The organism is Streptomyces sp. NPDC054975 (assembly GCF_053609105.1).
The window spans coordinates 33,754-89,751 of sequence record NZ_JBSGWV010000005.1 but is presented as its reverse complement, the minus strand read 5'-3'; the positions used below and the strand labels follow the sequence as shown (position 1 = coordinate 89,751).

At 72.6% G+C, this 55,998-nt stretch carries 54 protein-coding genes; 28 read left to right on the top strand and 26 right to left on the bottom strand.

The window, feature by feature from the left end:
- Positions 1-84: 84 nt before the first annotated feature.
- Both ACWF79_RS08435 and ACWF79_RS08430 read right to left on the bottom strand, forming a co-directional pair.
- Positions 85-930, bottom strand: coding sequence for a SirB1 family protein (locus tag ACWF79_RS08435; RefSeq protein ID WP_453727273.1), 846 nt, complete (start codon positions 928-930; stop codon positions 85-87).
- Positions 927-1,928, bottom strand: coding sequence for a GNAT family N-acetyltransferase (locus ACWF79_RS08430; protein WP_453727272.1), 1,002 nt, complete (start codon positions 1,926-1,928; stop codon positions 927-929). The genes ACWF79_RS08435 and ACWF79_RS08430 overlap by 4 nt, the downstream gene beginning before the upstream one ends.
- 112 nt (positions 1,929-2,040) lie before the next feature.
- Between ACWF79_RS08430 and fdxA the strand changes: the two genes are divergently transcribed.
- Positions 2,041-2,361: a ferredoxin gene (fdxA, locus tag ACWF79_RS08425; protein WP_003985062.1), complete on the top strand. Its 321-nt coding sequence runs from the start codon at positions 2,041-2,043 to the stop codon at positions 2,359-2,361.
- Positions 2,362-2,466: 105 nt separating this feature from the next.
- Positions 2,467-3,579 (top strand): bifunctional succinyldiaminopimelate transaminase/glutamate-prephenate aminotransferase, encoded by a 1,113-nt coding sequence (locus ACWF79_RS08420; protein ID WP_453727271.1) that lies wholly within the window; start codon positions 2,467-2,469, stop codon positions 3,577-3,579.
- Between the two features lie 131 nt (positions 3,580-3,710).
- Here the strand turns inward: ACWF79_RS08420 and ACWF79_RS08415 are convergent, their stop codons facing one another.
- Both ACWF79_RS08415 and ACWF79_RS08410 read right to left on the bottom strand, forming a co-directional pair.
- Positions 3,711-4,163 carry an ATP-binding protein gene (locus ACWF79_RS08415; protein WP_453727270.1) on the bottom strand — a complete coding sequence of 151 codons (453 nt, stop codon included), beginning with the start codon at positions 4,161-4,163 and terminating at the stop codon, positions 3,711-3,713.
- A gap of 296 nt (positions 4,164-4,459) precedes the next feature.
- A complete protein-coding gene (locus ACWF79_RS08410) occupies positions 4,460-5,461 on the bottom strand; it encodes a hypothetical protein (protein WP_453727269.1) in 1,002 nt (333 codons plus the stop codon).
- Between the two features lie 29 nt (positions 5,462-5,490).
- On the opposite strand from ACWF79_RS08410, the gene dapE reads away from it, so the two are divergent.
- The gene (gene dapE / locus ACWF79_RS08405) at positions 5,491-6,573 is read left to right on the top strand and encodes a succinyl-diaminopimelate desuccinylase (RefSeq protein WP_453727268.1); all 1,083 of its coding nucleotides are present in this window, start codon (positions 5,491-5,493) and stop codon (positions 6,571-6,573) included.
- An 84-nt stretch (positions 6,574-6,657) separates the two neighbouring features.
- Positions 6,658-7,407, top strand: a complete 750-nt coding sequence (locus ACWF79_RS08400; protein ID WP_453727267.1) for an LOG family protein — start codon at positions 6,658-6,660, stop codon at positions 7,405-7,407.
- 105 nt (positions 7,408-7,512) lie between these two features.
- Here the strand turns inward: ACWF79_RS08400 and folP are convergent, their stop codons facing one another.
- On the bottom strand, positions 7,513-8,373 hold the full coding sequence (gene folP, locus ACWF79_RS08395; RefSeq protein WP_453727266.1) for a dihydropteroate synthase: 861 nt from the start codon (positions 8,371-8,373) through the stop codon (positions 7,513-7,515).
- Positions 8,374-8,476: 103 nt separating this feature from the next.
- Here folP and ACWF79_RS08390 point away from each other — a divergent pair, with 103 nt between their 5' ends.
- The gene (locus tag ACWF79_RS08390; protein WP_453727265.1) at positions 8,477-8,848 is read left to right on the top strand and encodes a hypothetical protein; all 372 of its coding nucleotides are present in this window, start codon (positions 8,477-8,479) and stop codon (positions 8,846-8,848) included.
- Complete coding sequence (locus ACWF79_RS08385; RefSeq protein ID WP_453727264.1) at positions 8,845-9,429, top strand: DNA-3-methyladenine glycosylase I; 585 nt, start codon at positions 8,845-8,847, stop codon at positions 9,427-9,429. The genes ACWF79_RS08390 and ACWF79_RS08385 overlap by 4 nt, the downstream gene beginning before the upstream one ends.
- Before the next feature lie 56 nt (positions 9,430-9,485).
- Here ACWF79_RS08385 and ACWF79_RS08380 read toward each other — a convergent pair whose 3' ends face one another.
- The 3 genes from ACWF79_RS08380 to chcB all read right to left on the bottom strand — a co-directional run bounded on the left by ACWF79_RS08380 (position 9,486) and on the right by chcB (position 12,921).
- Positions 9,486-10,715, bottom strand: a complete 1,230-nt coding sequence (locus tag ACWF79_RS08380) for an FG-GAP-like repeat-containing protein (protein WP_453727263.1) — start codon at positions 10,713-10,715, stop codon at positions 9,486-9,488.
- Positions 10,716-10,750: 35 nt separating this feature from the next.
- Positions 10,751-11,998, bottom strand: coding sequence for an FG-GAP-like repeat-containing protein (locus ACWF79_RS08375; protein WP_453727262.1), 1,248 nt, complete (start codon positions 11,996-11,998; stop codon positions 10,751-10,753).
- A 119-nt stretch (positions 11,999-12,117) separates the two neighbouring features.
- The gene (gene chcB / locus ACWF79_RS08370; RefSeq protein WP_453727261.1) at positions 12,118-12,921 is read right to left on the bottom strand and encodes a 2-cyclohexenylcarbonyl CoA isomerase; all 804 of its coding nucleotides are present in this window, start codon (positions 12,919-12,921) and stop codon (positions 12,118-12,120) included.
- A gap of 335 nt (positions 12,922-13,256) precedes the next feature.
- Here chcB and ACWF79_RS08365 point away from each other — a divergent pair, with 335 nt between their 5' ends.
- Entirely contained in the window at positions 13,257-13,424 is a 168-nt protein-coding gene (locus ACWF79_RS08365) for a DUF3117 domain-containing protein (protein ID WP_006346801.1), read from the top strand.
- A 128-nt stretch (positions 13,425-13,552) separates the two neighbouring features.
- Here the strand turns inward: ACWF79_RS08365 and ACWF79_RS08360 are convergent, their stop codons facing one another.
- Complete coding sequence (locus tag ACWF79_RS08360; RefSeq protein ID WP_453727260.1) at positions 13,553-14,218, bottom strand: O-methyltransferase; 666 nt, start codon at positions 14,216-14,218, stop codon at positions 13,553-13,555.
- A 141-nt stretch (positions 14,219-14,359) separates the two neighbouring features.
- On the opposite strand from ACWF79_RS08360, the gene sigE reads away from it, so the two are divergent.
- The 5 genes from sigE (at position 14,360) to ACWF79_RS08335 (ending at position 19,276) form a co-directional block, all read left to right on the top strand.
- The gene (gene sigE / locus ACWF79_RS08355) at positions 14,360-15,118 is read left to right on the top strand and encodes an RNA polymerase sigma factor SigE (protein WP_361964247.1); all 759 of its coding nucleotides are present in this window, start codon (positions 14,360-14,362) and stop codon (positions 15,116-15,118) included.
- A 2-nt stretch (positions 15,119-15,120) separates the two neighbouring features.
- Positions 15,121-16,131 (top strand): anti-sigma factor family protein, encoded by a 1,011-nt coding sequence (locus ACWF79_RS08350; RefSeq protein WP_453727458.1) that lies wholly within the window; start codon positions 15,121-15,123, stop codon positions 16,129-16,131.
- Between the two features lie 78 nt (positions 16,132-16,209).
- A complete protein-coding gene (locus ACWF79_RS08345) occupies positions 16,210-17,976 on the top strand; it encodes a S1C family serine protease (protein ID WP_453727259.1) in 1,767 nt (588 codons plus the stop codon).
- Between the two features lie 91 nt (positions 17,977-18,067).
- Complete coding sequence (locus ACWF79_RS08340; protein ID WP_453727258.1) at positions 18,068-18,553, top strand: sec-independent translocase; 486 nt, start codon at positions 18,068-18,070, stop codon at positions 18,551-18,553.
- Between the two features lie 93 nt (positions 18,554-18,646).
- Positions 18,647-19,276, top strand: coding sequence for a hypothetical protein (locus ACWF79_RS08335; RefSeq protein ID WP_453727257.1), 630 nt, complete (start codon positions 18,647-18,649; stop codon positions 19,274-19,276).
- A 48-nt stretch (positions 19,277-19,324) separates the two neighbouring features.
- On the opposite strand, the gene ACWF79_RS08330 is transcribed toward ACWF79_RS08335, so the two are convergent.
- The 3 genes from ACWF79_RS08330 to ACWF79_RS08320 are packed head-to-tail and all read right to left on the bottom strand — an operon-like array spanning position 19,325 to position 22,370.
- Positions 19,325-20,458: an Mrp/NBP35 family ATP-binding protein gene (locus ACWF79_RS08330; protein ID WP_453727256.1), complete on the bottom strand. Its 1,134-nt coding sequence runs from the start codon at positions 20,456-20,458 to the stop codon at positions 19,325-19,327.
- 42 nt (positions 20,459-20,500) lie between these two features.
- On the bottom strand, positions 20,501-21,109 hold the full coding sequence (locus ACWF79_RS08325; RefSeq protein ID WP_453727255.1) for a DUF1003 domain-containing protein: 609 nt from the start codon (positions 21,107-21,109) through the stop codon (positions 20,501-20,503).
- On the bottom strand, positions 21,099-22,370 hold the full coding sequence (locus tag ACWF79_RS08320; RefSeq protein ID WP_453727254.1) for a magnesium transporter MgtE N-terminal domain-containing protein: 1,272 nt from the start codon (positions 22,368-22,370) through the stop codon (positions 21,099-21,101). Before ACWF79_RS08320 ends, ACWF79_RS08325 begins: the two co-directional genes overlap by 11 nt.
- A 211-nt stretch (positions 22,371-22,581) precedes the next feature.
- Here ACWF79_RS08320 and ACWF79_RS08315 point away from each other — a divergent pair, with 211 nt between their 5' ends.
- Positions 22,582-23,364 (top strand): hypothetical protein, encoded by a 783-nt coding sequence (locus ACWF79_RS08315; RefSeq protein ID WP_453727457.1) that lies wholly within the window; start codon positions 22,582-22,584, stop codon positions 23,362-23,364.
- A 24-nt stretch (positions 23,365-23,388) separates the two neighbouring features.
- Here ACWF79_RS08315 and ACWF79_RS08310 read toward each other — a convergent pair whose 3' ends face one another.
- The 3 genes from ACWF79_RS08310 to ACWF79_RS08300 all read right to left on the bottom strand — a co-directional run bounded on the left by ACWF79_RS08310 (position 23,389) and on the right by ACWF79_RS08300 (position 26,465).
- Positions 23,389-24,630: a CapA family protein gene (locus tag ACWF79_RS08310; RefSeq protein ID WP_453727253.1), complete on the bottom strand. Its 1,242-nt coding sequence runs from the start codon at positions 24,628-24,630 to the stop codon at positions 23,389-23,391.
- Between the two features lie 151 nt (positions 24,631-24,781).
- The gene (locus tag ACWF79_RS08305) at positions 24,782-25,291 is read right to left on the bottom strand and encodes a hypothetical protein (RefSeq protein WP_453727252.1); all 510 of its coding nucleotides are present in this window, start codon (positions 25,289-25,291) and stop codon (positions 24,782-24,784) included.
- A gap of 31 nt (positions 25,292-25,322) precedes the next feature.
- Entirely contained in the window at positions 25,323-26,465 is a 1,143-nt protein-coding gene (locus tag ACWF79_RS08300; protein WP_453727251.1) for a magnesium and cobalt transport protein CorA, read from the bottom strand.
- 413 nt (positions 26,466-26,878) lie between these two features.
- Here ACWF79_RS08300 and ACWF79_RS08295 point away from each other — a divergent pair, with 413 nt between their 5' ends.
- The 4 genes from ACWF79_RS08295 to ACWF79_RS08280 all read left to right on the top strand — a co-directional run bounded on the left by ACWF79_RS08295 (position 26,879) and on the right by ACWF79_RS08280 (position 30,086).
- The gene (locus ACWF79_RS08295; protein ID WP_453727250.1) at positions 26,879-27,463 is read left to right on the top strand and encodes a suppressor of fused domain protein; all 585 of its coding nucleotides are present in this window, start codon (positions 26,879-26,881) and stop codon (positions 27,461-27,463) included.
- A gap of 133 nt (positions 27,464-27,596) precedes the next feature.
- Positions 27,597-28,235, top strand: coding sequence for a DUF6758 family protein (locus ACWF79_RS08290; protein WP_453727249.1), 639 nt, complete (start codon positions 27,597-27,599; stop codon positions 28,233-28,235).
- Between the two features lie 192 nt (positions 28,236-28,427).
- A complete protein-coding gene (locus tag ACWF79_RS08285; protein ID WP_453727248.1) occupies positions 28,428-29,303 on the top strand; it encodes a PHP domain-containing protein in 876 nt (291 codons plus the stop codon).
- 177 nt (positions 29,304-29,480) lie between these two features.
- Positions 29,481-30,086 (top strand): MarC family protein, encoded by a 606-nt coding sequence (locus ACWF79_RS08280; protein ID WP_453727247.1) that lies wholly within the window; start codon positions 29,481-29,483, stop codon positions 30,084-30,086.
- 99 nt (positions 30,087-30,185) lie between these two features.
- Here ACWF79_RS08280 and ACWF79_RS08275 read toward each other — a convergent pair whose 3' ends face one another.
- The gene (locus ACWF79_RS08275) at positions 30,186-30,338 is read right to left on the bottom strand and encodes a hypothetical protein (RefSeq protein WP_453727246.1); all 153 of its coding nucleotides are present in this window, start codon (positions 30,336-30,338) and stop codon (positions 30,186-30,188) included.
- Positions 30,339-30,521: 183 nt separating this feature from the next.
- Between ACWF79_RS08275 and ACWF79_RS08270 the strand changes: the two genes are divergently transcribed.
- On the top strand, positions 30,522-31,448 hold the full coding sequence (locus tag ACWF79_RS08270; RefSeq protein ID WP_453727245.1) for an NYN domain-containing protein: 927 nt from the start codon (positions 30,522-30,524) through the stop codon (positions 31,446-31,448).
- Positions 31,449-31,476: 28 nt separating this feature from the next.
- On the opposite strand, the gene ACWF79_RS08265 is transcribed toward ACWF79_RS08270, so the two are convergent.
- The gene (locus tag ACWF79_RS08265; protein ID WP_453727244.1) at positions 31,477-32,346 is read right to left on the bottom strand and encodes an alpha/beta fold hydrolase; all 870 of its coding nucleotides are present in this window, start codon (positions 32,344-32,346) and stop codon (positions 31,477-31,479) included.
- A 93-nt stretch (positions 32,347-32,439) separates the two neighbouring features.
- Complete coding sequence (locus ACWF79_RS08260; protein ID WP_453727243.1) at positions 32,440-34,629, bottom strand: DEAD/DEAH box helicase; 2,190 nt, start codon at positions 34,627-34,629, stop codon at positions 32,440-32,442.
- 489 nt (positions 34,630-35,118) lie between these two features.
- Between ACWF79_RS08260 and ACWF79_RS08255 the strand changes: the two genes are divergently transcribed.
- Positions 35,119-35,865: a ferritin-like fold-containing protein gene (locus tag ACWF79_RS08255; RefSeq protein ID WP_453727242.1), complete on the top strand. Its 747-nt coding sequence runs from the start codon at positions 35,119-35,121 to the stop codon at positions 35,863-35,865.
- A gap of 114 nt (positions 35,866-35,979) precedes the next feature.
- Here ACWF79_RS08255 and ACWF79_RS08250 read toward each other — a convergent pair whose 3' ends face one another.
- The 4 genes from ACWF79_RS08250 to ACWF79_RS08235 all read right to left on the bottom strand — a co-directional run bounded on the left by ACWF79_RS08250 (position 35,980) and on the right by ACWF79_RS08235 (position 37,830).
- Positions 35,980-36,249, bottom strand: a complete 270-nt coding sequence (locus tag ACWF79_RS08250) for a hypothetical protein (RefSeq protein WP_453727241.1) — start codon at positions 36,247-36,249, stop codon at positions 35,980-35,982.
- Positions 36,250-36,448: 199 nt separating this feature from the next.
- Positions 36,449-36,676, bottom strand: a complete 228-nt coding sequence (locus ACWF79_RS08245; RefSeq protein WP_453727240.1) for a DUF3107 domain-containing protein — start codon at positions 36,674-36,676, stop codon at positions 36,449-36,451.
- Between the two features lie 128 nt (positions 36,677-36,804).
- Complete coding sequence (locus tag ACWF79_RS08240; RefSeq protein ID WP_453727239.1) at positions 36,805-37,464, bottom strand: TetR/AcrR family transcriptional regulator; 660 nt, start codon at positions 37,462-37,464, stop codon at positions 36,805-36,807.
- Positions 37,465-37,611: 147 nt separating this feature from the next.
- The gene (locus tag ACWF79_RS08235) at positions 37,612-37,830 is read right to left on the bottom strand and encodes a hypothetical protein (RefSeq protein ID WP_453727238.1); all 219 of its coding nucleotides are present in this window, start codon (positions 37,828-37,830) and stop codon (positions 37,612-37,614) included.
- 135 nt (positions 37,831-37,965) lie between these two features.
- Here ACWF79_RS08235 and ACWF79_RS08230 point away from each other — a divergent pair, with 135 nt between their 5' ends.
- The 7 genes from ACWF79_RS08230 (at position 37,966) to moeZ (ending at position 46,918) form a co-directional block, all read left to right on the top strand.
- A complete protein-coding gene (locus tag ACWF79_RS08230; protein WP_453727237.1) occupies positions 37,966-39,012 on the top strand; it encodes an alpha/beta fold hydrolase in 1,047 nt (348 codons plus the stop codon).
- An 8-nt stretch (positions 39,013-39,020) separates the two neighbouring features.
- Positions 39,021-40,391 (top strand): DUF3152 domain-containing protein, encoded by a 1,371-nt coding sequence (locus ACWF79_RS08225; protein WP_453727236.1) that lies wholly within the window; start codon positions 39,021-39,023, stop codon positions 40,389-40,391.
- Between the two features lie 347 nt (positions 40,392-40,738).
- Complete coding sequence (locus ACWF79_RS08220; protein ID WP_453727456.1) at positions 40,739-42,361, top strand: DUF3492 domain-containing protein; 1,623 nt, start codon at positions 40,739-40,741, stop codon at positions 42,359-42,361.
- Positions 42,362-42,374: 13 nt separating this feature from the next.
- Complete coding sequence (locus ACWF79_RS08215) at positions 42,375-43,754, top strand: hypothetical protein (RefSeq protein ID WP_453727235.1); 1,380 nt, start codon at positions 42,375-42,377, stop codon at positions 43,752-43,754.
- A 210-nt stretch (positions 43,755-43,964) separates the two neighbouring features.
- Positions 43,965-44,924 (top strand): NAD-dependent epimerase/dehydratase family protein, encoded by a 960-nt coding sequence (locus ACWF79_RS08210; protein ID WP_453727234.1) that lies wholly within the window; start codon positions 43,965-43,967, stop codon positions 44,922-44,924.
- A complete protein-coding gene (locus ACWF79_RS08205; protein ID WP_453727233.1) occupies positions 44,912-45,676 on the top strand; it encodes a spherulation-specific family 4 protein in 765 nt (254 codons plus the stop codon). Before ACWF79_RS08210 ends, ACWF79_RS08205 begins: the two co-directional genes overlap by 13 nt.
- 63 nt (positions 45,677-45,739) lie before the next feature.
- Complete coding sequence (gene moeZ / locus ACWF79_RS08200) at positions 45,740-46,918, top strand: adenylyltransferase/sulfurtransferase MoeZ (protein ID WP_453727232.1); 1,179 nt, start codon at positions 45,740-45,742, stop codon at positions 46,916-46,918.
- 66 nt (positions 46,919-46,984) lie between these two features.
- Here moeZ and ACWF79_RS08195 read toward each other — a convergent pair whose 3' ends face one another.
- The 4 genes from ACWF79_RS08195 to ACWF79_RS08180 form a co-directional block, all read right to left on the bottom strand.
- Positions 46,985-48,526: an alpha/beta hydrolase gene (locus tag ACWF79_RS08195; protein ID WP_453727455.1), complete on the bottom strand. Its 1,542-nt coding sequence runs from the start codon at positions 48,524-48,526 to the stop codon at positions 46,985-46,987.
- 47 nt (positions 48,527-48,573) lie between these two features.
- A complete protein-coding gene (locus ACWF79_RS08190; RefSeq protein WP_453727231.1) occupies positions 48,574-50,139 on the bottom strand; it encodes an alpha/beta hydrolase in 1,566 nt (521 codons plus the stop codon).
- A 141-nt stretch (positions 50,140-50,280) separates the two neighbouring features.
- Positions 50,281-50,670 (bottom strand): VOC family protein, encoded by a 390-nt coding sequence (locus ACWF79_RS08185; protein WP_453727230.1) that lies wholly within the window; start codon positions 50,668-50,670, stop codon positions 50,281-50,283.
- A 50-nt stretch (positions 50,671-50,720) separates the two neighbouring features.
- On the bottom strand, positions 50,721-53,513 hold the full coding sequence (locus tag ACWF79_RS08180) for a lysylphosphatidylglycerol synthase transmembrane domain-containing protein (RefSeq protein WP_453727229.1): 2,793 nt from the start codon (positions 53,511-53,513) through the stop codon (positions 50,721-50,723).
- 189 nt (positions 53,514-53,702) lie between these two features.
- On the opposite strand from ACWF79_RS08180, the gene ACWF79_RS08175 reads away from it, so the two are divergent.
- Positions 53,703-54,059 carry an MGMT family protein gene (locus ACWF79_RS08175; RefSeq protein WP_453727228.1) on the top strand — a complete coding sequence of 119 codons (357 nt, stop codon included), beginning with the start codon at positions 53,703-53,705 and terminating at the stop codon, positions 54,057-54,059.
- A gap of 195 nt (positions 54,060-54,254) precedes the next feature.
- On the top strand, positions 54,255-55,998 hold a 1,744-nt coding region (locus tag ACWF79_RS08170; RefSeq protein ID WP_453727227.1), incomplete at its 3' end, for a UvrD-helicase domain-containing protein.

Below are 55,998 nucleotides of genomic sequence, written 5' to 3'. Positions count from 1 at the left end.
TCTCGGGTAGTGCGGGGTCACCATGCCCCGCCGCACTCGGCTCGGGGCACCCCTGGCCCCCTAGTTCGGGGCACCCCTGGCCCCCTAGTTCAGCAGGGCGCGCGCCGCCTGGGCCCTGTTGCGGATCGAGGCTGCCGCGCTCGGTTCGACCGCGTCCACGACCGAGGCGTACGCCTCCATCTCCGCCGCCCCCGCCTGGAAGTCGCCCCGCTGCACCAGCAGCTCCGCGTGCTCGTAGCGCAGCCGGGCCGGGTGGGAGGGGAGGAGCAGGGACAGCTCCACCGCCCACAGCGCCACGCTCGACCGTTCCGGGCGGGGGGCCGCCCAGGCGCGGATGTTGTTCAGGATGCGCAGGACGATGTCCAGCGGGTCCGTCGGGCGCAGCATCGACGGCTCAAGAGGCTCGCCCGTCGCGCCCGCGACCAGCAGCTCCGCGTCCACACCGGTCATCGGCCTGCCGCCCGCGAAGGGGTCCGCGAAGACCTGGGCCGCCGGGTCGCCGAAGCCGATCACGAAGTGGCCCGGCAGCCCGAGGCCGTACACGGGGGCGCCCGCCCGCCGTGCCACCTCCATCCAGACCACGGACAGCAGGATCGGGAGCCCACGGCGCCGCCGAAGCACCTCGTGCAGCAGCGAGGACTCCAGGCGCTGGTAGTCGGCCGGAACGCCCTGGAAGCCGTACCGCCCGCCGAGCAGCCGGGCCAGCGCGGCCACCCAGTCCGCCGGGTCGTGCACGCCGTACGGCAGCTCTCCGGCCAGCCGGTCGAGCTCGATCTCCGCCTCGTCCAGGTCGGCCTCGGTCAGGCCGTCGTCCGCCACCGCCCCGATCAGCAGACAGAGCCGTGCGAGGTCCGGACGCCGCGAACGGGCCTCCTCCGCGAACTCCCGCCGCCATTCGGTCACGCCGGTCACGCCGGTCTCCTCCCTCACGCCTCCGCCGGTCGGTAGTGGTGGTAGTGGTGATGGACCGCGAAGCCCATGGCCTCGTACATCGCCCGCGCCCCGTCGTTGTCCGACTCCACCTGGAGCCAGGCCGCCGACGCGCCCTCGTCGAGGGCCTGCCGGGCGAGCGCCGCCATCACGGCCGTGGCAAGACCCTGGCGCCGGTACGCGGGGTCGACCTCCACCGCCAAGAACCCGGCCCAGCGGCCGTCGACCACACACCGACCGATCGCCGCCGGTATGTCTTCCGTGCCCGGTACGGATGCGAACCACACACTCGGGCCGCTGGACAGGACGCGCAGCACATGGGGCCCGACCACACCTGCCCGGTTGTAGCGGCGCAGCCACGACTCGTCCACGCTCCGTGCGAGCCGGACCCGCGAGACGTCCGCGTCCAGGTCACCGACCGGGGCGAGCCCTGCGACCCGTACCTCCGCCGTGACCTCCGGCCGCCAGCCGTGCCGCTCAAGATCCGCGCAGAGGAGTTCCTGCGTGCCCGCCGCGCCCGTCGCCGTCTGTACGTACGGAGTGAGGTCCCGCTCGCCGTACCACCCGCGGACGCGCGCCAGCGCGGCGTCCAGCGGCAGTCCGGGGTCACCGAGCGGCAGCACCGAGTTGGCCCGCCGGGTGAACCCGCCCGCGGCCCGCAGCGTCCACTCGCCCAGCGCCTCGCTCTCCGCCGGCTGCCACGCGCGCGCCGTCGCCCGCGCCAGCTCCTCGAAGGAGGCGGCCGGACCGCGCCTGCGGGCCGGGGCGGCGGGCACGACCTTGCCCGCGACCAGGGCGGATTCCGCGATCCGGACAGCCTCACCCGTCCGTCGTGTGATCAAGACCACACCCTGATCCCAGGATGTGAGAACTCCTACCGCGTCGGTGAATTTCCCACCCGGGTCACCCGCCTCCGTCACATACCGAACTGAGACACGTTTTCCCACGTCAGCGCGGGTAATACACACCTCAAGGCGCCCTCCAGCGGTGAATTCCACAGCTTCTCCGCCCCTCCTGTTCGGATCGTCCCCAAGAACGGAGATACTAGGGGCGGGCATCGACGACGCCGCGCTCCCGCGCAGACCAGCCCTACCGAGGAGGAACGACAGCGTGACCTACGTCATCGCGCAGCCTTGTGTCGACGTCAAGGACAAGGCATGCATCGAGGAGTGCCCCGTCGACTGCATCTACGAGGGCTCCCGGTCCTTGTACATCCACCCGGACGAATGCGTCGACTGTGGTGCTTGTGAGCCGGTGTGCCCGGTCGAGGCCATCTTCTACGAGGACGACACCCCGGAGGAGTGGAAGGACTACTACAAGGCGAACGTCGAGTTCTTCGACGAGCTCGGTTCGCCCGGTGGTGCCTCCAAGCTCGGCCTGATCGAGCGCGACCACCCCTTCATCGCCGCCCTGCCGCCGCAGAACGGCTGATCGAACCGTCCTCGGTCCCGTACAGCCTCGCCCACCGGCGCGCTGTACGGGACCGACGCGTTTGTCGACGCGACTTTTCGTACGTACGAGGAAGTGAGCCAACTCGTGAGCGCAGTCTCGGGCGCAGTCTCTTCGCGCCTCCCCGCCTTCCCCTGGGACAAGCTGGAGCCGTACAAGAAGACGGCGGTGGCCCACCCGGACGGCATCGTGGACCTCTCCGTGGGGACCCCGGTCGACCCCGTCCCGGAGCTGATCCAGCGTGCGCTGGTCGCGGCGGCGGACTCGCCCGGCTATCCGACGGTCTGGGGCACGACCGAGCTGCGGGACGCGCTCACCGGCTGGTGCGAGCGGCGCCTCGGCGCGGTCGCCCTCACCCACCACAACGTGCTGCCGGTCGTCGGCTCCAAGGAACTCGTCGCCTGGCTGCCGACGCAGCTCGGCCTCGGCGCCGGTGACCAGGTCGCCTACCCGCGCCTCGCCTACCCGACGTACGAGGTCGGCGCCCGGCTCTGCGGCGCGGAGCCCGTCGTCTACGACGATCCCGTCGCCGACCTCGACCCGGCCGGGGTCAAGCTCCTCTGGCTGAACTCGCCCTCCAACCCCACCGGCAAGGTCCTCGGCAAGGACGAGCTGACCCGGATCGTGGCCTGGGCGCGCGAGCACGGCATCCTCGTCTTCTCCGACGAGTGCTACCTGGAGCTGGGCTGGGAGGCCGACCCGGTCTCCGTGCTGCACCCGGACGTCTGCGGCGGTACGTACGAGGGCATCGTCGCCGTCCACTCGCTCTCCAAGCGCTCCAACCTGGCCGGCTACCGCGCCGCGTTCATCGCGGGCGACGCGACCGTCCTCGGCGAGCTGCTCCAGATCCGTAAGCACGGCGGCATGATGACGGCCGCCCCGGTGCAGGCCGCCACGGTCGTCGCTCTCGGCGACGACGCGCACGTCGCCGAGCAGCGCGAGCGGTACGCGGCCCGGCGCGCGGCGCTGCGGACGGCGCTGGAGGCACACGGCTTCCGCATCGAGCACAGCGAGGCGAGCCTCTACCTGTGGGCGACCCGCGACGAGCCCTGCTGGGAGACCGTGGCGTACCTGGCCGACAAGGGCATCCTGGTCGCGCCCGGGGACTTCTACGGGACGGCGGGGGAGCGGTTCGTCCGCGTGGCCTTCACGGCGACGGACGAGCGGGTCGAGGCGGCGGTCAAGCGCCTGGCCGCCTGACGGTCGTACGGACACGAGAGGGCCCGGGGAGCGGCACGCTCCCCGGGCCCTTTCCCGTACCGGTGCTGGAGTTACCGGTACGGGGGTTCAGTCGGCGCCCGGCCGACGGCCAGGCGCCGGTCGGCCGCCGATCAGCCGCCGAGCGGGAGACCGCCCAGCGACGGGACGCCGCCGGTCGGGAGGCCCTGGCCGAGGGCGCCGGTCGACGGGGCGCTCTCGGTGGCCGCGCCCGCGGTCTCGCCGAGGACCTCGCCCGTGCTGCCGGCGGTCTCGCCCGCGACCTTCTGCGCGGCCGGGGTGGCGGTCTTGCCCGCCGCGCCCACGGTCTTGCCGGCGGCCGGGACGGCCTTGCCGACGGCCTTGCTGCCGGTCTCGCCGACGACGCCGGTGGCGGTCTGCGAGGCGCCGTCGACCGCGGTGCCGACCCCGGCGCCGTCCAGCGAGCTGATGCCGGCGAGGGCGCCCGTGGGCGCGATGTTGTGCTCCATGGCGCTCGCGGAGCCGGCCGCACCGACCACGGGGGCTGCTCCGGCCGCGACGAGGAGGGCGGCGCGGGCGATCCGACGGGTCAGGGGGAGGGACATGGTGCTCCTTCGACGGAGAGGACGTACTGACGCCGTGCTCAACCGAGGCGGGGGAGGGGGAGGTTGCGGCGTTCGAAGGTAAAGCCCGTGCGATGCATCGCATTATCGGGTCGGGAGGAAAGCGGACGAACGCGCCGAAGATCCAAGCCCTGCTGAACCGTCACTCCCCTTGGGGCGCAAGGGGAGTGGGGGGTGAGGCGGGTCGGCCGCGGAGGGACGCCGCCGAATACCCGATCAGGTGACCCTCCGTACGCGCGCCCGACCGGCGAGCGGGCTCCCGGCCGCGTGGCCGGCCCCTACCGCTCCAGCCGGATACGCACCGTCGCCTCGTCGGCCGCGTCCGTCGCCCGGGACCGGGTCCACGTGCCCGAGGTGTCGGTCGCGCGCCAGACCTTGCCCGCGTACGCCACTTCCGCGATCCGCAGGTCGTGCGCCCGCGCCACCGCCCAGTGGGCCAGCTCCCAGCCGCGCTGGGCGTCCGTGCCCGAGGTCGCGAGGACGGGGACGGAGATCACGGCGGGGGCGGCCTGCGCGCCCGTGCCGCCGCCACCGGCGTTCCTGCCCGCGCCCGAAACCGCACCCGAACCCGTGCCCGTACCCCCGTCCGCGCCCGCCGCCGGTTTCGGGGCGGCCTTCTCGCCGAAGGCCCGTACCAGCTCCGCCCGTACCTTCACCGGGTCGCCCGGCCTTCCGGCGTCGACGGTGCTCGTCGTGCAGCGGAGGGCGGCCGCCGAGCGGCCCGTCAGTGCGGCCGCGAGCAGCGCCGCGTCCGGCTCGTGCTTCGCGTACGCCTGCGGGAATCCGCTGCGCTGCACCTTCTGGGCCGCCACCGTCAGCGGGAGCCGCGAGTATCCCGGGACCTTCGCGAGACCCTCGTAGAACTTCCGGGAGGAGTACACCGGGTCCATGATCTGCTCCGGCGTGCCCCAGCCCATCGACGGGCGCTGCTGGAACAGGCCGAGGGAGTCCCGGTCGCCGTGCTCGATGTTCCGCAGCGCGGACTCCTGGAGCGCCGTCGCCAGGGCGATCGTGACGGCCCGCTCAGGCATCCGGCGCGTGGTGCCCACGGCCGAGATGGTGGCCGCGTTCGCCGCCTGCTCGGGCGTGAATTCGTATGTGTTCTCGCCACTGCCCACCGTGCAGGTGGGCGCGCCCTTGGAGCCCGTGACATGGTGCACGGCCACATAGGCGATCAGACCGCAGAGCACGGCGAAGGCCGCCGTGTACCTGGCGAGACGGCCGCGACGGCCGGTGCGGGCAGTGTGGGGGATACGGCTGGGCTCGGACACGGGGCCCACCGTACTGGAGGCCGGGTTAGGGTCGGCACATGGCTGACAACGCTCCCCTCGACCTCACGCTGGACGGCCCCGCGCTCACCGCCGCGCTCGTCGACTTCCCCTCGGTCAGCGGGACCGAGGAGCCGCTCGCCGACGCGATCGAGCAGGCCCTGCGGACCCTGCCGCACCTCACCGTCGACCGCTTCGGCAACAACGTCGTCGCCCGGACGAACCTGGGCCACGAGGAGCGGGTGATCCTCGCCGGTCACATCGACACCGTGCCGATCGCCGACAACGTGCCCTCGCGGCTCGACGAGAACGGCATCCTGTGGGGCTGCGGCACCTCCGACATGAAGTCGGGCGTCGCCGTCCAGCTCCGGATCGCCGCCACCGTCCCCGCGCCCAACCGTGACCTGACCTTCGTCTTCTACGACCAGGAGGAGGTCGCCGCCCATCTCAACGGCCTCGGGAAGATCGCCGAGGCCCACCCCGACTGGCTGGAGGGCGACTTCGCGGTCCTCCTGGAGGGCTCCAACGCCGAGGTCGAGGGCGGCTGCCAGGGCACGCTGCGCGTCTTCCTGCGTACGGAGGGCGAACGCGCCCACTCCGCGCGCTCCTGGATGGGCTCCAACGCCATCCACTCCGCCGCCCCGATCCTCGCCCGCCTCGCCGCGTACGAGCCGCGGCGGCCGGTCATCGACGGCCTGGAGTACCACGAGGGCCTCAACGCCGTACGGATCGAGGGCGGCGTCGCCAACAACGTCATCCCCGACGCCTGCACGGTCGTCGTCAACTACCGCTACGCCCCCGACCTCACCCCTGCCGAGGCCGAGGCGCACGTGCGCGAGGTATTCGCCGACTGCGGCGTCGCCGAGTTCGTGGTCGACGACCACAGCGGTGGCGCCCTGCCGGGCCTCTCCCACCCGGCCGCCGAGGCGTTCATGAAGGCGGTCGGCGGCACGGCCCACCCCAAGTTCGGCTGGACCGACGTGGCCCGCTTCAGCGCGCTGGGCGTCCCCGCGGTCAACTACGGTCCGGGCGACCCGATCTACGCGCACAAGGTCGACGAGCACGTCGTCGTGGAGCGGATCGTCCACTGCGAGGCGCGGCTCCGCGACTGGCTCACTGCCTGACAGCCGTAATTCTGCTTTTTGTCACGTCTGTGGACCTACCCTGACCGAATCAGAAGATCAGTGGATCGGTGGAGGGAGCAGGCCATGGGTATCCCCGAGGGAGCGTCGAAGCCGGAGGAGCAGCGGCTGGGACCGGTGCTGCGGCGCCGGGACCAGGTCCAGCCGGGCACCACGGATCAGCGTCTGCTGGACACCGAGGGCGACTCGGAGTGGGTGCACACCGACCCGTGGCGGGTCATGCGCATCCAGTCCGAGTTCGTGGAGGGCTTCGGCGCCCTCGCCGAACTCCCGAGCGCGATCAGCGTCTTCGGCTCGGCGCGTACGAAGCCGGACTCGCCGGAGTACGAAGCGGGCGTGCGGCTCGGCCGCGCGCTGGTCGAGGCCGGCTTCGCGGTCATCACGGGCGGCGGCCCGGGCGCGATGGAAGCGGCGAACAAGGGCGCGCGGGACGCCAAGGGCATCTCGGTCGGCCTGGGCATCGAGCTCCCCTTCGAGCAGGGGCTCAACCCGCACGTCGACATCGGGGTGAACTTCCGCTACTTCTTCGTCCGCAAGACGATGTTCGTGAAGTACGCCCAGGGGTTCGTCGTCCTCCCCGGCGGTCTCGGCACCCTGGACGAGCTGTTCGAGGCCCTCACCCTCGTCCAGACGCGCAAGGTGACCCGCTTCCCGATCGTGCTCTTCGGTACGGAGTACTGGAAGGGCCTCGTCGACTGGCTCCGCGACTCGGTGGTCGCGGGCGGCAAGGCCTCGGAGCGGGACCTGCTCCTCTTCCACGTGACGGACGACGTGGACGAGGCGGTCGCCCTGGTCAGCAAGGAGACGGGCCGGTAAGCAGAGGATCCGGCCCGTCGGCGCCCGAGGCGCGCGGGTCCGGGGGCGGAGCCCCCGTCACGGGAAGGGGCGGGGCGGGAAAGAGCCCGCCCCGCCCCTTCCGTCCTACGCCAGCCCGCGCCGGGCGACGGCGGGCTCACGGTGCCCCGCGATCGTCGCCACCATGTCGAGCACCTGCCGAGTCTCGGCGACTTCATGCACCCGATACACCTGGGCACCGAGCCACGCCGAGACAGCGGTCGTCGCCAAGGTCCCGAGCACCCGCTCCTTCACCGGCCGGTCCAGCGTCTCGCCCACGAAGTCCTTGTTGGACAGCGACACGAGCACGGGCCACCCGGTCTCCGTCATCTCCCCGAGCCGCCGGGTCGCCTCCAGGCTGTGACGGGTGTTCTTCCCGAAGTCGTGACCCGGGTCGATCATGATCCCGTCCCGCCGTACGCCCAGGGCGACGGCCCGCTCCGCCAGGCCCACGGTCACCCGCAGGATGTCGGCCATCACGTCCTCGTACGCGATCCGGTGCGGCCGGGTCCTCGGCTCCGCGCCGCCCGCGTGGGTGCAGACGAGACCGGCGCCGTACCGCGCGGCGACCTCCGCGAGCCGGGGATCGACCCCGCCCCACGCGTCGTTGAGGACGTCCGCGCCGGCCTCGCAGACCGCCTCGCCGACGTCCGCGCGCCACGTGTCGACGCTGATGACGACCTCCGGATGCCGACGCCGTACCTCCGCCACGAAACCGACCGTGCGGCGCGCCTCCTCCTCGGCCGTGACCTCCTCGCCGGGGCCCGCCTTCACCCCGCCGACGTCGATGATGGCGGCGCCCTCGGCGACCGCCTGCTCGACGCGGGCGAGGGCGGGCTCGTCGCGGAAGGTGGCGCCCTGGTCGTAGAAGGAATCCGGGGTCCGGTTCACGATCGCCATGATCACCGGCTCGTGCGGCCCGAATTCACGCCGTCCCAAGCGCAGCATCCCTTTTGTCCTCCCTCGCGTCCGTTCGCCTGCGACCCTAACTGTCAGTGGCGCATGGCACGATCGGCACGGGACGTTTTCCACTTCGGGGAGAGGCGCGCTGGTGTTCTGGTTCTTGCTGATCGCGATGGTCGTGGTCGTCGCCGCGGTCACCCTCGCGGTGATCGGTGGCGGTGACAGCGAGGTGCTGCCCGAGGTGGCGCCCGAGCGGCTGGTGGACCCGCTTCCGGCGGCCCGGCCGGTGGACCGCGCCGACGTCGAGGCGCTCCGGCTGCCGGTGACGGCCCGGGGGTACCGGATGGCGGACGTGGACGACGTCCTCGGGCGCCTGGGCGCCGAGCTCGCCGAGCGGGACGCCCGGATCGCCGAGCTGGAGGCGGCGCTCGCGGGCGGGCACGGCAGGCCGGGCGGACACGGCGACCAGGGCCCGTCGTCCGGCCCCTCCTTCCGTAAGGACGAAGGGGCGGGGCAGTGACCGGCGAGGCGATCCCCGGTCCGGACGGGAGGCTCCGCTGCCCCTGGGGCCTGTCGACCGAGGACTACGTGGCGTACCACGACGAGGAGTGGGGCCGACCGGTCCACGGGGACGACGCGCTGTTCGAGCGGCTCTGTCTGGAGGCGTTCCAGTCCGGGCTGTCGTGGATCACGATCCTGCGCCGGCGCGAGGGCTTCCGCCGGGCCTTCGCCGGCTTCGAGATCGCCTCGGTCGCACGGTTCGGCGAGGCGGACCGGGAGCGGCTCCTCGTGGACGAGGGCATCATCCGCAACCGCGCGAAGATCGACGCGGCCATGGCCAACGCCAAGGTGCTGGCCGAGTGGGCCCCCGGTGAGCTGGACGCCTTGATCTGGTCGCACGCCCCGGACCGGGCGAGCCGCCCGGCCCCGCTGACGACCCTGGACGTACCGGCCGTGACGGACGAGTCGACGGCCCTGTCCAAGGCCTTGAAGAAGCGGGGCCTGCGCTTCATCGGCCCGACCACGGCCTACGCCCTGATGCAGGCCTGTGGCCTGGTCGACGACCACCTCAAGGACTGCGTGGCCCGGGGCACCTCCTAGGAGGCACCCCGGGGACTCACGGAGCCCGGCCCCGGCCGGGCGGCCGTCGGACGGCGTCAGAAGACGTGGACGCCGTCGGCGGCGTCGAAGGACATCTGGAACGTCGGTGCGCCGATGCCTCCCTGGCCGTTTCCGGCGTCGAGGTACAGCTCGCGGTAGTTGATCGTCCGCATGAGGTCGGGCAGGCCGTCCCCGTTCACGTCGCCGACGGTCAGCAGCTGCTCGTTGGCGGGCCAGGCGTACGGCAGCTTCGTACGGCTGCCGAAGCCGCCGCGCCCGTTGCCCGGGTACAGCCACAGCGCGCGCGAGCCGTCACGGGCGACGAGGTCCGCCCTGCCGTCCCCGGTCATGTCGCCGGGCGCCACCAGCCGGTTCATCCCGTTCCAGCCGGCGCCGAGGCTCTTACGGGCGGAGAACCACCCGCGCCCGTTGCCGGGGTACATCCAGAGCACACCGGCCGTGTCCCGGGCGACCAGGTCGCGGCGGCCGTCGCCGGTGACGTCGCCCACCGCGGCGATCTCCCGCATGGTGTTCCAGCCGCCGCCGATCTTGACGCGGCTCTTGAACCAGCCCAGGCCGTTCCCGGGATAGAGCCAGAGCACGCCGGCCTTGTCACGGGCGAAGACGTCCTCGTTCCGGTCGCCGTCGTAGTCGCCGTGCCGGACGAGCTGGGTCATCGCGTTCCAGCCGCCGCCGATCAGCCGCCCCTTCGGAGGGGTGGTGCTGCCGAAGTCGCGATACCCCGGCAGGAACCAGAGCCGGCCGTCCTCCCCGCGGTGGAGGAGGTCGGCGACCCAGTTGTTGTCCAGGTCGCCGAGCGTGCTGACGGGCGCGGGCTCCGGGCGGGCGCTGGGCGCCAGCCAGTCCATCCAGGGAACGCCGTAGGAGAGCTCGTAGTCGGTCGTGGCCACCCGGATCGAGCTGATCGTGTTGTCGAGCCTGCCGTCGAACGCGCCGCCGCCCAGATCGATCGCGCCGTTGTGCGGGCCGATGTGCAGCGAGTCCTCACCGGTGTAGTTCGGGCCCGTGGAGGCGCTCGCGTACAGACCGGAGTTGTTGACGATCGACGAGGTCCTGTCGTTCCAGGTCCCCAGGGTGGGCTGACTGGTGGAGATGATCTTCATCTCGCCCTTGAACTCCGGGTACTGGAACAGGCAGAGCTTGCCCGCCGGGCAGCGGGACGAGTCCGCCGCGGCGTTCGGCGCCGCGACGACGAGCGTGGCCAGCGAGGCCACGGTGGCGACGGCGGCGGCGAGGACGCGCCGTGCCCGAGAGGTTCCGACCATGGATCGGACTCCCTTCGATGGAGGAGTGAGGGTCGTCAGAAGACGAAGTGGGAGGAGCGGAGCAGGCCGAGCGTCCTGGGGGCCTGAAGGCCTCCGTCCGCGTTGCTCGGGTAGACCCGGAGGTACATGGCGCTCTTCCGGTCCCAGGGGTCGGTGCCCGGTGCGTGGGCGACCAGGTCGGGCCGGCCGTCGCCCGTGAGGTCGCCCAGTCCGGCCAGTTCCTTCAGCCCGTTCCAGCCGCCGTTGCCGATCAGCTTGCGGGCGCCGAAGGAGCCGCGGCCGTTGCCCGGGTAGAGCCAGAGCTTGCCGTCGGTGTCCCGGGCCACGAGGTCGGCCCGCCGGTCGGAGTTCATGTCGCCGGCGCCGACGAGTTCGTTCATGACCTTCCAGCCCGTCCCGGCCTTCTGCCGGGCGCCGAACCAGCCCTTGCCGTTGCCGGGGTACGTCCACAGGACACCGGCGGTGTCGACCGCGAGCAGGTCGGCCTTGCCGTCCCCGGTCAGGTCGCCCGCGGCGGCGATGTCCCGCATGGTGTTCCAGCCCGAGCCGACCTTGAGGCGGGGCTTGAACGGGCCCTTGCCGGTGCCCGGGTAGAACCACAGGTCGCCGGCCGTGTCGCGGGCCAGGACGTCCTCGGTGCCGTCGCCGTCGTGGTCACCGTGACGGGTCAGCTTGGTCATGGTGTGCCACCCGCCGCCGAGGCGCTGCGTGGTGCCCGTGCCCTCCCAGCTGTGGGTGGTCCACAGACCGCCGACCGCGTCACGGGTGAGCAGGTCGGCGAAGCCGTCGTTGTTGACGTCGCCGAACGCGCCGAGCGTCGACGAGGAGGCGGGCCGGAGCTTGGGAGCGGCGTCGCCGTACCAGGTCGGGAACCGGCTCTCCGAGCCGCAGAAGTCGTCCGCCTCGGGGCCGACGTCGATCGAGCTGACCGCGCGGTCGAGCTCGGGGTACGCGCTCTCGTCGAAGGTCTCCGACGTGTAGAAGTGCACGGACCCCTCGGGAGCGAGACCGTGCTGCGGATAGAAGCAGACCGCGTCCGCGCTGTGGTTCACGAACGACCGGATGCGGTTGTCCCAGGCGCCGAGGGAGTACATCGTCCGGTCCACCACCAGCATGTCGCCCTGGTGGAGCGGCTGGCTGAAGACGCAGACCTTGCCGGAGGGACACCTGCCCCAGCCGTCGGCCGCCTGCGCCGGGACCGCGAGGGCCGACGCCGACAGACCGACTGCCAGGGCGGTGATGAGAGCGCCGCGAACGGATCGCGACGCCGAGAGAGGACGCACGAAACCCCCCAGGTGTGCGTGAAGAAGATGTGGAGCACTCGAGATGAACGAGTGGTGTGCGGATCATATAGACGCGCACACCACTCGTTCGAAGGGGTTCCTGTGGGGTTGGGCAGGGCCTAGCGGCCGACGTACTTCGGCTTCTCCTTCGCCAGGAACGCCTGCACCGCGATCGTGTGGTCCTCCGACACGCCGGCCGCCGTCTGGAGCTCGTCCTCCTTCTCCAGGGCCTCCGACAGCGAGTGGTCCGCGCCGTACGCCATGGACTCCTTCAGCGCCGCGTACGCCACCGTCGGGCCCTCGGCCAGGGTGCGGGCGATCTTCAGGGCCTCCTCGGCGAGGTCGGCGGCCGGGACCAGCTTGTTCGCGATCCCGAGTTCGTACGCCTCCTGGGCGCTGATCGAGCGCGGGAAGAGCAGCAGGTCGGAGGCGCGGCTCGCACCGATCAGCCGGGGCAGCGTCCACGACATGCCCGAGTCGGCGGTCAGCGCCACGCCCGCGAAGGAGGTGTTGAACGCGGCGGTCTCCGCGACCACCCGGTAGTCCGCCGCCAGCGCGAAGCCGAAGCCGGCGCCCGCCGCGACGCCGTTCACGCCCGCCACCACCGGCTTCTTCATGCCGGTCAGCGCCCTGACGATCGGGTTGTAGTGGTCCCGGACCGTGTTCATGGTCGCCTGCGACCCGGACTCCTTGTCCTGCATCAGCAGGCCCACGTGCTCCTTCAGGTCCTGCCCCACGCAGAACGCGCGGTCGCCCGCCGCCGTCAGCAGCACCGCCCGTACGGCCGTGTCCGCGCCCGCCGCCTCCACCGCGTCCCGGAGGGCGAGCTTCGCCTCGATGTTCATCGCGTTCATGGCCTCGGGCCGGTTGAGCGTGATCGTGGCGAGTCCGTCGGTCACTTCGTACAGCACGGTGTCGGCCATCGCGGCTTCCCTTCGCGTCTTCGCGTCCCTGTCCCTGCCCCGGACTTCGTCCGGGGGACCCCAGCATGGCGGAGATCACCCACCCCGCACATGTGACCTGCGTCAAAGAGTTGCGGGGTGATGGTGGCGCGGTGGCGGCGAAGTATCGCAGGCCGATCGCCGAAATGGGCGGTTTTGCGGAAGCGCGTTGCGCAAGCGATGCAGTCCGATGTTGGTCATCGGGTCCTGTGATGCGGGATAATGACCTGGAAGCAATGTGTTCGATGCCGGTGACGTGTGCTCCCGATCAGGGGCCGTCGGCTGACGAAGAGCTGGTTTCAGGAAGGGGAACAAGCATGGCGGCCATGAAGCCGCGGACGGGCGACGGCCCGCTCGAGGTGACCAAGGAGGGGCGGGGCATCGTCATGCGCGTTCCGCTCGAAGGCGGCGGTCGGCTTGTCGTCGAGCTGACCCCGGACGAGGCCGAAGCCCTCGGCGACGCCCTGAAGCAGGTAGTCGGCTGACTCGACAAGCCAGGATTGTCCGCCCCTGCCCCGGCACGGTACCCACCGCGCCGGGGCAGGGGTGTATCGGGGGTGGGTGAGGGCCGAGGGGCCGCCATCGGGGGCGTGCGGAGCGGGGGAGGGCGCCGTCAGCCCCGGCGCACCGCGCACAGCAGGCCGTCGCCCACCGGCAGCAGGGACGGCAGCAGCTCCTGGCTCTCCCGGACCGCCCGCAGCAGCTCCCGTATCCGCAGCACTTCCGCCGGCTGCGCCGCCGAGTCGACCGTGCGGCCGTCCGCGAAGACGCCCTCGAAGCAGACCAGACCCCCAGGTCGCAGCAGGCGCAACGATTCAGCGAGGTAGTCCAGGCACTCCAGCCGGTCGCCGTCGCAGAAGACGAGGTCGTACCCGCCGTCCGCGAGCCGGGGCAGGACGTCCAGGGCGCGGCCCGGGATGAAGCGCGCCCGGTTCGCCGCGAACCCGGCCTCCCGGAACGCCGTCTTCGCGAACTGCTGGCGCTCCGGTTCCAGGTCCACCGTCGTCAGGACCCCGTCCGGCCGCATCCCGTGCAGCAGATAGATCCCGGACACGCCCGTGCCGGTACCGATTTCGGCCACCGCTTTCGCGTCCGCCGTCGCGGCCAGCAGGCGCAGAGCGGCGCCGGTGCCCGGTGACACCGAGGGCAGCCCTGCCTCCCGGGCCCGGTCACGGGCCCAGCGCAGCGCTTCGTCCTCGGCGACAAAGGCGTCGGCGAACGCCCAGCTCGTCGGCCGGTTGGCGGTAATGGCCCTCTCCTGTCCCCGTAGTTGGCGCAACGGTGACTGTATCCGCTGCGCCCGGGAACCCGCAGATGGGACCGCGCGTTCACAGAGGGCAGGACGGCGACGGGGGCGCGGAGCACCCGGTCCCCAAATTCGCGTAAAGATTCTTATCCGGAGCTAACGGGCGAGGTGGCTATGGTAGGGGCTCCACTGGACACCACCAGAGCCGACAGGGGAGGTGCGGCTGCGCCTGTGGATCGGGGAGGAGTGCTTCGGCGTCTTCTCAGGTCGGCGGGTGAGCCGAAATCCGTGACAAACACCGCTGACCGAATCCACACCGCCGACTCCGCTCCCACCACCGCGACCTTCGCATCGGATGCGGAATCGCAGGCGTGGACTCCGCCCACCTGGGAGGAGATCGTCAGCACGCACAGCGGCCGGGTCTATCGCCTCGCCTATCGGCTGACCGGCAACCAGCACGACGCCGAGGACCTCACGCAGGAGGTCTTCGTCCGCGTCTTCCGCTCGCTGTCGACGTACACGCCGGGGACCTTCGAGGGCTGGCTGCACCGCATCACCACCAACCTCTTCCTGGACATGGTCCGCCGCAAGCAGCGGATCCGGTTCGACGCGCTCGGCGACGACGCGGCCGAGCGGCTGCCCAGCCGCGAGCCCTCCCCGCAGCAGGCGTTCAACGACACGCACTTCGACGCGGACGTGCAGCAGGCCCTCGACACCCTCGCGCCCGAGTTCCGGGCCGCGGTCGTCCTCTGTGACATCGAAGGGCTGTCGTACGAGGAGATCGCCGCGACGCTCGGCGTGAAGCTCGGCACGGTCCGCAGCCGCATCCACCGCGGCCGCTCGCACCTGCGCAAGGCGCTCAAGCACCGTTCCCCCGAGGCCCGGGCGGAGCGCGCGCTGGCCGCCGTCGGCTGGGAGGGCGGAACGGCGTGAGCATCAGTCCTGCCGGCCCGACCCCCGCGGAGCAGCACCTCGGGGACCGACTCGCCGCGCTGGTCGACGGGGAGCTCGGCCACGACGCACGCGAGCGGGTCCTCGCGCACCTCGCGACCTGTGCCAAATGCAAGGCGGAGGCCGACGCCCAGCGCCGGCTGAAGAGCGTCTTCGCCTCCACCGCACCCCCGCCGCCCTCCGAAGGGCTCCTCGCACGCCTTCAGGGGTTGCCCGGGGGCCCTGGCGAACCGGGGGGTGACGGTGGCGACCGTCGGGGACCCTTCGACGAACTCTTCGGCCTCGGCGGAGGCGGAGGCGTCGGAGGAGGCCTCGGCGCCATGAGGTCGGACGGCTTCGCGACGGCCGCGCCGGTCTCCCCGCACCACTCCGGTTTCCGCATCCACGCCGTCGGCGGTCCGCGCGAGGGTGACCGCCCCTCCTGGCGGGGGCGGCGCTTCGGCATCGCGGCCGCCAGCGCGGTCTCCTTCGCCGCGATAGCGCTCGGCGGCGCCCTGCCGCTGGAGTCGTCGGTGAACATCGGCGCGCGCGGCGAGGGCACGGGTACGAACGTCACCCCGCTCCGCTCCTCCGCCGCGGGCACCGGCGCGAGCGCGGGCGTGGGCGTGGGTTCCGTCTCCGGTACGGGCACGGGGTCCGGTACGGGCACGGCGACGAACGCGGGCGCGACCGCCGGACGCGGCGGGCGCACGGAGGAGCGGACGTCCGTCGGCTCCTCGGCGAGCCCGATCGGCGTCGGATCCACCACCGGCACGGTGGCGGCCGGCCCCCTGGTCCCCGGCGACCCGGCGCCCGCCGTCCCCCTCCAGCTCCAGGGGACGTCCGCCCCCCAGTCGGTCCTTGAGCTCTCCCCGTTCATACGGCCCACGGGCCCGGCCCTGCGCCTGGCGTTCACGACCGCGTACAACCCGCTGGGCGGCCCGGCTCCCACCCCGTCTCCGGCCTCGTTCGCGGACGCCAACCCGACGACGACCCCGCTCACTGCCCACCGCTGAGCCCGGACCTGGTTGAATCCTCGGCACGGGCGCCCGCCGTGAGGCGGGCGCGGACAGGTCAGCTGTTGCGGGGAGAGCATGAACGACGGGAAGTCGACCGGCCAGAAGCCGAAGTGGTGGAGTCGGCCGACGAGTACGCCGCCGGCGGGAGAGATACCGCAGCCGCCGGCCGCGGACGAGGGCGACTTCACCCTTGCCGCCCCCGCGACCCCGGACGCGCCGCCCGCGCCCGTACCGCAGCAGGCGCAGGGCGAGCAGCAGGTGCTGGGCGAGCAGCCGATGCCGGTCGAGCCGCAGATGCCGGTCGAGGCGCAGGCGCCGGGCGACGTGGAAGTGGGGCCCGAGGTTCGGCCGGAGCCGCAGGACCAGGTCCCCGCGCAGACGCAGACGCAGACGCAGCCCCAGCCGCTGCATGAGCCCGACGAGTACCGGACCCCGCCCTACGGCGAGCCCGGGCCGTGGGCGCCCGCGCCGCCCGTCCAGCGACCGGTGGCGACTCCGGCCCACGGCGTGCCCGTACCGCCGCAGCAGGCCGTCCCACAGCAGGCCGTCCCGCAGCAGGTACCCCAGCCGGCCGTCCCGCAGCCGGTCGCGCCCCAGCCGGCCGTCCCTCAGCCGGTCGCCCCGCAGCCCGCGCAGTGGGTGCAGTACGACCCCTGGGGAGCGCCCGGTGCCCCCGGCGTGCCGGCCGCGCCGCTGAGTGTCGGGGCCGAGCCGGTGGGCAGGCCCCGCCGCTCCCGCCGCGGGCTCGCGCTCGCCGGGGCGCTGACCTTCGCCCTGATCACCGGCGTCCTTGGTGGCGCCGTCGGCGCGTACGTCGAGCGCAACGGCGGCGTCACCACCGTCGAGCTGCCCCAGGCGGACGTCGAGGGCGGCGACCGGGCCCCCGAGTCCGTCGCCGGGATCGCCGCCAGCGCCCTGCCGAGCGTGGTCACCCTGCACGTCAGCGGTGCCGGTTCCTCCGGTACCGGCACCGGCTTCGTCCTGGACACCCAGGGCCACATCCTGACCAACAACCACGTGGTCGACGCGGCCGCCTCCTCCGGCGAGATCAGCGTCACCTTCAGCAGCGGCGAGACCGCGAACGCCAAGCTCGTCGGCAAGGACAGCGGCTACGACCTCGCCGTCGTCAAGGTCACCGGGGTCTCCGGCCTCAAGCCGCTGCCGCTCGGCAACTCGGACAACGTCCGCGTCGGCGACCCGGTGGTCGCCATCGGCGCCCCCTTCGACCTCCAGAACACCGTCACCTCCGGCATCATCAGCGCCAAGGAGCGCCCCATCACGGCCGGCGGCGAGAAGGGGGACGGCAGCGACGTCAGCTACGTCGACGCCCTCCAGACCGACGCCCCGATAAACCCGGGCAATTCGGGCGGGCCCCTGGTCGACTCCAAGGCGCGGGTCATCGGAATCAACAGCGCGATCCGCGCGGCGGGTGACGGTTCGAGCGGTGAGGGCGGGGCGCAGTCCGGTTCCATCGGCCTCGGCTTCGCCATCCCCATCAACCAGGGCAAGCGGGTCGCCGAGGAGCTGATCAACACCGGGAAGGCCACGCACCCCGTCATCGGCGTGAGCCTCGACATGCAGTTCAACGGCGACGGCGCGCGGGTCGGTGAGAAGGGCAAGGACGGCACCGCCTCGATCACTCCGGGCGGCCCGGCGGCGAAGGCCGGCATCCGTCCCGGTGACGTCATCACCAAGGTCGACGGCCAGCGCGTGCACAGCGGCGAGGAGCTGATCGTGAAGATCCGCGCGCACCGCCCCGGCGACCAGCTGGAGCTGACGCTGAAGCGCGATGGCAAGGAACAGACCAAGACGTTGACGCTCGGTTCCTCGCAGGGCGACTGAGCGCCATGTGGGAGACACCGCAAGGTACCCGCCCGGCCGTTTCGGCGGGTACCGTGGAGCGGGCCCCGGACCCGGTGTAAGGAGCAGCAAGGTGTTCAACGACCTAGGCATACTCGAGCTCGTCACGCTCGTGGTCCTCGCCGTGCTCATCTTCGGCCCGGACAAGCTGCCGAAGGTCATCCAGGACGTCTCGCGTTTCATCCGTAAGATCCGCGATTTCTCCGAGAGCGCCAAGCAGGACATCCGCACCGAGCTGGGGCCGGAGTTCAAGGACTTCGAGTTCGAGGACCTCAATCCCAAGACGTTCCTGCGCAAGCAGCTGGACGGGAACGAGGACTTCAAGGAGCTGAAGGAGCTGCGCAGCAGCTTCGACCTCAAGAAGGAGATGAACGAGGTCGCCGACGCGGTGAACGGCCGCGAGCCGGAGCCGTCCGCGGCGCCCGCCGCCTCCGTCCCCGCGACCGTTGGGGGCACCTCCCGTACCGAAGGTGACGGGGGAGGTTCGCCGGACCTCCTCAAGAAGCAGGACAAGCCGGGCGGCGACGAGCGGTCGCCGTACGACTCCGACGCGACCTGACCACCTGGGCTGACACCCCCAGGGGTGAGCCGGTGGCTATCCTCCATCTGTTGTCCGCCGTCGCGGACACGACGGATCGAGGAGGCGGCCGAGATGGAGACGACGAGTCGGGTGGAGGGAGTGCCCGCAGCCCGGCGTACGGCCGAAGGCTATCTGCGCGCACCCTTCACCTGGTACGGACTTGACGAGGCGTTCACCGGACCGCGCTGGCTGATGCAGGTCGGCACGGCGGCGGACGGGACCGTCCAGCACGGGTCGATGGGCCACGGGGACGAGCCGTCGATAAAGTCCGACGCGAGCGGCGCCGAGAAGGAGCGCTTCGCCGTCGTCGTGACGGTCGCGGCGAGCCCGGTACGCCGGACGGGCGACGGTACGGGTGTGCTGGACGCCACCACCGTCTCCTCCGCCGCCTGGCTGGCCGGCTCCGGGCTCCTGGCGTACACCTGGCCCGCGCAGCTGGACCACGCGCTGCGGGACGACTGGCTGGACCAGCAGACGGAGACCGCGTTCGAGCTCGCCGACGACCTGACGGGCCCGGAGTGGTCGACGCTGTCGCTCCCCGTGGACGGGGTGCCGGTGCCGTTCCACTACCGCGAGTCCGAGTTCGGCTGGGTCCTTGCCGGGTCCGCGGGTGAGGTGCACATCGGGGCCTACGGGCGGGGGATGAGCGCGTACGGCCTGGGCTTCGCCGGGGTCGAGGACCTGGGGGCGTACGCCTCGTAGGAACGCGGAAGGGCGCCCCCGGCGGGGGCGCCCTTCTCATTCACCTGCTCAGAACTTGTTGCGCGGCGTGATGCCCAGGCTCATGCCCGAGAGGCCGCGCTGGCGACCGCCGAGTTTGGCGGCGATCGCGCGGAGGGCGGAGCCCGCCGGGGAGTCCGGGTCGGTGATGACGACCGGCTTGCCCTCGTCGCCGCCCTCGCGCAGGCGGACGTCGATCGGGATGGAGCCGAGGACCGGGACGGTCGCGCCCGTGGTCTTCGTCAGGCCCTCCGCGACCCTCTGGCCGCCGCCGGTGCCGAACACGTCGACCATCTCGTCGCAGTGCGGGCACGGCAGGCCCGACATGTTCTCGACGACGCCGACGATCTTCTGGTGCGTCTGGACGGCGATCGAGCCGGCCCGCTCGGCGACCTCGGCCGCCGCCTGCTGCGGGGTCGTGACGACGAGGATCTCGGCGTTCGGCACGAGCTGCGCCACCGAGATCGCGATGTCGCCTGTGCCCGGGGGCAGGTCGAGCAGGAGGACGTCCAGGTCGCCCCAGTACACGTCCGCGAGGAACTGCTGCAGCGCGCGGTGGAGCATCGGGCCGCGCCACACCACCGGGGCGTTGCCCGGGGTGAACATGCCGATGGAGATGACCTTCACGCCGTTCGCCGACGGCGGCATGATCATGTTCTCGACCTGGGTCGGACGGCCGTCCGCGCCCAGCATGCGGGGCACCGAGTGCCCGTAGATGTCGGCGTCGACGACACCGACCTTCAGCCCGTCGGCGGCCATCGCCGCCGCCAGGTTCACGGTCACGGAGGACTTGCCCACGCCGCCCTTGCCGGAGGCGACCGCGTAGACGCGGGTGAGCGAGCCGGGCTTGGCGAACGGGACCTCGCGCTCGGCCGTCGTGCCCCGCAGGGCCGACGCCAGCTCCTTGCGCTGCTCGTCGCTCATCACGTCCAGCGTGACGTCGACGCCGGTGACACCCTCCACCCGTGCGACCGCGTCGGTGACGCGCTGCGTGATCGTCTCGCGCATCGGGCAGCCGGAGACGGTGAGGTAGACCGTGACGGCGACCCTGCCGTCGGATCCGATCTCCACCGACTTGACCATGCCGAGCTCGGTGATCGGTTTGTTGATCTCGGGGTCGTTCACCGTCGCCAGTGCTTCGCGCACCGCGTCTTCCGTAGCCATACGGAGATGGTACGGCGCCGACCACCGGCGCCGGAAAGACTGTCAACGGTCGGGTACGTCACTTCCGCGATCGTCGGCCGGGGGGAATAGATCGCGACGGTCCCGGTGGCCGTCCTGGCGCTCGTCCATTTCCTTGATCAGGTCCTGGAGCTCCGAGCGGATCCAGTCGCGGGTGGCCACCTCGCCCAGGCCCATCCGCAGCGCCGCGATCTCCCGTGTCAGGTACTCGGTGTCGGCGATGGACCGCTCGTTCTGCTTGCGGTCCTGTTCGAGATTGACCCGGTCTCGGTCGTCCTGCCGGTTCTGGGCCAGGAGGATCAGCGGGGCCGCGTACGAGGCCTGGAGGGACAGGGCGAGCGTCAGGAAGATGAACGGGTACTCGTCGAACTTCAGCGACGACGGCGCGAAGACGTTCCACAGCACCCAGACGATGATCGTCAGGGTCATCCAGACGAGGAACCGCCCCGTCCCCAGGAACCGCGCGATCCGCTCCGAGAGCCGGCCGAAGGCCTCCGGGTCGTACTCCGGCAGCAGCCTCGACCGCCGCTCGCGCGGCAGGTCGAGCCGGATGCGGGGCATGGTCCGTTCCCGCTCCCTTTCCCGCTCCCGCTCCCGATCGCGCTCCCGGTCGTACGTGCGCTCAGCCGCCATGCGTCACCTCCGCCTCGTGGAACTCGGTCTCGCGCCAGTCCTCCGGCAGCAGATGGTCCAGGACGTCGTCCACGGTGACCGCGCCGAGCAGCGACCCGCTCTCGTCCACCACCGGCGCCGCGACCATGTTGTACGCGGCGAGGTAGCTGGTGACGGCGGGCAGCGGGGTGTCCGGTGCCAGTGGCGGCAGGTCGCTGTCGAGGAGCGCGCTGACCAGCGTGAACGGCGGGTCCCGCAGCAGCCGCTGGAAGTGCACCGTGCCCAGGTACTTGCCCGTCGGTGTCTCGTCCGGCGGCCGGCACACGTACACCTGCGCCGCGAGCGCCGGCGAGAGGTCCTGCTGCCGTACGCGGGCCAGGGCGTCCGCGACCGTGGCGTCCGGCCGCAGCACGATCGGCTCCGTCGTCATCAGTCCGCCGGCGGTCCGCTCCTCGTACGCGAGGAGCCGGCGCACGTCGGCGGCGTCGTCGGGCCGCATCAGGGTGAGCAGCCGCTCCTTGTCCTCCTCCGGCAGCTCGGAGAGCAGGTCGGCCGCGTCGTCCGGGTCCATCGCCTCCAGGACGTCCGCCGCGCGCTCCTCCTTCAGCTTGCCCAGGATCTCGATCTGGTCGTCGTCCGGCAGCTCCTCCAGGACGTCCGCGAGCCGGTCGTCGTCGAGGGCGGCGGCGACCTCGGCGCGCCGCTTGGGGGAGAGGTGGTGCAGCACGTTGGCCAGGTCGGCGGGGCGCAGCCGCTCGAAGGTGGCGACCAGGTTCTCCGCCCCCTGGCCCTCCTCCTCCAGGGAGAAGCCCGTGACGGCCGACCACTCCACGGTCAGCGTCTCGCCCTTGCGGCGCAGCGCGCCGGGCTTGCCGCGCCGGACGAAGACCTTGTCGATCTCCCACTCGCGGCGGGCCGGGAGCTGCTGGATGGCGATGTCGAGGACGGTGACCTCCTCGTCGGCCTCGACGAGCCGGACGCGGCGGTCGAGGAGTTCGCCGAGGACGAGCCGCTCGGTGGGGCGCTGCTCGAAGCGGCGCATGTTGACCACTCCCGTCGTGATGACCTGGCCGGACTCCACGCCGGTGATCCGGGTCATCGGCACGAAGATCCGACGGCGGCTGAGCACCTCCACCACCATGCCGAGCAGCCGGGGCGGGCGGCGGCCCACCCGGAGCATGGCGACGAGGTCGCTGACGCGGCCCACCTGGTCGCCGTTGGGGTCGAAGACGGGGACACCGGCGAGGTGCGAGACGAAGATTCGGGGGGCGCCTGCCGCCATGCCACGCGCCTCCTCGGTGCCGCACGATTCGGGTCAATGCTGAGGTATGCCGGATTCAGGCTAGCCCGTGCCCATCCGTGGCGCCCGGGCGAGGGCACCCGTACGGCTGCCTGCGGTGACGCCACGCCGCCCGGGTACGCTGCGTGCTGCCGTCCCCCCCACCATCGACGACACCATCGACGACGTCGACGACAGACGAGAGGCCGCGCCGGTGACCGCACTCCTCACTGCATCGCGCATCCGCAGGGCCGTCCTGCCGCTGGCGCTGTGCGCCGGTCTCGCGGCGGGACTCAGCGCCTGCGCCGAGGATCCGGACGAGGGGACGAACGGGGTCGGGAAGCTGGCCCCGGACGTCATCGAGCAGAAGGCGCAGGCGGCGGCGGACGGCGCGAAGGCGGTCCGGCTCGCCGGGACGCTCGTCAGCAAGGGCGGCACGTTCAAGCTGAACATGCGGCTCAAGGACGACGGCGCGGCCGGTTCGGTCACCACGAAGAACAGCACCTTCGAGCTGCTGCGGGTCGGTGACGCGCTCTACATGAAGGCCGACGCGGCGTTCTGGGCGCACGGCGAGGACGGCAAGGCGTCCGCCGGGCCCACCGAGAGCGCGGACGGCTCCGATGCCGACAGCGAGGCCGCCGACAAGCTCGACGACAAGTACGTGAAGGTGCCGCAGGACGACCCCTCGTACAAGCAGCTGCGCGGCTTCACCGACATGGACCTGCTCCTGGACGGTCTGATCGGTCTGCACGGCGACGTGGTGAAGGGCGACCGCGACAAGATCGGCGGCATCCGCACGGTCAAGGTCAAGGGCGGCGAGGACGGCGAGGGCGGCACGCTCGACGTCGCCCTGGAGGGCACCCCGTTCCCGCTCCAGTTCGCGCGGGGCGGCGGGGCGGGCGTCGTCGTGCTGTCCGAGTGGGACAAGGACTTCGCGCTGGAGGCCCCCGCCCCGGGCGAGACGCTCGACTACGGCAAGCAGCTGCCCCGCACCTGACGAGGCCTCAACCCGCCTGCGCCGCTACCGCGTGGCGCGGGTCAGCCCCTGGGCCGCCGCGCCCCGGGACAGCACGGCCTCGGTGACGCGGGCGTCGACCGCTTCGTACCGGTCCGACGCGCCGGCCGGCGCGTCGCAGGACGCGCAGACGACGCGGAAGGGCGGGCCCATGTCGGAGTACTGCGTGAGGTACTCGGCCTTCGTCACCGTCCACCGGCCGGGGTGCTCCGTGGAGGGCGTGAAGGTGAAGCGTGGGATGGAGGACATGTTGCCGCGCAGCTTGTCGGCGGTGAAGAAGCTGGCGACCTGGTCGCCCATGCCGTAGACCACCCAGGTCCCGTTGACCTTCTCGTACGGCTGCGGCACGTGGTTGTGCGTCCCGATGACGAGGTCGATGTCGGGCAGGCCGTCCGTGCGGGAGGCCGTGAGGGCCTGCGCGAGCTCGCGCTGCGCCTCGTCGGGGGCCTCCTGCCACTCGGTGCCCCAGTGGATGCTCAGCAGGACGACCTGGGCGCCCGCCCGCCGTGCGGCCCGCGCGTCGTCGACGATCCTCTGCCGGTCGGTCAGGTTGACCGCCCAGGGCTTGCCTTCGGGGAGCGGGATGCCGTTCGTCCCGTACGTGTACGACAGCTGCGCCACCTTCGCGCCGCCGGCCGTGTACCAGGCGGGGGCCTTGGCCTCCTCGGCGTCGCGCGCCGAGCCGACGTGCTTCAGGCCGACGCGGTCGAGCCCGTCGAGGGTGCGCTTCAGGCCCGCGAACCCGGCGTCCAGGGTGTGGTTCGAGGCGGTCGAGCAGCCCTCGTAACCGGTCTCCTTGAGGGCGTCGGCGAGCTGGTGGGGCGCCTGGAAGGTGGGGTAGCCGGTGTAGGGGCCGCCGGGCTGCCCGTAGGGGATCTCGTGGTGGCACAGCGCGAGGTCGGCGCCGGAGACGATGGGCTTGACGCCCGCGAGGATCTTCCGGAAGTCGTGTCCGCCGCCCTCCGCGTCCGCGGCCGCCCGCTGGATGATCGAGGGGTACGGGATGATGTCGCCGGTCGCGACCATGGTGAAGGGGCGGGCGGCCGGGGCGGGGGCGGCCTCGGCGGGTTCGCCGGAGGGGGCGGGGGCGACGGGGGCCCGGTCGCCCCTGTCACGCGAGGGGCCCTGCGGGCCGCCGTCCGCCAGCACGACGCCGAGAGCGCCGGCGAGGGCCAGGCACACGGCTGTCACGACGGTGGTGGCCGCCTTCCCACGCCACCGTCGGTGGTCCTCGTCGACGTCTGCCATGACTGCCCTGTCTCGAACGGGGGTTCGCTGACCGTCACCTGATCAGATGCATCCGGTTACGGTCAGGTTCCATCAGGAACGGACATCGCGCACGACGAGATCGCGCCTTCGGTCCCGGGGCGGGACGGCGCGGGGGTGAGGGCTCGGCGGCTCAGCGCTTGCGGCGCTTGAGCAGCAGACGGGGAAGGGCCGCCGGAACGGGGCGGCGGGTGATCGCCTCGGAGGCCTGCGGGGCCGCCGCGAGGGAGCCGGTCGGCAGATCGGTCGTCGAGCCGAGCGGCGCCAGCCGGAGTACCCGGCACTCACGCGCCCACCGCTCGGTCATGGCCTCGCCGTCCGTCGCGTTGAGGCGCTTGCCCTTCAGCTCGGCGACCGCCGCGTCCCACTCGTCCGTACCCGGATCCAGTGCGGAGACCGCCGCCGTCCAGGCGACGATCCGGCCGCCCTTGTCCTTGCTGCGGACCGTGACCTCGGCCGTGCCGCCCGCGACGAGCCCCGGAAGGGGCTGCTCGCCCGGGCCGTCGCCGACGACGTGCGCCGCGCCCTCGTGCCAGACATGCCACAGGGCCCGGGCCGGGGCGTCCTCGCCCCGGACCCAGATGAGGCCGGACTTCTTCGTGGCCTCCTCGACGAGGGCGGGCCCGAGCAGCGTGTCTGTCATGCCCGCAGCCTATCCAGAGCCGGCCGTACGGCTAGAGCCAGCCGTTGCGCTTGAGGGTGCGGTGGATGGCGAAACAGATCGCCGTGATGCCGACGAGCACCATCGGGTACCCGTACTTCCACTCCAGCTCGGGCATGTGGTCGAAGTTCATGCCGTACACGCCGCAGACCGCCGTCGGGACGGCGATGATGGCCGCCCACGAGGTGATCTTGCGCATGTCCTCGTTCTGCGTGACCGTCGCCTGCGCCAGGTTGGCCTGGAGGATCGAGTTGAGCAACTCGTCGAAGCCGACGACCTGCTCCTGCACGCGTGCGAGGTGGTCGGCGACGTCACGGAAGTACTTCTGGATGTCCGGGTCCACCAGCCGCATCGGGCGCTCGCTGAGCAGCTGCATCGGGCGCATCAGCGGGCTGACCGCTCGCTTGAACTCCAGTACCTCACGCTTGAGCTGGTAGATCCGCCCGGTGTCCGTGCCGCGCGTGGAGCCCTTCGCCGGCGGCGAGAAGACATCGATCTCGATCTGGTCGATGTCGAGCTCGACGGCGTCGGCGACCGCGATGTAGCCGTCGACGACGTGGTCGGCGATGGCGTGCAGGACGGCCGAGGGGCCCTTGCTCAGCAGCTCGGGCTCGCCCTGGAGGCGGTGGCGGAGGTTGCGCAGGGAGCCCTGCCCGCCGTGCCGGACGGTGATGACGAAGTCGGGGCCGGTGAAGCACATCACCTCGCCGGTCTCCACGACCTCGCTGGTCGCGGTGAGTTCGGCGTGCTCGACGTAGTGGATCGTCTTGAAGACGGTGAAGAGGGTGTCGTCGTACCGCTCCAGCTTCGGCCGCTGGTGGGCGTGGACGGCGTCCTCGACGGCGAGCGGGTGGAGCCCGAACTCGGCCGCGATACCGGCGAATTCGGCCTCGGTCGGCTCGTGCAGCCCGATCCAGGCGAAGCCGCCGCTCTCCCGCACCTGCGCCATCGCGCCGCGCGGCGTGAGGCAGGCGCGGTCGTCCACGCGGCTGCCGTCGCGGTAGACGGCGCAGTCGACGACGGCGCTGGAGGCGGAGGGGTCACGGGTCGCGTCGTAGTTGGCGTACGGCGAGACGGCACCGGCGGTGGTGGGCTTGCGCAGGGAGGGGCGCAGGGAGGGACGGACCGCGGCGCGCAGGTCACGGATCATCGACATTGGCATGCTCCTTCACGGAGAAGCCGTCGGCGAGGCGTGGCACAGCCCGGAATGAGGACGTGGAGCTACGTCGTCCACAAAGCGGGCGGCACCGCGGGATCGCGGTGACGGCGTTCGCTACAGACAGGCAAAGGCGAAGTGCTCTTCCGTCGTGCGAGATGCCGGGTGACGGTGGGCGGACCAGGTGCGGAAGGCCTCAGATCACCGGGAGGAACGCACCGGGCTCGGGTGCGGGGCGGAAGAGCGGTTGGTACTGCCCGATCGACTTCGATCCACGCAGCCCCACCTCCTCCGGCCGGTCCCCCTTGGGGGATGACGAGCGGTCGGGAGTACCGACCAGCGGCCAAGACTATCAGCCGACAGAGGGCCAATCCCTCTCTTTGCCCGTTCCCTACGCGCTTTATGCTCGCCGCATGGGAGAAGTTCTTGCTCTGGTCGAGGCCCGGCTGCGTTCGGCGCTCGGTGAACCGGACGCGCGCGCCGCGGTGACGTTTCTCGGAACGGACCGGATCGAGGTGCTCCGCTTCATCGACGGCGATGTCGTCCGTTACGCGACCCTCGGCATGTCCGCCCACCCGATGACCGACCCGGCGGCCGCGCTCGCCGATCCGGTGAAGGGCCCGCGCGCGGAGTTGGTGCTCTCGGTCCGGGCCGGGGTCGCCGACACCGACAAGGTGCTGCGCCCGCTCGCCGTCCTCGCCTCGACCCCGCAGGTCGAGGGCGTGGTCGTGGCGGCCGGTGCCTCGCTCGACGTGGGTGAACCCCTCTGGCCCGGGGCCCCGTTCAGCTCGGTCCTCGTCGCGGAACCCGGCGGACTGGTGGACGACCTGGAGCTCGACGACCCGATGGATCCGGTCCGCTTCCTGCCGCTGCTGCCGATGACGTCCAACGAGGCGGCCTGGAAGCGCGTCCACGGCGCGGAGGCGCTTCAGGAGCGCTGGCTGGCGAACGGCACCGACCTGCGCGATCCGCTGCGCCGCTCGGTGACCCTGGACTGACCCGCGACCGACGTGATGGGCCTCCGGCCGCGCGGTCGGTCGACCGGTGTACCTGCCACTCGGGGTGAACTGGTCGGTCCGGACGGGTGATCGTCCTTGACGCGGACGCGGAGGGGTAGGACCGTTGGGCTCTATGAGGGGCGAACCCAGTTGCCCGAGGTGCGGTGGCCGGGTCAGGGCGCCCGGTCTTTTTGCCGACTCCTGGCAGTGCGCCGTGCATGGCCCGGTGCACCCGCTGCAGCCCGTGATCCCGCCCAGCGTCGAGGCCCTCGGTGTCGTCGTGCACCGGGCCGAGGTGCCGGTCTGGATGCCGTGGCCCCTGCCCGTCGGCTGGCTCTTCACCGGCGTCGCGTACGCCGGTGACGACCGCAGCGGGGGACGCGCGACCGTCGTCGCCTGCTCGGGGCCGGGGCCGCTCGGCGGACTCGGCGAGCTGCTGCTCGTGGCCGAGGAGCTGGGCGTCGGACTCGGGGCGCGGTACGCCGGGCTCGACGGCCCGGACCCCGGACAGGGCCTGTCCATCGACAAGCCCGCCCAGACCAAGGTCCTCGCGGCCGGCCGCCCCACCCCCCTGTGGCACGTGAACGGCACCCCGCAGGACCGGGCGGTCTTCGCGGGGGAGGCGCGGGGGCTGTGGCTGTGGGCGATCGTGTGGCCGGAGCAGTCGGGCCTGCTGATGTACGACGAACTGGTCCTGACGGATCTGCGCGACGCGGGCGCGGAGGTCGAACTCCTGCCGTGCGGGGCCTTGACGCCGCGCCTACTGACGTAGGCGGCGGTCACGGGGCACGGGGTGCGGGGCGGGTGAGGCCTTGGGTTGTGCGGCTGCCCGAGCGCGGCGTCTTGGTTCTTCGGGGTGATTGACGTCTGTCGCCTTGGTTGTGCGGGGTCGCCTGGGCTTGTTCGCCCGTTATGCTGGAGCGTCCCCTTGTTCGCCCGCCCCCGAGTCCTGGAGCAACGCGTCGTGCGCATCGACCTGCACACCCACTCCACGGCGTCGGACGGTACGGACACACCGGCCGAGCTGGTCCGCAACGCGGCCGCCGCCGGCCTGGACGTCGTCGCCCTCACGGACCACGACACCACGCGCGGCCACGCCGCCGCGATCGCCGCGCTGCCCGAGGGGCTGACCCTCGTGACCGGCGCCGAGCTGTCCTGCCGCCTCGACGGTGTCGGTCTGCACATGCTCGCGTACCTCTTCGACGCCGACGAGCCGGAGCTGGCCGCCGAGCGGGAGCTGGTCAGGGACGACCGGGTGCCGCGCGCGCGGGCGATGGTCGGCAAGCTCCAGGAGCTCGGCGTCCCGGTCACCTGGGACCAGGTCGCCCGGATCGCCGGGGACGGCTCGGTCGGCCGCCCGCACGTGGCGGAGGCGCTGGTCGAACTCGGAGTCGTGCCGGACGTGTCCGGCGCGTTCACGCGGCAGTGGCTGGCGGACGGCGGACGGGCGTACGTGGAGAAGCACGAGCTCGACCCGTTCGAGGCGATCCGGCTGGTCAAGGCGGCCGGCGGGGTCACGGTCTTCGCGCACCCGCTCGCGGTCAAGCGGGGCGAGGTCGTCCCGGAGTCCGCGATCGGGCGGCTGGCGGAGGCGGGCCTCGACGGCATCGAGGTCGACCACATGGACCACGACGAGCCGACGCGGGCGCGGCTGCGCGGGCTTGCGAAGGAACTCGGGCTGCTCGCCACGGGCTCCAGCGACTACCACGGCAGCCGCAAGACCTGCGTCCTCGGCGAGTACACGACGGACCCCGAGATCTACGGCGAGATCACGCGCCGCGCCACCGGCGCCTTCCCGGTCCCGGGCGCCGGCGGACTCGCCCAGCACCCGGCTCCTTGAGGCCCTGCCCCGTGCCGACCCCCTTCGGGGAGGTCCGGCGCGGGAGGCCTCACGTGCGCGTACGGCCCGTACGCGGTCCGTCGGAGGTCCGACGGACCTCCGCGTGCCGGCCGCCCATGCCCCGTGTCGTCGGGGCCCCTCCCCACACCCTCGTACACCCCCATCGCAAGGCACACCGTGTTCGACGTCGCCGTCTTCGGCTCGCTGTTTCTGACCCTCTTCGTGATCATGGATCCCCCGGGGATCACCCCGATCTTCCTCGCCCTCACCTCCGGCCGGGCCACCAAGGTGCAGCGGCGGATGGCCTGGCAGGCCGTCGCCGTCGCCTTCGGTGTCATCACCGTCTTCGGGATCCTCGGTCAGCAGATCCTCGCCTATCTGCACGTCTCCGTACCCGCCCTGATGATCGCCGGCGGTCTGCTCCTCCTGCTCATCGCGCTCGACCTGCTCACCGGCAAGACCGACGAGCCCAAGCAGACCAAGGACGTCAACGTCGCCCTCGTGCCCCTGGGCATGCCGCTGCTCGCCGGGCCCGGTGCGATCGTCTCCGTGATCCTCGCCGTGCAGCACGCCGAAGGCGTCGGGGCGCAGGTCTCCGTCTGGGCCGCGATCGTCGCCATGCACGTCGTGCTCTGGCTGACCATGCGCTACTCGCTGCTGATCATCCGCGTCATCAAGGACGGCGGCGTCGTGCTCGTGACCCGGCTCGCCGGCATGATGCTGTCGGCGATCGCCGTGCAGCAGATCATCAACGGCGTCACCCAGGTCATCCAGGGCGCCTAGGGGCGCGCCTCTCAGGGCCCCGCACGCCACTGCGCCCCCGTACGGATTCCGGTTCACGGAGTCCATGCGGGGGCGCGGTGCGTTCGAGCGGCTGCCTTGTTACGAGGCCGTGGTGTCGGCCGGGCGGATCCAGATGCGCTGGCCGATCGAGGCGGCCTGCTGCACGATCCGGTTGACGGAGGCGGCGTCCACGACGGTGCTGTCGACGGGCGTGCCGTCGATGTCGTCGAGTCGCAGGATTTCGAAGCGCATGGGCTTCTCCCTTCGTCTGGAGTTGATCCTCCTGCTGGAGAACTGTGTGATGCGGTGTTACGTAGGGTCCAACGAGATGCACCCTGCAAACATTCCCTACGCTAAGGAAATTTTTCGAATGGCTAACTACTAGTGTGGGGGATGGTGGCGGCGGCCGCACGCCGGACGGACAATGAGGCCGGTATGAACGACGCAGAGACACCTCACACGCCGCCCCGCGACGCCGTCCACGACCTGGGCGATCGCCTGGAGCACACCAATGAGCTCCTCCGGCGGATGCTCGCCGAAGTGGCCAAGACCCCTTCGACACATGCCATCTTCGTCGACGCGGGTTACGTCTATGCTGCGGCCGGGTTGCTGGTCGCGGGCACCGAGGACCGCCGCTCCTTCGACCTCGACGCCGAGGGGCTCATCGAGGCCTTCATCGACAAGGCCCGCACGATCTTCGCCGACAGCCGGCTGCTGCGCGTCTACTGGTACGACGGCGCACGCCGCCGCATCCACACCCCCGAGCAGCAGTCCATCGCCGAACTCCCCGACGTCAAGGTCCGCCTCGGCAATCTCAACGCCAACAACCAGCAGAAGGGCGTCGACTCCCTCATCCGCTCCGACCTGGAGTCCCTCGCCCGCCACCGCGCCATCAGCGACGCCGCGCTCGTCGGCGGCGACGAGGACCTCGTCTCGGCCGTCGAGGCCGCGCAGGGCTACGGTGCCCGCGTCCACCTCTGGGGCATCGAGGCCGCCGACGGGCGCAACCAGGCCGAGCCGCTGCTCTGGGAGGTCGACAGCCGGCGCACCTTCGACCTCGACTTCTGGCGTCCGTACGTCACCCGACGGCCCGTCACGACGTACGAGAACGAGGGCGAACCCCCGCCCTCCCGTGAGGAGGTCCGCTTCGTCGGCGCCCAGATCGCCGCGATGTGGCTCGCCGAACGCGGCAGCGACGCGCTGGCCGAGCTGCTGCCCGGGCACCCGTACCTGCCGGGACCGGTCGACCAGGACCTTCTGATCGAGGCCGAGAAGCTTCTCAGCCGTTCCCTGCGCGGCCACGCGGCGCTGCGCAGGGCGCTGCGCGACGGCTTCTGGCAGCACCTCCAGGCGCAGTTCTGACTCCTACGGGCTCAGACGCGCGGAGCTCCTACGTGTTCGCGTCCGCGCCGTCCCAGAACGCCGCGAGCCGGGCCGCCAGCTCCTCCGGGTGCGAGACGTTGGGGGAGTGGCCCGCGCCCGCGACCACCGTGTGGTGCGCGCCCAGGCTCGCCGCCGCCGCGGCCAGACCGTGCACCGGCCAGACCATCTCCTGCGCGCCGTACGCGATGTGCACCGGCATCGGCAGCGCGGCCAGCCGTGCCGTACCGTCCGGGTCGCGCAGCAACAGCCGCCCAGCTCCCGCCAGTTGGGCGATCCGGGTGCGCATCCAGCGCCGCCGCAGGAACAGCACGATCTCCGGCGGGTCGATGATCCCCGGCTCCTCGCCCCTGCTGTCCAGCCAGCGCGTCGCCAGCCAGACCCGCTCCTTGGGCAGCAGCGCGAGCGCGCCGCGCAGCGCCAGGACCCTGGCCCGCTGCGGGCGGGCGACCCGGCCGGGCCCCGAGGAGAGCAGGGTCAGCGAGCGGAACGCGCCGGGCGCCAGCTCGGCGGCCGCGCGGGCCACCAGGCCGCCGAAGGAGTGACCGAGCAGGTGCACCGGCTCGTCGCCGAGCACGGCCGCCTGCGCCACCACGTCCAGGGCGAGCGCCCGGCGGCTGTAGGCGTGCCGCCCACGCGGGCCCGGCGTCTCGTGCTGGCCGCGGCCGTCGACGGCCACGGCACGGTAACCGTGCTCACCGAGCGGACCGAGCAGGGCGAGGAAGTCCTCCTTGCTGCCGGTGTACCCGGGCAGCAGCAGCGCCGTGCCGCGCCTCTCGCCCAGGGGCGCGGTGTCGAGGACGGCGAAGTCGCCGCGTGTGGTGCTCAGCCGGTAGGCACGGGTGCGCGGGGGCAGCGCCAGGGACCGGGGCTTGCTCATAGAGGGACTGTAACCGCTGTTCAGCGGGGGCCGGACGGCACGGTGGCCCGGCCCCTGGGGAGGGACCGGGCCACCGGGAAGGCGCGAGGCGCGTCAGCTCTCGGGTTGTGCTGCCGCCGCCTTCTTGGTCGTGCGACGACGCGGGGCCTTGGGGGCCTCCTCGGCGCCGGTGGCCTCCGCCGGAGCGGCGACCGCCTTCTTCGCCGTACGGCGACGGGGCGCGGTCTTCGGCTCCGAGGCGTCCGGGGCCTCGGCGGCGACGGCCGCCTTCTTGGTCGTGCGGCGGCGGGGAGCCTTGGGGGCCTCCTCGGCGACCGGCTCGACCGACGTCTCGACGGCCGGCGCCTCCGTGGCCTCGGCCGCGACGGCCTTCTTGGCCGTACGGCGACGGGGAGCCTTCTTCGGCTCCTCGACGACCTCGGTGGCCGCGGGGGCCGCCTCGACGGTGTCGACGGCCTCGGCTGTGACGGCCTTCTTCGCCGTACGGCGACGGGGGGCCTTCTTGGGCTCCTCGACGACCGTCTCGGCGACCGGCGCGGCCGGCTCCACGACCGGGGCGACGGGCGTCGCCGCGGCGAGGGCGGCGGCCGCGGTCTCCACGGTCTGGAAGCCCACCGTGTCGGCCTCGGACGTCAGGACGCGCGCACGGCGGCGGCGCGGGGCCTTGGGGGCCTCGACGACGGCCTGCGGGGCACGGGGCGCCCGGTCCACCGGCTTGGCCTGCTTGACCACGGGGGCGGCGGCGACGGCGACCGGAGCGGCGGCGGGGGCCGGAGCCTCCGCGACCGGAGCGGCGACGGCCGTCTCGGCGACCGGGGCGACCGACGCGACCGGGGCGACCGACGCGACCGGCGCGTTCGACGCCGCGCTCGCGCGGGTACGGCGACGGCGGCGCGGCGTGCGCGGCTCCGCCGGGGCGTCCTCCGTCACCGGGGCGCCGGCGGGGGCCGCTGCCGGAGCGACGGCCGTGGCCGTCTCGTCCGACGCCGAGCCACCGCGCGTACGGCGACGCTGGCGCGGGGTCCGCGTGCGGGCCGGGGCCTCCTCGGCCGCCGGGGCGGCCTGCTTGCGCCCACGGCCACCACGGCCGCCGGGCTCGCCCAGGTCCTCCAGCTCCTCCGCGTTCAGACCGGCGCGGGTCCGCTCGGCGCGGGGCAGGACGCCCTTGGTGCCCACCGGGATGTCCAGCTCCTCGTACAGGTGCGGGGAGCTGGAGTACGTCTCGACGGGCTCGTGGAAGTCCAGCCCGAGCGCCTTGTTGATGAGCTGCCAGCGCGGGATGTCGTCCCAGTCGACCAGGGTCACCGCGGTGCCCTTCGCGCCCGCGCGGCCGGTGCGGCCGACGCGGTGGAGGAACGTCTTCTCGTCCTCCGGCGACTGGTAGTTGATGACGTGGGTGACACCCTCGACGTCGATGCCGCGCGCGGCGACGTCGGTGCAGACGAGCACGTCGACCTTGCCGTTGCGGAAGGCGCGCAGCGCCTGCTCGCGAGCGCCCTGGCCGAGGTCGCCGTGGACCGCGCCGGAGGCGAAGCCGCGACGCTGCAGCTGCTCGGCGATGTCGGCCGCCGTGCGCTTCGTACGGCAGAAGATCATCGCGAGCCCGCGGCCGTTGGCCTGCAGGATGCGGGAGACCATCTCCGGCTTGTCCATCGAGTGCGCGCGGAAGACGTGCTGCTTGATGTTGGCGACGGTCACGCCCTCGCCGTCGGGCGAGGTGGCGCGGATGTGCGTCGGCTGCGACATGTAGCGGCGGGCGAGACCGATGACCGCGCCCGGCATGGTGGCCGAGAACAGCATGGTCTGGCGCTTCGCCGGAAGCATGTTCATGATCTTCTCGACGTCGGGCAGGAAGCCGAGGTCGAGCATCTCGTCGGCCTCGTCGAGGACGAGGGCCTTGACGTGGGACAGGTCCAGCTTGCGCTGGCCCGCCAGGTCGAGCAGGCGGCCCGGGGTGCCGACGATGACGTCGACGCCCTTCTTGAGCGCCTCGACCTGGGGCTCGTACGCCCGGCCGCCGTAGATGGCGAGCACGCGGACGTTACGGACCTTGCCGGCGGTCAGCAGGTCGTTGGTGACCTGCTGGCACAGCTCGCGGGTGGGGACGACCACCAGGGCCTGCGGGGCGTCGGTCAGCTGCTCGGGCTTGGCCCGGCCGGCCTCGACGTCCGCGGGGACGGTGACGCGCTCCAGGAGCGGCAGACCGAAACCGAGGGTCTTGCCGGTGCCGGTCTTGGCCTGGCCGATGACGTCGGTGCCGGAGAGGGCGACCGGAAGGGTCATCTCCTGGATGGGAAAGGGGGACACGATGCCGACGGCTTCGAGCGCCTCGGCCGTCTCGGGAAGGATCCCGAGCTCTCGGAAAGTCGTAGTCAGGGTGCTGCCTCTTCTGTGAGACGCGGCGCGAGGCGAACGCTGGGGGGTCGTACCGTACCGATTCGCTTCCGGCCGGATCGACGAATGGATCACAACCGGGTGGCGCGGGACCACTGCCGTCGCTCGAGCGTCGTGCCGCTTGAGGGACCCTTCCGCGGGTGCGCGGGGAGGGCTGTCGGGTCGGAGCCAGTCGGGCCACCGACCGGGCATCCTCATTCATGAGTCGGCCCACCGAGTACGTCCGAACGTGCGAAAGCTTGTCCGCATACTCAGCAGGCGCTTTACCACTGTACCCCGGATTCGCGCATGTGTGTTGGGAGAATTGATGATGAGGGCGCCGTCACAGTGACTGACCAGGGCCTTGAGCGCGCCGGGGAGCGGGCTATTGTGCGCTTCATGGAGACGCCTGACAACGCCACGCCCGCCGAAGAACCCGTCACCGGGATCGCCGCCCAGGACTGGGCCACCGCTTCCGCCGAGCCGCAGTACCGCGCCGCGGTCGTCGACCTGCTCGGCGCGCTGGCCTACGGCGAGCTGGCGGCCTTCGAGCGGCTCGCCGAGGACGCCAAGCTGGCGCCGACCCTCGCGGACAAGGCGGAGCTGGCGAAGATGGCCTCCGCCGAGTTCCACCACTTCGAGCAGCTGCGGGACCGGCTGGCCACCGTGGACGCGGAGCCGACGGCCGCGATGGAGCCCTTCGCCAAGGCGCTGGACGACTTCCACCGCCAGACCGCGCCCTCGGACTGGCTGGAGGGCCTGGTCAAGGCCTACGTCGGCGACTCGATCGCCAGCGACTTCTACCGCGAGGTGGCGGCCCGGCTCGACTCGGACACGCGCCGGCTCGTGCTCTCGGTCCTCGACGACACCGGCCACGGCAACTTCGCGGTGGCGAAGGTGCGGGCCGCGATCGAGGCGGACCCGCGCGTCGGTGGCCGACTCGCGCTCTGGGCGCGCCGTCTGATGGGTGAGGCGCTGTCGCAGGCCCAGCGGGTCGTGGCCGAGCGCGACGCCCTCTCCACGATGCTCGTCGGCGGGGTCGACAGCATGGCCGCCGGTTTCGACCTGGCGGAGGTGGGCCGGATGTTCTCCCGGATCACCGAGGCCCACACCAAGCGGATGGCGGCGCTGGGCCTGGCGGCGTAACACCCGTGACGGCTCCGGCGGGGTCCGGTCCGGCGCGCCTGCGCGCCGGTGCCGCTCCCCGTTCGTCGTCCGGGGCGGGGGGATGGTTCTTGGTGGTTCTGGTGGCGGCGCTGCTCACGCCGCCGCTGATCGGCGCAGGCGTCGCGAGGCCGGGCGGATCAGCAGCGAGAGCAGGACCGCCGCGATCGCCACGGCCCCGAGGAGTGTCGCCAGGGCGTGGCCCGGGCCGAGCGCGCCATGGGTGACCAGGGCGCCGAAGACGGCCCCGAGCGTGCCGGTCGTGAGGACGACCGCGCGTGCGGGGAGGCGGTCGGGCAGCCGGTGCACGGCGGCCCAGGCCAGGGCGAATCCGAGCAGTGCGGAGCCGAGAGCTTCCAGGAACACGGGATCACCTCGCGTGCGGTGCGGGGCGGGCAGTGCGGTCGTAGCCGTCCTACCCGGGCCGACTCGAACGCAATCCTCCCCGCCCGCCTCACCTGCACCTTCACCCCACCCTCACGCGCCTGGGCCGGTGCACGGCCCACCCGGACGGACGAAAGGGCCCGGCGGACGAATCCGCCGGGCCCTTCGCACGTCACGCGCCTCAGAGAGCGCCGAAGCCCACCCGGCGCACCGCCGGCTCGCCGATCTCCACGTACGCGATCTTGTCGGCCGGGATCAGGACCTTGCGGCCCTTCTCGTCCGTGAGGCTGAGCAGCTGCGCCTTGCCGGCCAGCGCTTCGGCCACGGCGCTTTCGACCTCCTCGGCGGACTGCCCGCTCTCCAGAACGATCTCCCGGGGTGCGTGCTGCACGCCGATCTTGACCTCCACGGCTATGTCCCTCCGAACGGTCAGCGTTGCGCGTCTCCCGCGCCGTACGCTGCACACATTAGCCCGGAGAGGGGACCCGCACGGCGTACCGGCGGAACGCCAGGAGCGAACAACTCGCGGGGAAGGTCCTAGTGCGACTCGGTGTTCGGCTGCACGTCCGTCGGGTGCAGCGGGAAGCCCGCGATGCCGCGCCATGCCAGCGACGTCAGCAGCGCCACGGCCTTGTCGCGGGGGATGGCGGACTCGCTGGAGAGCCAGTAGCGCGCCACGACCTGGGAGACGCCGCCCAGCCCCACCGCGAGCAGCATGGACTCGTCCTTCGACAGGCCGGTGTCCTCGGCGATGACGTCGGAGATCGCCTCCGCGCACTGCAGGCTCACCCGGTCGACCCGCTCGCGCACGGCCGGCTCGTTGGTGAGGTCGGACTCGAAGACCAGGCGGAACGCGCCGCCCTCGTCCTCCACGTACGCGAAGTACGCGTCCATGGTGGCCTCGACCCGGAGCTTGTTGTCGCTCGTCGACGCCAGGGCCGTGCGCACGGCCTGGAGCAGCGCCTCGCAGTGCTGGTCGAGCAGGGCCAGGTAGAGCTCCAGCTTGCCCGGGAAGTGCTGGTAGAGGACCGGCTTGCTGACGCCCGCGCGCTCGGCGATGTCGTCCATCGCGGCGGAGTGGTAGCCCTGCGCGACGAACACCTCCTGGGCCGCCCCGAGGAGCTGGTTCCGTCGGGCCCGGCGCGGCAGGCGCGTGCCCCGAGGGCGTGCTGCCTCTGTCTGCTCGATGGCTGTCACGCCGCCTCCCAAAAATCGATCCATGCGCGCTGTGGCGCCGCGCCCGCCATCGTACTTTTGGGTAACCCGGCTGTGCGCGGTGCGGACGCAGAATTTCACGGACCGGACGCCGGGGGCGACAGGCGATTCAACGTTAAACCGAACAAATCAGCGGTAGTCGTCTTCGTCGAGGGCGACCACACGTGCCTGTTCGGAGGAGTCCGCCTCGTTCGCCGAGTCCCGTTCGACATGGGTGTGCGGCTCGTCCTCGCGCTGCTGCAGTTCCGTGCGCTGCTCGGCCGCGTCGGCCTCGGGGACTTCCTCGTCGAGCACGGCTTCCTCTTCTTCCTCGGCGAATGTCTCCGGCTCGGTCGGATCGACAGTCATGCGGTTCCTTCCGGCATGCGGTTCCTCTCCGATGGCCCTTCCCTATGAGCCTAGGAGCACACTCCCCGCGGCGCACCCCATCCTGTGACGCCACACACACGCGCCGCCGCGTGATCGTCTCGTAATATTGCGGCCATGTCGTCGACCGAGCTTCCCGAAACCCGGGCCGCCGCCGCACCGCACACGCCGCGGAGCCGCGCCGTGCGGGTCGCCGACGGCGAGAAGCTGCGCTCCGTGACACTGCCCGGGCTCACGCTCACCGTGCGCGCCCGCCCCGGCAACCGGCCGGGTCTCGCGCCCGCCCTCTACGTCCACGGCCTCGGCGGCTCCTCGCAGAACTGGTCGGCCCTGATGCCGCTGCTCGCCGACGACGTCGACGGCGAGGCCGTCGACCTGCCGGGCTTCGGCGACTCCCCGCCGCCCGACGACGGCAACTACTCCGTCACGGGACACGCCCGGGCGGTCATCCGGTTCCTCGACTCCGCGGGCCGGGGCCCGGTCCACCTGATCGGCAACTCGCTCGGCGGAGCCGTCTCCACCCGGATCGCCGCCGTCCGCCCCGACCTGGTCCGCACCCTCACCCTGATCTCCCCGGCCCTGCCCGAGCTGCGCGTCCAGCGCAGCGCCTGGCCGACCGCGCTGTTCGCCCTGCCGGGCATCGCCCCGCTGTTCGCGAGGATGAGCAGGGACTGGACCCCGGAGCAGCGGGTCCGAAGCGTGCTCGCGCTCTGTTACGGAGACCCCGGACAGGTCACCGACGAGGGCCTGCGACACGCCGTGGAGGAGATGGAACGGCGCCTTGAGCTCCCTTATTTCTGGGACGTCATGGCCCGCTCCTCGCGCGGCATCGTCGATGCCTATACCCTCGGCGGCCAGCACGGTCTGTGGCGGCAGGCGGAACGGGTGCTCGCGCCCACTCTGCTCGTCTACGGAGGGCGTGACCGGCTCGTCTCGTACCGGATGGCGCGCAGGGCGGCCGCCGCGTTCCGCGGCTCGCGCCTGCTGACCCTCCCGGACGCCGGACACGTGGCCATGATGGAGTACCCCGAGACGGTCGCACAGGCCGTCAAGGAACTGATCCGCGCCGGCGAAGCCGGTACGGACGACAGCGGCGAGGACGACGGTCGCGCGGACGACGGCGGCACGGACGACGGCAGTGCAGACGACAGTGGCGGGAGCTGATCCGGGGCGTGGGACGACATAGTCGCAAGGGCCCCGCGCCCGCTCCCCCCGCCGATACGGCGCAGGGACGAGGCCAGGGCCAGGGTCCGGGGCAGGAACAGGGCCAGGGGCGGGAAGCGACCGGGGCGGGGACGGGGCGCCGCCGGCGTGCGCCGGGCGCCCAGGAGACCTACCCGCACGACCCGTACGCCTCCGCCCCCCAGGGGCAGCGCACCGGGTACGCGCAGGGCGCGGGCACCGGCGTGTACAGGCAGGCGCCGAGCGGGTACGGACAGCAGACCGCGCCCGGCGGGAGGCCCGTCTGGGACACGCCGATGCACGGCACCCCCGTCTACACCGCCCCCGCCGAGACGGCCGTACGGGGCGGTCACCCCGAACACCCCGAGGCGTCACCCCGGCCCGAGCGCTACGGCGACGGGCAGGGGCGCCGCCGGAAGGCGCCGCCCGAGACCACCGAGGCGCCCCCGCCCTTCATCCCCGGCCCGCGCCGGGAGAATGACGCCGACGACCGCCCCGAGCCGCTCCCCGAGGAGACGCCCGCCAAGAGCGGCGGCAAGGGGCGTACGTTCACCGGCATCGCGGCCGCCGCCGTCACCACCGTCCTCGCCGTCGTCGTGGCAGGTCAGGTGGCCGACCGGGACTCGGGCGCGGCCGTCGCCCAGGCGGGCGAAGCGCCCACCGACCGCGCCGCCGACAAGGGCGGCACCTCCCGCTCCGACGACCGGCTGACGCCCAATCAGCCCGCGCCGCCCGCGCCCGCCGAGCCCGCCGCGCCGCCCACGTACGAGCAGCTGATGACGGTGCAGTACCCGATCGACCCCAAGCTCACCGGGTCGGGCGAGTTCGAGGCCGTGCCCGGCGCCGACCCGGCACCGGGCAAGGGACGCAAGGTCCGCTACCGCGTCGACGTCGAGAAGGGGCTCGGGCTCGACGGGAAGCTCTTCGCGCAGGCCGTGCAGCAGACCCTCAACGACCGGCGGAGCTGGGCCGGCCGGGGCGCCATGACGTTCGAGCGGATCTCCAGCGGGGAGCCGGAGTTCGTGGTCACGCTCGCCAGCCCGGGCACCACCGGCACGTGGTGTGCGAAGTCCGGCCTGGACACCACCGTCGACAACGTCTCCTGCGACTCCGCGTCGACCTCCCGGGTGATGATCAACGCCTTCCGCTGGGCGCAGGGAGCGGACACCTTCGGGGACAAGGCGATGCTTCCCTACCGTCAGATGCTCATCAACCACGAGGTCGGACACCGGCTCGGGCACGGGCATGTCACCTGCCGCACGCCCGGCGCGCTCGCCCCCGTGATGCAGCAGCAGACCAAGTCGCTGGAGATCGACGGCATCAAGTGCCGCCCCAATCCCTGGGTGCATCCCGGGAATTGAGCCGTCCGGCCTTTTCCGTGAACGGCCACCGGCCGGCCGGATGCTGATCCGCGACGCCTTTCCGCGCCCGAATTCCCTTCCGTAGGGCGGGCGTTCACGCGATCGGCGGGGAATTGCCGCGCTTCCTTTTCGCTGCCCCGCCATGGCCGCAGCCTGACGCTGCGTGTGTATGCCATCCCGTAGCGCGACGAAACGCGGCCGGGGTGTGAAAGTTACGTGTATTCACCCCTTCCGGTGGCGCGACGGACAACCGTCCATCGCACGACCGGTACATCCGCTTACGTTCATCCCGCTGCGAGTCGCCGGACCGAGGTGGCCGCGAGGTGAGCGAGATCGGGGGTGTACTCATGCGGATCGGACTGCTTACGGAGGGTGGTTACCCGTACGCCACGGGTGAGTCCAGGCTCTGGTGCGACCGGCTCGTGCGCGGGCTCGCGCCGCACGAGTTCGACGTGTACGCCCTCAGCCGCAGCGCCCACCAGGAAGAGGCCGGCTGGATCGACCTGCCCCCGCAGGTCACGTCCGTCCGCACGGCGCCGCTCTGGGCCCCCGAGGACGACGGCCGCAGCTATGGGCGGCGCGAACGGCGGCGCTTCGCCGAGCACTTCGGCGCGCTGGTGACCGGGGTCTGCGCCGAGGGCGACACGACCGCCGCGTCCCCCTTCGCCGAGGGGCTCTACGGCCTCGCCGAACTCGCCCGCGAGCGCGGCGGCCTCTACGCCGCCCTGCGCTCCGAACGCGCGGTCCGCACCCTGGAGGCCGCCTGCCGCGCGCCCGGCGCGCGCCGGGGCGTGGCCGCCGCGACCGTCCCCGACTACCTCGACGTCGTCGACCAGCTGGAGCGCGCGCTGCGCCCGCTGTCGCTCGACTGGTACGGCGAGGACGGCCTCGGCGCGGTCGACCTCTGCCACGCCGCCTCCGGCGGATCGGCGGCGCTGCCCGGGCTGTTGGCCAAACGCTTCTTCGGCACGCCGCTGCTGGTCACCGAGTACGGCGTCCAGCTGCGCGCGCACTACCTCGCCACCGGCGAAGCGCCCCGGTCCGCCCCCGCCCGCGCGCTGCTCGCGGCCTTCCAGGGACGGCTCGCGGGCGAGGTCTACCGGCAGGCCGCGCTCCTCACCCCCGGCAACACGCACGCCCGCCGCTGGCAGGAGAAGTGCGGCGCCGACCGCGCCAAACTGCGCACCGTCTACCCCGGCATGGAGTCCGAGCGGTTCACCGAGGTCGGCGAGGACGAGGAGAGCGGCGACCCGGCGACGCTCGTCTGGGTCGGCCGGGTGGAGCCCGCCAAGGACCTCGTCGCGCTCCTCCACGCCTTCGCCGAGGTCCGCAGGGCACAGCCCGACGTACGGCTGCGGATCATCGCCGCGCCGGTGCGCGAGCCGGGCGCGGACGCGTACGTCGCCCACTGCAGGGCGCTCGCGGCGCAGCTCTTCCCCGACGAGGCGCCGGGGGCGCACGCCGTCGGCGAGAACCCGGTCTCCTTCGAGGAGATCGGCGGACCGGAGGCGCCGACACTGGCCGAGGCGTACGCGGCGGGCGCGGTCGTCGTCCTCTCCAGCGTCGTCGAGGGCTTCCCGATCAGCCTGGTCGAGGCGATGTTCTGCGCGCGGGCGACGGTCTCGACGGACGTCGGCGCGGTCGTCGAGGTCATCGGCGGCACCGGACTCGTCGTACCCCCGCGCAATCCGCGGGCGCTCGCGGACGCGTGCCTTGCGCTGTTGCGCGACCCCGAGCGCCGGTACCGGCTGGGCGCGGCGGCCCGGGCGCGCGCGCTCGAACTGTTCACCGTCGAGCAGAACCTCGCCGCCTTCCGCGGCATCTACCTCGAACTTCTCTCCCATTCCCCCGTGCGCCGCCGCGCCGCCGAGTGCGTCCCCTTCGCCCACCCGGCGGAGGCGTACCTCCCCGGTACCTGGGCGGACCAGCCCGTGAGCGCCGCCGCCGGAGCGGGAGACCCCGATGCCTGAAGGAGGCACCCCCATGCGCGGCCCCGCCGCCCCGACGAGCCCCGGACCCTGGGACTCCCACTCGGAGGCCCTTCTGGAGACGACGGCCCTGACGGTGGCCGTGACCGTCTCGGTGACGACGGACGGCCCGCCGCCCCCGTCGGCGCCTACGCCTCCGCCTGTGCCTACGTCTTCGCCTTCGCCTTCGCCTTCGCCTTCGCCTTCGCCCGCGGTGCCGGTGCCCGCCCCGTCGTCGGACCTCGGCCTCGACCTGCGGGCGCCCGCCGACCCGGAGCCGGCGGCGCCGCCCGCTCCGGCCCCCGTCCCCGCCGTCGAGGTCGGCGGTGCCGGTTCCGACGGGGGGCCCATAGTGGGCGGCGGGCGGCGAGGGCCCGCCGACCCCGTCAAGGCGCTCATGCACCGGCACCGGGAGCTCTGCGAGCGGGCCGTCGACCCCCTGGAGATCGCGGCCGGTCTCGAAGCGCACGGGGTCACCGACCGGACCGCCGCGCGGTTCCGGCACCGGGACGTGTTCTCGCTCGCCGAAGAGCTCTACGCGCGCGTGCCCCGCGGAAACGGGGCGCCCCCGCGCCCCGCGCACGAGGCGGAGGCGCGCACCGGGTGGGCCGGGTGGACCCTGGCCGCCCTGGCGCCCGGCGCCGTCGCCGCCCTCGCCGCCACCGGACTCGCCCTCACCGAAGGGCCCGTGCGCCTCGCCGTCGGCGTGGCCGGGGCCCTCGGCCTGGCCGCCGCGCTCGCCGTCGCCGTACGGCGCGGCCCCCTGCGCGCCGCCGGCCGCACCGTCCCCGCCGCCCGCGTCTGGACCCTCTGGCTCCTCGCGTACGCGGTCGGCGGGGACGGCCTCCTCCAGGCGGCGCTCACCGGCGGCCCCGACGGCCCCTGGCCCGTCACTCCCGGCCCGCTCCTCGGCCTCGCGCTCGCCGTCGCCCCCGCCACGTGGTGCGCCCGGCTCTTCGCCGTCCGGGCCCGCCGCAGGCTCGCCGCCAGCCGTGGCCTGGAGGACTTCGCGGCGGGCACCCGCCCCGTCCTCCTCGCCGCCGTCGCGCTCCATCTCGCCGCGCTCGCGGGCCTGCTGAGCCTGACCGGCTTCGCGTCCGGCGCGCTCGCGCTGGGCGCCCTGCTCCTGCTCGCCCGGCTCCTCACCGTCCACGGCTTCCCCGAGACCGCCGCCGGTGGCCTCGCCGCCGCCTGCGCCGGCGAGGCCCTCGCCGTCGCGAGCGTCCTCGCGGCCCGGGTCCCCGGCTGCGACGCCCTCGCCGCCCCCGTCCGCGCCCTGGCCGACACCTGGGGCCCCGGAGCCGTACCCACCTTCGTCTGCGGCGCGGCGGCGCTCGGCCTCCTCGCCCACGCCACCGCCTCCCTTTCCCGGGCCTCGGCCCACGCCAACCCCTAGGGGGTGCCTTGTGGATCATGCCGGGCTCGCGGCCTCCGGCACGCACGCTCCCTGATCCGGCCTGATCCACAAGACACCCCCTGAACCCCGGCGCACCCGCGGAGCCGACGCCGCGGGCACGCCCCCCGCGCAGGACCCATCCCAAGGAGACGAAAGAGACATGACCTCCCTACCCCCAGCAACGGCCGGTCGGCGAGAAGGGGCCGCACGATGAGGGTGCTGCTGCTCGGAGCCAACGGATTCCTCGGACGTTTCGTCGCCGACCGGCTGCTCGCCGACCCGGCCGTGCACCTCACGGCCCTCGGGCGGGGCGACGACGCCGACGTACGGTTCGACCTCGCCGGGGGCAGCCCCGGCGCGCTGACCCGCTTCCTGGACGCCGTCCACCCCGGAGTCGTCGTCAACTGCGCGGGCGCCACCCGTGGCGGTGCCCGCGAGCTGACCCGGCACAACACCGTCGCCGTCGCCACCGTCTGCGAGGCCCTCCGCCGCAGCGGCTGCGGTGCCCGGCTCGTCCAGGTCGGCTGTGCCTCCGAGTACGGCCCCTCCCAGCCCGGCTCCTCCACCGCCGAGGACGCCGTGCCCCGCCCCGGCGGTCCGTACGGCGTGTCCAAGCTCGCCGCGACCGAGCTCGTCCTCGGCTCCGGACTCGACGCCGTCGTGCTCCGGGTCTTCTCACCCGTGGGCCCCGGCACCCCCGCCGGTTCCCCGCTCGGCCGGCTCGCCGAGGCCATGCGCCGCGCGATGCAGGCGGGCGACGGCGAGCTCAAGCTCAGCGGCCTCGGAGTCCAGCGCGACTTCGTCGACGTACGGGACGTCGCCCGCGCCGTCCACGCCGCCTCCCTCTCCGCCGCCCAGGGCGTCGTCAACATCGGCACCGGCCGCGCGGTCAAGCTCCGCGACGCCGCCGCCGTCCTCGCCAGGGTCGCGGGCTACGCCGGGACCCTGCACGAACTCGACGGCCCGCCCCAGCGGCCGATCATCGGCGCCCCGCGCACCGAGACCATCGCCGAGCAGCTGGCCGCGGCCCCCTACCCGTACCCCGACGGCTGCGGCACCTGGCAGCAGGCCGACGTGCGCACCGCCCGCGACCGGCTCGGCTGGCGGCCCCGGATCAACCTCGAGGAATCCCTCGCCGACATCTGGATGGAGGCGGCATGCCGCATCTGACCACGCCCACGGCGACCACCGGCGCCGTCGACGAGCAGGAGATGGGCTTCGGCGTCCCCGGTTACGCCCACCCGCTGCTCGCCCCCGTCGAATGGGCCGAACTGACCCGCCCGGGCATGCCCCTGCACTGGGCCGTGCTCAACGTCGCCGAGGGGCCGGGGGACCGGCCCGACCCGCACTGCCTGGAGGCGGCGGGCCGGCTCAAGAACGCGGGAGTGAAGGTCCTCGGGCACCTCGACCTCGCCCACGGTGCGCGTGACTTCGGCGACATCGTCTCGGACGCCCACCGCTTCCTCGACTGGTACAAGGTCGGCGGCTTCTACCTGGACCGCTGTCCCACCGACCGGGCCGACCTGCCCGAGGTGCGGCGCGTCGCGGCCACCCTGGAGGCGGTGCTCGACGGCGAGGCCCACCTCGTCCTCGGCCATGGCGGCCATCCGTACCCGGGCTATGCCGAGTCGGCCGACCAGCTGGTCACCTTCTGCGGGCCGTGGACCGACTACCGCTGGTCACAGGTGGCCGAGTGGACCGCCGAGTACCCGCCGGAGAAGTTCGTCCACCTGGTCCACGGGGTGCCGCGCAGCCACCTCGACGAGGCGATGCGGATCGCCCGCTGGCAGGGCGCCGGGACGGTCTTCTTCACCGACCAGATCGGCCGGACGGGTCATGACGGGCGTATCGAGGCATTCCGCACGCTGCCCGGCTACTGGGACGAAATCGTCTCGCGCCTTGGACCAGGTGTCTCGGAATGAGAAGGGCCGTGGCAGTGTTACGGGGAGAACAACCGTACTGACATACCGACCAACGGAGCCCCCGTGTCGCTGCCACCCCTGGTCGAGCCGGCTGCCGAGCTCACCGTAGACGAGGTCCGCAGGTACTCCCGCCACCTGATCATCCCGGATGTGGGGATGGACGGGCAGAAGCGGCTGAAGAACGCCAAGGTGCTCTGTGTGGGTGCCGGTGGCCTCGGTTCGCCGGCCCTGATGTACCTGGCCGCGGCCGGTGTGGGCACGCTCGGCATCGTGGAGTTCGACGAGGTCGACGAGTCGAACCTGCAGCGCCAGATCATCCACAGCCAGGCGGACATCGGCCGCTCCAAGGCGGAGTCCGCCAAGGACTCCGTCCTCGGCATCAACCCGTACGTGAACGTGATCCTCCACGAAGAGCGGCTCGAGGCCGAGAACGTGATGGAGATCTTCAGCCAGTACGACCTGATCGTCGACGGCACGGACAACTTCGCCACGCGCTACCTCGTCAACGACGCGTGCGTGCTCCTGAACAAGCCGTACGTCTGGGGCTCGATCTACCGCTTCGACGGCCAGGCCTCGGTCTTCTGGTCCGAGTACGGTCCCTGCTACCGCTGCCTCTACCCGGAGCCCCCGCCGCCGGGCATGGTCCCCTCCTGCGCCGAGGGCGGCGTCCTGGGCGTGCTCTGCGCGTCCATCGGCTCCATCCAGGTCACCGAGGCGATCAAGGTCCTCGCCGGTGTCGGCGACCCGCTGGTCGGTCGGCTGATGATCTACGACGCCCTGGAGATGCAGTACCGCCAGGTCAAGGTTCGCAAGGACCCGAACTGCGCGGTCTGCGGCGAGAACCCGACCGTCACCGAGCTCATCGACTACGAGGCCTTCTGCGGCGTCGTGTCCGAGGAGGCCCAGGAGGCGGCGCTCGGCTCGACGATCACTCCCAAGCAGCTCAAGGAGTGGATCGACGAGGGCGAGAACATCGACATCATCGACGTCCGCGAGATCAACGAGTACGAGATCGTCTCGATCCCCGGCGCGCGACTGATCCCGAAGAACGAGTTCCTGATGGGCACCGCCCTCCAGGACCTGCCGCAGGACAAGCGGATCGTCCTGCACTGCAAGACGGGTGTCCGCAGTGCGGAAGTCCTCGCCGTGCTGAAGTCCGCGGGCTTCGCGGACGCGGTGCACGTCGGCGGCGGCGTGATCGGCTGGGTCAACCAGATCGAGCCCGAGAAGCCGGTCTACTAGACCTGAGTGCGTGTACGTGAAGGGCCCGGACCTGACCTCAGGTCCGGGCCCTTCACGCGTAGGTCGCTACGAGCAGCGCGTGCCGTAGGCCGGGACCTTGCCGTCCAGGAGGTAGCCGTCGATCGTCCGCGTCACGCAGGCCGACGTGCCGTACGCGCCGTGGCCCTCGCCCTCGTTGCTGACCAGGACGCCCACGCCCGCGCCCAGCTCCTTCGCCATCCGCCCGGCCCCCTCGTACGGGGTCGCGGGGTCGCCGGTCGTCCCGACGACCAGGATCGGGCCCGCGCCGGGCGCGCTCGCGTCCAGGTCGGCCCGCTCGCCCTTCACCGGCCACTGGGCGCACCAGCCGGCCGTGTCCCAGGCCAGGAAGGCGCCGAAGACGGGCGACAGCTTCCGGAACTCCGGCAGCAGGGCCTTCGCCTGGGCGGCCGTCGGGCGTTCGCCGGTGTCGGCGCAGGCGATCGCCCGCTGCGAGTGGGACTGGGTGCCGTAGTGGCCCGTCTCGTCGCGGTCGTTGTACATGTCCGCGAGGCGCAGCAGGCCGGAGCCGTCGCCGCTCTGGGCCTTCGCCAGGGCGTCGGTCAGCAGCGGCCAGTTGCTCTCGGAGTAGAGGGTGATCGCGATGCCGGTGAGTGCCAGGCCTTCGGTCAGCTTCCGGTCCCCGACGGCCAGCGGCTCCCGGTCCAGCTTCTCCAGGAGGCGAACGATCCGGGCGTTGCCCCGGGCGGGGGTCTCGCCGGTGCTCCTGAGGTAGTTGTCCAGAGCCCGCTGGAAGCCGATCGTCTGGTTGCGGGCGTGACCCGTGGCGTCGGCCGTCGGGTCGACCACGGCGTCGAGGACGGTCCTGCCGACGCGGGACGGGAAGAGGTGGGCGTAGGCGGCGCCCAGCTCGGTGCCGTAGGAGATGCCGAAGTAGTGCAGCTTCTCGTCGCCGAGGACGTGCCGGATCAGGTCCAGGTCGCGCGCGGTGTTGGCGGTGGTGGTGTGCGGGATGAGCGCGCCGGACCGGCGGGCGCAGCCGGCGCCGAAGTCGGCCCCGTCGGCGACGTACGCGGCCTCCTCGGCCGCCGTGTCGGGCGTGACGTCCGTACGGGCCTCGGCGGCGGCCAGCTCCTTGTCGTCGCGGCAGACGACGCCGGAGCTGCGGGCGACCCCGCGCGGGTCGAAGGAGACCAGGTCGTAACGGCGGCCGAGGCCTGCGTACGCCTGGGCGGCGCGCGGGAGGTGGTCGACGCCCGAGGCGCCCGGGCCGCCGAAGTTGAAGAGCAGGGAGCCGATCCGCGCGTCCTTGTCGCGGGCTTCCTTGCGGATGAGCGCGATGGTCAGGGTCTCGCCGTCGGGCTTCGCGTGGTCGAGGGGGACCTTGACCCCGGCGCAGCGCCAGTCGGCGCCGGGCGGCAGGCCGCCGTCGGGGGCCGCGCAGGGCTTCCACTCGGGGCGCTGACCGGTGAGCGAGGCGGGGAGCGCGGGCGTGCCCGGGGCCTTGGCGTCCGTGGGCGGCGCGGACGTGCGGCCGGCGGACGGGGAGTCGGTGCTCCCGCAGCCGGCGATCAGCAGCCCGGCGGCGGCGAGGGCCGCCACCCGTATCCGTAGGGAGACGACACGTATGGACAAGACAACCCCCGCGATCCGAACCGGAAGCCGCCATCCTAGGGCTACTTGCAGACCGTCCCGGAGGCCGGCACCTTCCCGTCCAGGAAGTAGGCGTTGACGGTGTTCTGCACGCACGGGTTGCCGCCGTTGTACGCGCCGTGGCCCTCGCCCTCGTACGTGATCTCCACGCCGACGCCCTTGCCGAGCGCGTCGACCATCGCGCGCGTGCCCTCGTACGGCGTCGCCGGGTCGCCCGTCGTGCCGAGCACGAGGATGGGGGCGGAGCCGGGCGCGGAGACGTCGGAGTGCTCCCAGGTGCCGGGGACCGGCCACTGCGAGCAGCCCGCCAGCGCCCAGCCCATGTAGTCCCCGAAGACCGCCGAGGTCTTACGGAACTCCGGCAGCCGCTCCTTGGCCTGACCGAGGGTGTAGCGCTCCTTGAAGTCGACACAGTTGATGGCCGTGTTGGCGGCCTGGATGTTGCTGTAACTGCCGTTCTGGTCCCGGCCGTTCATGGAGTCGGAGAGGGTGAGGAGCAGTCCGCCGTCGCCGCCGTCCGCCGCGTCGAGGCCCTGCTCCAGGTACTGCCAGAACTCCTGGGAGTACAGGGACTGCGCGATGCCGTTGACCGCCTGCGTCTGCGTGAGCTTCCGGTCGCCGATGCCGGCGATCGGCTTCTTGTCGAGCGCGGCGAGCAGGTCGAGGATGAAGGACTCGATCTCGGCGACCGTCGAGCCGGGCAGCGTGCACTCGTCGCCGCGCGCCAGGCAGTCCTTCGCGAAGTTGTCCAGGGCGAGCTGGAAGCCCTTGGCCTGGCCGAGGGCGCCCGCCTCGGTGCCGGAGTTGGGGTCGACGACCGCGTCGAAGAGCGCGCGGCCGACGTTCTTGGGGAACATGTGGGCGTACACGCCGCCGAGTTCCGTGCCGTACGAGATGCCGAAGTAGTGGAGCTTGTCGTCGCCGAGGACCTGGCGCATCAGGTCCAGGTCACGGGCGGCGTTCTCGGTGCCGACGTGCGGGAGCATCGCGCCGGACTCGTTCTGGCAGCCGGCGGCGTACTTCTTCTGCGCGTCGGACAGGGTCCGTTCCTCGGCGAGGTCGTCGGGGGAGAAGTCCAGGGCGTAGTAGGCGTCCAGCTCCTCGTCGCTCAGGCAGTTGACGTCCGCGCTGCGGCCGACGCCCCGGGGGTCGAAGGAGACCAGGTCGTAGCGGGCGCGGAGCTTCTCGTAGTCCGCGGCGAAGGACGGCAGGCCGGTGACGCCGGAGCCGCCGGGGCCGCCGAAGTTGTAGATCATGGAGCCGATGCGCCGGGACTGGTCCCGGGCCCGGGCACGGATCAGGGCCAGCTCGATGGTCTCGCCGTCGGGCTTGGCGTAGTCGAGCGGCACGTCCATGAAGGAGCACTCCCACGGGGTGCCGCCGGGAAGCGGCGAGGGCGCCGCGCCGCCGCCCTCGGCGGCCGACGGCGGCGGGCAGGGCGCCCACTCCAGCTCCTGCGCCGCGAGCCCGGCGAGATCCGTGGGCCTGTCCGATGCCTCGTCCTTGTCACCGCCGTCCGAACATCCGGCGGCGAGCAGCACGGTGGTCGCGAGGAAGAGGGCGGCGCGCTGCGCGGCGGAGATCGGCATAGAGCCATGGTCCGCCGGACCCCGTTCCCCCGCGCGGGCGCATGGGCCAGCCGGGGGAGGGGCGGGTGCGGGTCGGCGTCGGGCCGGGCCGGGGGAGGGGTGGGTGCGGGTCTCGGGCCGGGCCGGGGAGGGCGTCGGTGTCTACTCGGCGTGGACGAGCTGGACCAGGTTCCCGCAGGTGTCGTCGAAGACCGCGGTGGTGACCGTGCCCATGGCCAGCGGCTCCTGGGTGAACCGCACGCCGAGCGCGCTCAGCCGTTCGAACTCCGCCTGCACGTCGTCCACGGCGAAGGAGGCGAGCGGGATGCCGTCCTGGAACATCGCGTCCCGGTACGGCTTCACCGCGGGGTGCCCCTGCGAGGGCTCCAGGAGCAGCTCGGTCCCGTCCGGGCTCTCCGGGGAGACCATGGTCAGCCACAGGGCGCCGCCCATCGGGATGTCGTGCTTCAGCCGGAAGCCGAGGACGTCGGTGTAGAAGCTCCGGGCCTTCTTCTGGTCGTCGACGAAGATCGGGGTGAGGTAGATCCTCATGGGTGCTCTCCGGTGGGTCGGGCTGAGTTCGGCCAGGTGGGACTGTTCCCTTACAGTGCTCCCCGTTTCGTCAGCCAGTTGAAGCAGAGCCACCCCGGCAGCACCGGCAGCCAGAGCGTCAGGAGCCGGTACAGGAGCACCGCCGGGGTCGCGACCTCCAGGGGGAGGCCGACCGCCACCAGGCCGAAGGTCAGCGCGCCCTCGACCGCGCCCACGCCGCCCGGGGTCGGGGCCGCCGAGCCGATGGCGTTGCCCGCGAGGAAGACGACGGCCACGCTGGCGTAGCTCAGCCCCTGGCTCTCGTGGCCGAACGCGCGGATCGACGCGTCCAGGCAGAGCACGAACACGCCGGTCAGGAGCAGCATGCCGCCGATGCCCGTGAGCAGCTTCAGCGGCCGCTGGAGGACGTCCAGCATGCGCGGCACGACACCCGCGAAGAGCGAGCGCAGCCGTGTGGAGACGAACTTGCGCATGAACGGGATGGCCGTCACCACGAGGACGAGCACCGCCACCGTCAGCAGACCGGCGATCACCGTCCTCGACGGGGTGAACGACTGCGACTTCTCCGTACCCGTCAGATAGCCGAAGGCGAGCAGGAGCAGGATGTGCGCGCCGAGTCCGAACAGCTGCGACGCGCCCACGCTCGCCACCGCGAGCCCTGGTCGCACCCCCGAGCGCTGGAGGAACCGGGTGTTCAGGGCGACACCGCCGACCGCCGCCGGGGCGACGATCTTCACGAACGACCCCGCGACCTGCGCGATCACCGTGCGCCAGAACCCGACGCGCTCCGGTACGAAGCCCAGCAGGCTCATCGCGGCGGCGACGTAGCTCAGCGCCGAGAACAGCACCGCGGCCGCCACCCAGCGCCAGTCGGCCGAGCTGATCGTCGACAGCGGCGTCCGGGCGATCTGCGAGAGCAGGAAGTACGCGGCGACGGCGCCCGCGATGAGACTGATGAGCGTGCGCGGCTTGATCCGCTCCAGACGGACCGGTTCGACCGGCGCCTGCGGCCGGATGAGCAGGACCTGCCGGCGGATCTGCGCCAGCAGATCCTCCTCGCGGGCGTCGTCGAGCGCCTCGTCGATGGCCCGCTTCTCGGCCTGCTTCTCCGCCTTCTCCAGCTTCCGGTCGGACTTGCGGTCGATCTTGGCGTCGGCCGTGCCGGCCCCCGGTTCGGCCGCGGCGGCCTCCACCCGGGCCCGCTTCGCCGCCTCCGACGCCTCGATGACGGCCTCGCGCTCGCGCTTCGACCGCTCGCGGGCCAGTCTCCTGAGCGTCGCGCGCGTGGAGCGGCTCAGCGCGATCGGCTGGAGGAGGGGGAGACAGTCGGCGATGGCGTCCGGGCCGAGGACCTCCACGGCCCCGGCCACCGCGCGCTCGGCGCCCACCCGCAGACCGAGGGTGGTGAGCAGCTGGGCGATGTCCATCCGCAGGACCAGGTCGCCCGCGGCGATCTCGCCGCCGCGCAGATCCGTCAGGATGACCTTGCCGGAACGATCCACCAGAATGGCGTCCCCCGTGAGCCTCCGGTGCGCGATCCGGCGCGACTGGAGCGCCCGTACCTGACGCCAGGAGCTCCGCACCAGCTCGTCGGTGATCTCCGCGTCGTCCAGCGAGTCCAGGGTCCGGCCGCCCAGGTGCTCGTAGACGAGCATCACGGCGTCCGGACCGAGCTCGGACGTGGCGATCAGCTTGGGCGCGTTCGCTCCGGCGGCGATCGCCGCGTACGCGAGCAGCGCCTCCTGCTCCAGGGCCTGGCGCAGCGAGACGATCGAGCGGCGGGTGGTGATCGCCCGCAGGGTCAGCCGGCGCCACGCGCGGTAGAAGAAGCCGTGGGCCTGCTGCTCGCGGTCCACGACCGTGACGTCGAGCGGAGGCCCCTCCTCCAGCGTGACGATGTACCGGCGGCCCCGGTCCCCGCTGTCGGCGGAGTCCGGCACGCCGGCGCCCTCGGCGCGCAGCGCCGTGACCGGCTTGAAGCCGACCCGGCGCAGACCGGCGAGGAGGGTCTGCCCGGTGGGGCGGACGTTGGGGGAGCCGACGGCGTACAGCGTTCCGTACGCGACGGTCCAGCCGATCAGCACGGTCAGGATGACCGAGAACGCGGTGGTGTACCCGGCGACCAGCATCGTGAACGCGTCGAGCAGCAGCACGGCCCACAGGCTCACCCGCCAGCGCGGTCGGCGGGCCATGCCGACGGCCGTCATGTACGCGATGACGGGCGCGAGGTAGTTGTGCACCGGGTCGGTGAGGCCGCCCCCGGTCGCGGCCTGGGTCAGCGCGTCCTGGATCGTGCCGGGCGCGGCCTTGGCGACCCAGAGGTCGGTGGCGAGGGTGACGCCGTGCGCGAGGACGGCGGCGAGGACGCCGTCGGCGATCCGCAGGCCGTCGCGTTTGATCAGCCGCTCGATGGCGAAGGCGACGGGGACGAGGAGGACGGCGATGCTGGAGACGAGTCCGGCGATCTTGACGAAGACGTCGGGGGCGCCGCCCGCGCCCTTGTTGATGTCCTCCTCCAGGCCGGAGGTGGTGCCGTGGGCGAACGCGGCGATGGCGATGACCAGGGCGATGGCGAGGACGCCGATGAGCAGCCGCATCAGGTCGGAGGGGCGGTGCACGCGGGCGGCGAGCAGTGGTTCGTCCTGCGACACGCGCTCGCTGGGCTCGCCCTCGGGGGCGGATTCCGGGACGAGCTCGGGGGAGGGGCCGTGGACGTGTCCGAGTCCGAAGCCGTGCCCGAGTCCGTGACCGAGGCCGTGCGTCCGTGCGCCGGGGGCGGGCGTACCGGGGGCGGGCGTGCCGGGGCGCGCCTCCTCCTCAGGAGGCTGAGCGTCGTGCCCCATCACCATGTCCGTCTCTGCCTGTGTCGTACGTACCGCGTGTACCGACTGTTTGTCGCCTTGTTCGAATTGTTGTTCTTCTTGTTCGTCTTGTCGCTCTTGATCTCGTATCACCAGTCACCGCCCGCACGATGGTGGCATGAAGCGGGGCCCGACGGAGGCAACAGGGCGCTGTCGGTGGGGTGAGGCAGGATGGGGCGGATGAGCGTGGAGGAGCTTCCGGAGTACGCGGAACGGGTCCTGGAGGTCGCGGAGCTGATCCCGCCCGGACGCGTGATGACGTACGGAGACGTGGCCGAATGGCTCGGCGAGGGCGGTCCGCGCCAGGTCGGGCGGGTGATGGCCCTCTACGGCGGGGCGGTGCCGTGGTGGCGCGTGGTGCGCGCGGACGGCGCGCTCCTGCCGGGCCACGAGCTCCGGGCCCTCGGCCACTACCGCGACGAGGGCACCCCGCTGCGCGCGGCCGGGCGGGCGGCCTCGGCCGACGGGCACATGCCGAAGCTCGACATGCGGCGGGCGCGGTGGGACGGCGGGGAGGGCGACGGGTAGGGCGCGAGGGCGGGGCGTCCGGGGCGTGCGGGAACTCACACGGGACAGCTTTGCCCATGGCGCGTAGGGCCGGGCGCCCCAAGGACGGCAGCGAGGCCCGTACGGAGTACGGCATGGGCGCCCCCCGCATCCCGTAACGTCATCGTTCACCCCTGTACACCTCTCCACCACTGCGCTCAGGACCGGTCGATCCACGTGAGTTCCTCCTCCACCACCCGGCGTACGCCGTACCAGGGGCGGACCACGGGCGCGTACCGACTGGTGCGTACCGCCCTGGAGCGGGTGGATCCCCCTGTCCTTGACGCAACGCAGCGGGAAGTGGTTGACCACGCGGGCGGACCTCTGCTCGTCCTGGCCGGACCGGGCACCGGAAAGACGACGACGCTGGTGGAGGCGGTCGCCGCCCGGATCGACAAGGGCGCGGATCCGGAGCGGCTCCTCGTCCTCACCTTCAGCCGCAAGGCGGCGGTCGAACTGCGCGACCGGATGGCGGCGCGGCTGGGCGGGAGACGGCCGCCGCAGGCGACCACCTTCCACTCGTACTGTTACGCCCTGATCCGCGCGCACCAGGACGCGGAGCTGTTCGCGGAGCCGCTGCGGCTGCTGTCGGGACCGGAGCAGGACCTCGCCGTACGTGAACTCCTCGCCGGCCAGATCGATCTGGAGAGGGCGGGTCTCGCGTCCGCGATCCGGTGGCCCGACGAACTGCGGGCCTGCCTGACGACCCGGGGCTTCGCCGACGAGGTACGGGCGGTCCTCGCGCGCTCCCGCGAGCTGGGGCTCGGGCCGCGGGCGCTCGCGGAGTTCGCCCAGCGGGTGGGACGGCCCGACTGGAAGGCGGCGGCCGGATTCCTGGCGGAGTACCTGGACGTCCTGGACCTCCAGGGGGTCCTCGACTACACGGAGCTGGTGCACCGGGCGGTCCTGCTGGCGGAGCGGGTCACGCTGCCGGACTACGACGCGGTCTTCGTGGACGAGTACCAGGACACGGACCCGGCGCAGGTGCGGCTGCTGCGCGCGCTGGCGGGGGGCGGCAGGACGGTGGTCGCCTTCGGTGACCCGGACCAGTCGATCTACGCCTTCCGGGGCGCGGACGTGAACGGCATCCTCGACTTCCCCGACACCTTCGCGGGCCCCGACGGGCGCCCGGCGCAGGTCCGGGTCCTCACGCGTTCCCGGCGCTCGGGCGCGCGGCTGCTCACCGCGACCCGGGAGCTCACCCGGCGTATGCCGATGCCCCGGCTGCCCGCCGACAAGGTCCGCGCGCACCGCGACCTCGCGGCGGTCCGCGACGGCGGCCGGCTGGAGGTCTTCACGTACCCGACGGCGTCCACGGAGTCCGAGAACATCGCCGACCTTCTGCGCCGCGCCCACCTGGAGGACGGCGTCCCCTGGCACGACATGGCGGTCCTGGTGCGGGCGACCGCCACCGTCCCGGCCCTGCGCCGCGCCCTCACCTCCGCCGGCGTCCCCCTGGAGACGGACACCGCCGACACGCCCCTACGTCACGAGCCCGCCGTCGCCCCCCTCCTCCTGGCCCTGCGCGCGGCGGCCACCCCACCGGGGCCCGCCGGTGACGGGGCTCCCCACGACATGCCGGTCGGGGACACGGCCGCTTCCGACGACGTGCCGACCGGCGAAGCGGCCGCCCCCGAGGACACGGCGCCCGGAGACGCCGGCGCCGCGCCTCCCGTCGACGCCCCCGCCCTCGACGCGCCCCTCGTCGACGGACCCGCCTCCGCCGCGCCTCCCGTCGATGCTGCCGCTCCCGACGCGCCCCTCGTCGACGGACCCGCCTCCGACGCGCCTCCCGTCGACGCCCCCGCCCTCGACGCGCCTCTTGTCGACGGACCCGCCTCCGACGCGCCTCCCGTCGACGCCCCCGCCCTCGACGCGCCTCTTGTCGACGGACCCGCCTCCGACGCGCCTCCCGTCGACG

What these genes read in the sequence shown, in the direction of transcription:
- ACWF79_RS08205 (WP_453727233.1), top strand. Translation starts at nt 44,912, where the DNA reads ATGCCGCATCTGACCACGCCCACGGCGACCACCGGCGCCGTCGACGAG.
- ACWF79_RS08345 (WP_453727259.1), top strand. Translation starts at nt 16,210, where the DNA reads ATGAACGACGGGAAGTCGACCGGCCAGAAGCCGAAGTGGTGGAGTCGG.
- ACWF79_RS08190 (WP_453727231.1), bottom strand. Translation starts at nt 50,139, where the DNA reads ATGCCGATCTCCGCCGCGCAGCGCGCCGCCCTCTTCCTCGCGACCACC.
- ACWF79_RS08215 (WP_453727235.1), top strand. Translation starts at nt 42,375, where the DNA reads ATGCGCGGCCCCGCCGCCCCGACGAGCCCCGGACCCTGGGACTCCCAC.
- chcB (WP_453727261.1), bottom strand. Translation starts at nt 12,921, where the DNA reads ATGGCCGACACCGTGCTGTACGAAGTGACCGACGGACTCGCCACGATC.
- ACWF79_RS08325 (WP_453727255.1), bottom strand. Translation starts at nt 21,109, where the DNA reads ATGGCGGCTGAGCGCACGTACGACCGGGAGCGCGATCGGGAGCGGGAG.
- ACWF79_RS08265 (WP_453727244.1), bottom strand. Translation starts at nt 32,346, where the DNA reads ATGAGCAAGCCCCGGTCCCTGGCGCTGCCCCCGCGCACCCGTGCCTAC.
- ACWF79_RS08400 (WP_453727267.1), top strand. Translation starts at nt 6,658, where the DNA reads ATGGGTATCCCCGAGGGAGCGTCGAAGCCGGAGGAGCAGCGGCTGGGA.
- ACWF79_RS08295 (WP_453727250.1), top strand. Translation starts at nt 26,879, where the DNA reads ATGGGAGAAGTTCTTGCTCTGGTCGAGGCCCGGCTGCGTTCGGCGCTC.
- ACWF79_RS08180 (WP_453727229.1), bottom strand. Translation starts at nt 53,513, where the DNA reads ATGGGGCACGACGCTCAGCCTCCTGAGGAGGAGGCGCGCCCCGGCACG.
- ACWF79_RS08380 (WP_453727263.1), bottom strand. Translation starts at nt 10,715, where the DNA reads ATGGTCGGAACCTCTCGGGCACGGCGCGTCCTCGCCGCCGCCGTCGCC.
- ACWF79_RS08210 (WP_453727234.1), top strand. Translation starts at nt 43,965, where the DNA reads ATGAGGGTGCTGCTGCTCGGAGCCAACGGATTCCTCGGACGTTTCGTC.
- folP (WP_453727266.1), bottom strand. Translation starts at nt 8,373, where the DNA reads ATGCTGCGCTTGGGACGGCGTGAATTCGGGCCGCACGAGCCGGTGATC.
- ACWF79_RS08300 (WP_453727251.1), bottom strand. Translation starts at nt 26,465, where the DNA reads ATGTCGATGATCCGTGACCTGCGCGCCGCGGTCCGTCCCTCCCTGCGC.
- ACWF79_RS08305 (WP_453727252.1), bottom strand. Translation starts at nt 25,291, where the DNA reads ATGACAGACACGCTGCTCGGGCCCGCCCTCGTCGAGGAGGCCACGAAG.
- ACWF79_RS08310 (WP_453727253.1), bottom strand. Translation starts at nt 24,630, where the DNA reads ATGGCAGACGTCGACGAGGACCACCGACGGTGGCGTGGGAAGGCGGCC.
- ACWF79_RS08335 (WP_453727257.1), top strand. Translation starts at nt 18,647, where the DNA reads ATGGAGACGACGAGTCGGGTGGAGGGAGTGCCCGCAGCCCGGCGTACG.
- ACWF79_RS08275 (WP_453727246.1), bottom strand. Translation starts at nt 30,338, where the DNA reads ATGCGCTTCGAAATCCTGCGACTCGACGACATCGACGGCACGCCCGTC.
- ACWF79_RS08220 (WP_453727456.1), top strand. Translation starts at nt 40,739, where the DNA reads ATGCGGATCGGACTGCTTACGGAGGGTGGTTACCCGTACGCCACGGGT.
- ACWF79_RS08175 (WP_453727228.1), top strand. Translation starts at nt 53,703, where the DNA reads ATGGGGCGGATGAGCGTGGAGGAGCTTCCGGAGTACGCGGAACGGGTC.
- ACWF79_RS08365 (WP_006346801.1), top strand. Translation starts at nt 13,257, where the DNA reads ATGGCGGCCATGAAGCCGCGGACGGGCGACGGCCCGCTCGAGGTGACC.
- sigE (WP_361964247.1), top strand. Translation starts at nt 14,360, where the DNA reads ATGGTAGGGGCTCCACTGGACACCACCAGAGCCGACAGGGGAGGTGCG.
- ACWF79_RS08235 (WP_453727238.1), bottom strand. Translation starts at nt 37,830, where the DNA reads ATGACTGTCGATCCGACCGAGCCGGAGACATTCGCCGAGGAAGAAGAG.
- ACWF79_RS08230 (WP_453727237.1), top strand. Translation starts at nt 37,966, where the DNA reads ATGTCGTCGACCGAGCTTCCCGAAACCCGGGCCGCCGCCGCACCGCAC.
- ACWF79_RS08330 (WP_453727256.1), bottom strand. Translation starts at nt 20,458, where the DNA reads ATGGCTACGGAAGACGCGGTGCGCGAAGCACTGGCGACGGTGAACGAC.
- ACWF79_RS08185 (WP_453727230.1), bottom strand. Translation starts at nt 50,670, where the DNA reads ATGAGGATCTACCTCACCCCGATCTTCGTCGACGACCAGAAGAAGGCC.
- ACWF79_RS08270 (WP_453727245.1), top strand. Translation starts at nt 30,522, where the DNA reads ATGAACGACGCAGAGACACCTCACACGCCGCCCCGCGACGCCGTCCAC.
- ACWF79_RS08320 (WP_453727254.1), bottom strand. Translation starts at nt 22,370, where the DNA reads ATGGCGGCAGGCGCCCCCCGAATCTTCGTCTCGCACCTCGCCGGTGTC.
- ACWF79_RS08415 (WP_453727270.1), bottom strand. Translation starts at nt 4,163, where the DNA reads ATGTCCCTCCCCCTGACCCGTCGGATCGCCCGCGCCGCCCTCCTCGTC.
- ACWF79_RS08260 (WP_453727243.1), bottom strand. Translation starts at nt 34,629, where the DNA reads ATGACCCTTCCGGTCGCCCTCTCCGGCACCGACGTCATCGGCCAGGCC.
- ACWF79_RS08255 (WP_453727242.1), top strand. Translation starts at nt 35,119, where the DNA reads ATGGAGACGCCTGACAACGCCACGCCCGCCGAAGAACCCGTCACCGGG.
- dapE (WP_453727268.1), top strand. Translation starts at nt 5,491, where the DNA reads ATGGCTGACAACGCTCCCCTCGACCTCACGCTGGACGGCCCCGCGCTC.
- ACWF79_RS08290 (WP_453727249.1), top strand. Translation starts at nt 27,597, where the DNA reads ATGAGGGGCGAACCCAGTTGCCCGAGGTGCGGTGGCCGGGTCAGGGCG.